General features: G+C 46.2%; 54 protein-coding genes and 1 pseudogene (2 of these 55 running past the window's edge). 29 read left to right on the forward strand and 26 right to left on the reverse strand.

Features of this window, described 5'->3' with window-relative positions:
* The 6 genes from AZI85_RS16985 to gspC all read right to left on the reverse strand — a co-directional run.
* Positions 1-429, reverse strand: the 5' portion of a protein-coding gene (locus tag AZI85_RS16985; RefSeq protein WP_063245252.1) for a pilus assembly FimT family protein. 162 nt of this gene lie to the left of the window's left edge; 429 of the gene's 591 nt are visible here — the first part of the coding sequence; it begins with the start codon at positions 427-429; its stop codon lies beyond the left edge, outside the window.
* 4 nt (positions 430-433) lie between these two features.
* On the reverse strand, positions 434-844 hold the full coding sequence (gene gspG, locus AZI85_RS16990; RefSeq protein ID WP_063245166.1) for a type II secretion system major pseudopilin GspG: 411 nt from the start codon (positions 842-844) through the stop codon (positions 434-436).
* A 162-nt stretch (positions 845-1,006) separates the two neighbouring features.
* The gene (gene gspF, locus AZI85_RS16995) at positions 1,007-2,224 is read right to left on the reverse strand and encodes a type II secretion system inner membrane protein GspF (protein ID WP_063245167.1); all 1,218 of its coding nucleotides are present in this window, start codon (positions 2,222-2,224) and stop codon (positions 1,007-1,009) included.
* A 119-nt stretch (positions 2,225-2,343) separates the two neighbouring features.
* Entirely contained in the window at positions 2,344-4,035 is a 1,692-nt protein-coding gene (gene gspE, locus AZI85_RS17000) for a type II secretion system ATPase GspE (protein ID WP_063208264.1), read from the reverse strand.
* Between the two features lie 6 nt (positions 4,036-4,041).
* Positions 4,042-6,375 carry a type II secretion system secretin GspD gene (gene gspD, locus AZI85_RS17005; RefSeq protein WP_063245168.1) on the reverse strand — a complete coding sequence of 778 codons (2,334 nt, stop codon included), beginning with the start codon at positions 6,373-6,375 and terminating at the stop codon, positions 4,042-4,044.
* Positions 6,376-6,430: 55 nt separating this feature from the next.
* A complete protein-coding gene (gspC, locus tag AZI85_RS17010; protein WP_063208258.1) occupies positions 6,431-7,345 on the reverse strand; it encodes a type II secretion system protein GspC in 915 nt (304 codons plus the stop codon).
* A gap of 174 nt (positions 7,346-7,519) precedes the next feature.
* Between gspC and AZI85_RS17015 the strand changes: the two genes are divergently transcribed.
* Both AZI85_RS17015 and AZI85_RS18025 read left to right on the forward strand, forming a co-directional pair.
* On the forward strand, positions 7,520-8,089 hold the full coding sequence (locus AZI85_RS17015) for a hypothetical protein (RefSeq protein WP_063245170.1): 570 nt from the start codon (positions 7,520-7,522) through the stop codon (positions 8,087-8,089).
* Positions 8,090-9,065: 976 nt separating this feature from the next.
* Positions 9,066-9,512: pseudogene (locus AZI85_RS18025) on the forward strand (methyl-accepting chemotaxis protein); the annotation flags it as partial.
* 137 nt (positions 9,513-9,649) lie between these two features.
* Here the strand turns inward: AZI85_RS18025 and AZI85_RS17025 are convergent.
* Complete coding sequence (locus AZI85_RS17025) at positions 9,650-11,161, reverse strand: hypothetical protein (protein WP_155724071.1); 1,512 nt, start codon at positions 11,159-11,161, stop codon at positions 9,650-9,652.
* Positions 11,162-11,324: 163 nt separating this feature from the next.
* Here AZI85_RS17025 and AZI85_RS17030 point away from each other — a divergent pair, with 163 nt between their 5' ends.
* Positions 11,325-11,894: a hypothetical protein gene (locus AZI85_RS17030; protein ID WP_063245173.1), complete on the forward strand. Its 570-nt coding sequence runs from the start codon at positions 11,325-11,327 to the stop codon at positions 11,892-11,894.
* Here the strand turns inward: AZI85_RS17030 and AZI85_RS17035 are convergent.
* Positions 11,891-13,018 (reverse strand): hypothetical protein, encoded by a 1,128-nt coding sequence (locus tag AZI85_RS17035; RefSeq protein WP_063245174.1) that lies wholly within the window; start codon positions 13,016-13,018, stop codon positions 11,891-11,893. The two genes, AZI85_RS17030 and AZI85_RS17035, sit on opposite strands and share 4 nt — an antisense overlap.
* Positions 13,018-13,593 carry a cob(I)yrinic acid a,c-diamide adenosyltransferase gene (locus tag AZI85_RS17040; RefSeq protein WP_063245175.1) on the reverse strand — a complete coding sequence of 192 codons (576 nt, stop codon included), beginning with the start codon at positions 13,591-13,593 and terminating at the stop codon, positions 13,018-13,020. Before AZI85_RS17040 ends, AZI85_RS17035 begins: the two co-directional genes overlap by 1 nt.
* A gap of 67 nt (positions 13,594-13,660) precedes the next feature.
* Here AZI85_RS17040 and AZI85_RS17045 point away from each other — a divergent pair, with 67 nt between their 5' ends.
* From AZI85_RS17045 to AZI85_RS17100, 12 genes are all read left to right on the forward strand, one after another.
* Positions 13,661-14,473 carry an N-formylglutamate amidohydrolase gene (locus tag AZI85_RS17045; protein WP_155724072.1) on the forward strand — a complete coding sequence of 271 codons (813 nt, stop codon included), beginning with the start codon at positions 13,661-13,663 and terminating at the stop codon, positions 14,471-14,473.
* 94 nt (positions 14,474-14,567) lie between these two features.
* Positions 14,568-15,989 carry a cytochrome c biogenesis protein ResB gene (locus tag AZI85_RS17050; protein WP_063245176.1) on the forward strand — a complete coding sequence of 474 codons (1,422 nt, stop codon included), beginning with the start codon at positions 14,568-14,570 and terminating at the stop codon, positions 15,987-15,989.
* A complete protein-coding gene (locus AZI85_RS17055; RefSeq protein ID WP_063245177.1) occupies positions 15,986-17,623 on the forward strand; it encodes a cytochrome c biogenesis protein in 1,638 nt (545 codons plus the stop codon). Before AZI85_RS17050 ends, AZI85_RS17055 begins: the two co-directional genes overlap by 4 nt.
* A gap of 184 nt (positions 17,624-17,807) precedes the next feature.
* Entirely contained in the window at positions 17,808-18,338 is a 531-nt protein-coding gene (locus AZI85_RS17765; protein ID WP_063208232.1) for a cytochrome c3 family protein, read from the forward strand.
* A 16-nt stretch (positions 18,339-18,354) separates the two neighbouring features.
* Positions 18,355-21,492 carry a TAT-variant-translocated molybdopterin oxidoreductase gene (locus AZI85_RS17065; protein WP_063245178.1) on the forward strand — a complete coding sequence of 1,046 codons (3,138 nt, stop codon included), beginning with the start codon at positions 18,355-18,357 and terminating at the stop codon, positions 21,490-21,492.
* Complete coding sequence (gene nrfD, locus AZI85_RS17070; protein WP_063208227.1) at positions 21,489-22,850, forward strand: NrfD/PsrC family molybdoenzyme membrane anchor subunit; 1,362 nt, start codon at positions 21,489-21,491, stop codon at positions 22,848-22,850. The genes AZI85_RS17065 and nrfD overlap by 4 nt, the downstream gene beginning before the upstream one ends.
* Positions 22,850-23,374 (forward strand): DUF3341 domain-containing protein, encoded by a 525-nt coding sequence (locus AZI85_RS17075; RefSeq protein WP_063245179.1) that lies wholly within the window; start codon positions 22,850-22,852, stop codon positions 23,372-23,374. Before nrfD ends, AZI85_RS17075 begins: the two co-directional genes overlap by 1 nt.
* Positions 23,375-23,388: 14 nt before the next feature.
* A complete protein-coding gene (locus AZI85_RS17080; protein WP_253721050.1) occupies positions 23,389-23,955 on the forward strand; it encodes a c-type cytochrome in 567 nt (188 codons plus the stop codon).
* Between the two features lie 8 nt (positions 23,956-23,963).
* A complete protein-coding gene (locus AZI85_RS17085; protein WP_063245181.1) occupies positions 23,964-25,163 on the forward strand; it encodes a hypothetical protein in 1,200 nt (399 codons plus the stop codon).
* Positions 25,164-26,100: 937 nt separating this feature from the next.
* Positions 26,101-26,658, forward strand: coding sequence for a hypothetical protein (locus tag AZI85_RS17090; RefSeq protein WP_063245182.1), 558 nt, complete (start codon positions 26,101-26,103; stop codon positions 26,656-26,658).
* Between the two features lie 187 nt (positions 26,659-26,845).
* The gene (locus tag AZI85_RS17095) at positions 26,846-27,388 is read left to right on the forward strand and encodes a hypothetical protein (RefSeq protein ID WP_063245183.1); all 543 of its coding nucleotides are present in this window, start codon (positions 26,846-26,848) and stop codon (positions 27,386-27,388) included.
* A gap of 147 nt (positions 27,389-27,535) precedes the next feature.
* Complete coding sequence (locus AZI85_RS17100; protein ID WP_063245184.1) at positions 27,536-28,078, forward strand: hypothetical protein; 543 nt, start codon at positions 27,536-27,538, stop codon at positions 28,076-28,078.
* A 44-nt stretch (positions 28,079-28,122) separates the two neighbouring features.
* On the opposite strand, the gene AZI85_RS17820 is transcribed toward AZI85_RS17100, so the two are convergent.
* The gene (locus AZI85_RS17820; RefSeq protein WP_063245185.1) at positions 28,123-28,419 is read right to left on the reverse strand and encodes a hypothetical protein; all 297 of its coding nucleotides are present in this window, start codon (positions 28,417-28,419) and stop codon (positions 28,123-28,125) included.
* Between the two features lie 161 nt (positions 28,420-28,580).
* Here AZI85_RS17820 and AZI85_RS17110 point away from each other — a divergent pair, with 161 nt between their 5' ends.
* The 6 genes from AZI85_RS17110 (at position 28,581) to dtd (ending at position 33,718) form a co-directional block, all read left to right on the forward strand.
* Entirely contained in the window at positions 28,581-29,294 is a 714-nt protein-coding gene (locus AZI85_RS17110; RefSeq protein ID WP_063245186.1) for a PilZ domain-containing protein, read from the forward strand.
* A gap of 103 nt (positions 29,295-29,397) precedes the next feature.
* Entirely contained in the window at positions 29,398-31,374 is a 1,977-nt protein-coding gene (thrS, locus tag AZI85_RS17115; protein ID WP_063245187.1) for a threonine--tRNA ligase, read from the forward strand.
* 14 nt (positions 31,375-31,388) lie between these two features.
* Positions 31,389-32,057, forward strand: coding sequence for a translation initiation factor IF-3 (gene infC / locus AZI85_RS17120; RefSeq protein WP_301335697.1), 669 nt, complete (start codon positions 31,389-31,391; stop codon positions 32,055-32,057).
* Positions 32,058-32,394: 337 nt separating this feature from the next.
* On the forward strand, positions 32,395-32,811 hold the full coding sequence (locus AZI85_RS17125; protein WP_063245188.1) for a hypothetical protein: 417 nt from the start codon (positions 32,395-32,397) through the stop codon (positions 32,809-32,811).
* Between the two features lie 109 nt (positions 32,812-32,920).
* Positions 32,921-33,280 (forward strand): ArsC/Spx/MgsR family protein, encoded by a 360-nt coding sequence (locus AZI85_RS17130; RefSeq protein WP_063245255.1) that lies wholly within the window; start codon positions 32,921-32,923, stop codon positions 33,278-33,280.
* The gene (dtd, locus tag AZI85_RS17135; RefSeq protein ID WP_063245189.1) at positions 33,281-33,718 is read left to right on the forward strand and encodes a D-aminoacyl-tRNA deacylase; all 438 of its coding nucleotides are present in this window, start codon (positions 33,281-33,283) and stop codon (positions 33,716-33,718) included. It abuts the gene before it with no gap.
* A 1-nt stretch (position 33,719) separates the two neighbouring features.
* Here dtd and AZI85_RS17140 read toward each other — a convergent pair whose 3' ends face one another.
* The gene (locus tag AZI85_RS17140) at positions 33,720-34,343 is read right to left on the reverse strand and encodes a PEGA domain-containing protein (RefSeq protein WP_172795351.1); all 624 of its coding nucleotides are present in this window, start codon (positions 34,341-34,343) and stop codon (positions 33,720-33,722) included.
* A gap of 196 nt (positions 34,344-34,539) precedes the next feature.
* Between AZI85_RS17140 and AZI85_RS17145 the strand changes: the two genes are divergently transcribed.
* The 8 genes from AZI85_RS17145 (at position 34,540) to AZI85_RS17180 (ending at position 42,235) form a co-directional block, all read left to right on the forward strand.
* Positions 34,540-35,754 carry a hypothetical protein gene (locus tag AZI85_RS17145; protein ID WP_063245191.1) on the forward strand — a complete coding sequence of 405 codons (1,215 nt, stop codon included), beginning with the start codon at positions 34,540-34,542 and terminating at the stop codon, positions 35,752-35,754.
* Between the two features lie 4 nt (positions 35,755-35,758).
* A complete protein-coding gene (locus tag AZI85_RS17150) occupies positions 35,759-36,523 on the forward strand; it encodes a DsbA family protein (protein ID WP_063245192.1) in 765 nt (254 codons plus the stop codon).
* Positions 36,520-36,963: a hypothetical protein gene (locus AZI85_RS17155; protein ID WP_063245193.1), complete on the forward strand. Its 444-nt coding sequence runs from the start codon at positions 36,520-36,522 to the stop codon at positions 36,961-36,963. The genes AZI85_RS17150 and AZI85_RS17155 overlap by 4 nt, the downstream gene beginning before the upstream one ends.
* Positions 36,964-36,975: 12 nt before the next feature.
* Positions 36,976-37,851: an MBL fold metallo-hydrolase gene (locus AZI85_RS17160; RefSeq protein ID WP_063245194.1), complete on the forward strand. Its 876-nt coding sequence runs from the start codon at positions 36,976-36,978 to the stop codon at positions 37,849-37,851.
* 30 nt (positions 37,852-37,881) lie between these two features.
* Positions 37,882-38,865, forward strand: coding sequence for a cytochrome P460 family protein (locus AZI85_RS17165; RefSeq protein WP_063245195.1), 984 nt, complete (start codon positions 37,882-37,884; stop codon positions 38,863-38,865).
* 8 nt (positions 38,866-38,873) lie between these two features.
* Positions 38,874-39,881, forward strand: coding sequence for a hypothetical protein (locus AZI85_RS17170; RefSeq protein ID WP_063245196.1), 1,008 nt, complete (start codon positions 38,874-38,876; stop codon positions 39,879-39,881).
* A gap of 27 nt (positions 39,882-39,908) precedes the next feature.
* A complete protein-coding gene (locus AZI85_RS17175) occupies positions 39,909-40,214 on the forward strand; it encodes a hypothetical protein (protein WP_063245197.1) in 306 nt (101 codons plus the stop codon).
* A 257-nt stretch (positions 40,215-40,471) separates the two neighbouring features.
* Positions 40,472-42,235, forward strand: coding sequence for a hypothetical protein (locus AZI85_RS17180; RefSeq protein WP_063245198.1), 1,764 nt, complete (start codon positions 40,472-40,474; stop codon positions 42,233-42,235).
* A 51-nt stretch (positions 42,236-42,286) separates the two neighbouring features.
* Here AZI85_RS17180 and AZI85_RS17185 read toward each other — a convergent pair whose 3' ends face one another.
* The 15 genes from AZI85_RS17185 to AZI85_RS17255 form a co-directional block, all read right to left on the reverse strand.
* The gene (locus AZI85_RS17185) at positions 42,287-43,534 is read right to left on the reverse strand and encodes a hypothetical protein (protein ID WP_063245199.1); all 1,248 of its coding nucleotides are present in this window, start codon (positions 43,532-43,534) and stop codon (positions 42,287-42,289) included.
* A complete protein-coding gene (locus AZI85_RS17190; protein ID WP_063245256.1) occupies positions 43,531-44,568 on the reverse strand; it encodes a hypothetical protein in 1,038 nt (345 codons plus the stop codon). The genes AZI85_RS17185 and AZI85_RS17190 overlap by 4 nt, the downstream gene beginning before the upstream one ends.
* On the reverse strand, positions 44,565-45,308 hold the full coding sequence (locus AZI85_RS17195; RefSeq protein ID WP_063245200.1) for an outer membrane beta-barrel domain-containing protein: 744 nt from the start codon (positions 45,306-45,308) through the stop codon (positions 44,565-44,567). Before AZI85_RS17195 ends, AZI85_RS17190 begins: the two co-directional genes overlap by 4 nt.
* Positions 45,305-46,672, reverse strand: a complete 1,368-nt coding sequence (locus AZI85_RS17200) for a hypothetical protein (RefSeq protein ID WP_155724073.1) — start codon at positions 46,670-46,672, stop codon at positions 45,305-45,307. The genes AZI85_RS17195 and AZI85_RS17200 overlap by 4 nt, the downstream gene beginning before the upstream one ends.
* 12 nt (positions 46,673-46,684) lie before the next feature.
* Complete coding sequence (locus AZI85_RS17205; RefSeq protein WP_063245201.1) at positions 46,685-47,911, reverse strand: AgmX/PglI C-terminal domain-containing protein; 1,227 nt, start codon at positions 47,909-47,911, stop codon at positions 46,685-46,687.
* A gap of 15 nt (positions 47,912-47,926) precedes the next feature.
* The gene (locus AZI85_RS17210) at positions 47,927-48,202 is read right to left on the reverse strand and encodes a hypothetical protein (protein ID WP_063208174.1); all 276 of its coding nucleotides are present in this window, start codon (positions 48,200-48,202) and stop codon (positions 47,927-47,929) included.
* Entirely contained in the window at positions 48,199-51,159 is a 2,961-nt protein-coding gene (locus tag AZI85_RS17215; RefSeq protein WP_063245202.1) for a tetratricopeptide repeat protein, read from the reverse strand. The genes AZI85_RS17210 and AZI85_RS17215 overlap by 4 nt, the downstream gene beginning before the upstream one ends.
* Complete coding sequence (locus tag AZI85_RS17220) at positions 51,156-51,650, reverse strand: ExbD/TolR family protein (protein WP_063245203.1); 495 nt, start codon at positions 51,648-51,650, stop codon at positions 51,156-51,158. Before AZI85_RS17220 ends, AZI85_RS17215 begins: the two co-directional genes overlap by 4 nt.
* Positions 51,651-51,655: 5 nt before the next feature.
* The gene (locus tag AZI85_RS17225; RefSeq protein ID WP_253696815.1) at positions 51,656-52,123 is read right to left on the reverse strand and encodes an ExbD/TolR family protein; all 468 of its coding nucleotides are present in this window, start codon (positions 52,121-52,123) and stop codon (positions 51,656-51,658) included.
* 2 nt (positions 52,124-52,125) lie between these two features.
* Complete coding sequence (locus AZI85_RS17230; RefSeq protein WP_063245204.1) at positions 52,126-52,815, reverse strand: MotA/TolQ/ExbB proton channel family protein; 690 nt, start codon at positions 52,813-52,815, stop codon at positions 52,126-52,128.
* A gap of 272 nt (positions 52,816-53,087) precedes the next feature.
* Positions 53,088-53,909: a hypothetical protein gene (locus AZI85_RS17235; protein WP_063245205.1), complete on the reverse strand. Its 822-nt coding sequence runs from the start codon at positions 53,907-53,909 to the stop codon at positions 53,088-53,090.
* A gap of 259 nt (positions 53,910-54,168) precedes the next feature.
* On the reverse strand, positions 54,169-55,182 hold the full coding sequence (locus AZI85_RS17240) for a cytochrome d ubiquinol oxidase subunit II (protein WP_063245206.1): 1,014 nt from the start codon (positions 55,180-55,182) through the stop codon (positions 54,169-54,171).
* Complete coding sequence (locus AZI85_RS17245) at positions 55,179-56,480, reverse strand: cytochrome ubiquinol oxidase subunit I (protein ID WP_063245207.1); 1,302 nt, start codon at positions 56,478-56,480, stop codon at positions 55,179-55,181. Before AZI85_RS17245 ends, AZI85_RS17240 begins: the two co-directional genes overlap by 4 nt.
* 78 nt (positions 56,481-56,558) lie before the next feature.
* Entirely contained in the window at positions 56,559-57,599 is a 1,041-nt protein-coding gene (locus AZI85_RS17250; protein ID WP_172795352.1) for a DUF4421 family protein, read from the reverse strand.
* On the reverse strand, positions 57,599-57,671 hold the 3' portion of the coding sequence (locus tag AZI85_RS17255) for an alpha/beta hydrolase (RefSeq protein WP_063245209.1). 959 nt of this gene lie beyond the right edge of the window; only the last 73 of its 1,032 coding nucleotides appear in the window; its start codon lies beyond the right edge, outside the window; it ends in the stop codon at positions 57,599-57,601. Before AZI85_RS17255 ends, AZI85_RS17250 begins: the two co-directional genes overlap by 1 nt.

Raw genomic sequence — 57,671 nt, forward strand, 5'->3', positions numbered from 1 at the left:
CGAAGTGATAGGGGACTTCATATTGATGGTTTCCACAGAGCCAAAACGCAGGCCACTGGGAAGTTTTTTTTCTGATTTTGTGAGGGATTTATCCATCTGAAAAAGCGGCGGCGGAGCCTCTTCCTCTTTTTCAGATTCTTTCTTTAAAGCCTCTTCGTACATCTTAGGGTCCACAGGCTGCGGGCCATTGGCTCTTTCGACCCAATAAGCTTCATCTTGCGTGTCCATATTGATGACTAAGCGATACGTGGAGTTTGTGAGGCGGGCTTTGTTGCGGATTTCCTTGCTCAGAACGATGAAGCTCCGAGCAACGGCTTTGATATTTCCATCTCTTTTAACGAAACGGGGGGCTACCAACGCTACGACCGCGCCAAGAATTGCCAGCACGATCATGATTTCAATTAGCGTGAAGCCCTTTTGCGAACGCATGAAATTACTGAACATCCTCTAGAGTGATGTCTTTGTCGTTACCAGAGCCACCTTCACGGCGGTCTTTACCCAAAGACTTCAAAGTGTATTCAGAACCTTCGCGCTCATATACCAGTTCATTTCCAAATGGATCTTTAAGATCTTTTTTGTAGTAAGCCTCAGGACCCCAGTTTGAACAATCTGGATCGGCTTTCGTCAAACCTTCCAAAGATTGAGGGTAGTGACCACAATCTGTGTAATACATAGAAAGAGCATTCACAACTTGAGTCAGCTGGATTTTAGCTTCTTTCACTTTGGACTTATCCAATTGTCCTGTGATGTTTGGAAGAAGAAGAGCTGCGATACTACCGATGATCGCAAGGACGATCATGATTTCGATCAACGTCATACCCTTGCGGTTTTTGAGAAGAGACATTACTTACTCCTTATGTTTAACAGATGTTGAGGATAGCAGAGGTCCTATCTGAGGTAAAGCACACATGCGGCTTTGCTAAGAATGAGATCTGACAGGGATCCAAAATATTTTGGACCCGACTTAAGATGAGATACAGACTTTAGTTGATGTTGTACTTTAAGTTTAACCGGCGATGTTCGCCATTTCAAACATAGGCACCATCACGGCAACAACGATCATACCGATGGCAAAACCCATCATAACAATGACAACGGGGCCCATCAGACTTGTTAAGCCTTCCAATTTTGTTTTCACCTGGAAGTCATAGGCGTCAGAAACTTGCGAGAGCATGTTTTCAAGTTCACCGGTTTTTTCCCCAATGTTCACCATGTGGATCACGATCGGAGGAAACTGTCCGGACTTTTTCAAAGGACCCGCGATAGATTCACCCTCAGAGATATTAGAACGGGCTTCGTCAATCGCTTGCGCCAAGACGTGGTTATTCACAACGTTGCGAACAATGTCTAAGGCCGCTAGCATCGGAACGCCACCTGTTAATAGTGTCGCTAAAGTTCTCGTAAAACGAGAAACGGCAACCATGCGAACAGTGGGGCCTACAATAGGAAGCTTCAACGAGATTGCGTCCCATTGATTGCGTCCTGCCGGTGTGCTTTTCCAGTTTTTAAAAAGAAGATATAAAATCAACGCACTTCCTACGAGCAAGTACCAATAGTTCACAACAAACTGACTGGCATCAATCAAGGTCACCGTGTACCAAGGAAGTTGCAGGTTTGGAGCTGATTCAAAAACCGTCACCATTTTTGGAATCAAGAACACGAAAAGGAAACCCAATAGACCTAAAGTTACGACCATCATGATGATCGGGTAGGTCATGGCACTGCTGACTTTCGCGCGAAGATCGGCTTGCGCTTCGGTGAATTCCGCAAGACGCATTAAGATGACATCCAAGCTTCCTGACATTTCGCCGGCTTCGACCATCGAAATATAAATGTTGGTAAAGATGTTGGGATATTTTGCCAAGGCTTTGTGAAACGGGGAGCCTTCGTTCACCATGTTTTTACAATCGGCAATGGCTTCAGAAAGAGCTGCATTTTCAACTTGCTCGGAAACGGCCGTTAAAGCATCGACCAGAGGGATGTTGGCTTTGATTAAAGTCGCTAATTGGCGAGTCATCAATGCCAGCTCTTTTACGCCCACTTTCGCGCTGGATCTCGCGCCGGATTTCTTTTTAGGATCGACTTTCTTTTTGTCACGGATATCGACGACGAAAATATTGTCTTTTTTAAGCTTGGTGCGGGCTGCGCGCAGATTTTCTGCGTCAACGACACCTTTTACGTTTTTTCCGTCTCGAGATAGACCTTTGTATTCAAAAATCGGCATTTGCTTATCCTAAAAAATGCTGCTTCAGTTCCGCGCCTTCCAGCGCTCCGCTCTGCGGCCTCACGGCCCTGCTTCAGCCTGCGCGCCCGAAGGCGCTTCGGCACTGCCGGCTGCCGCCGTTAAATATCCAATTGCGTATTGGAAGCAAGTTCTTCAATAGTAGTGATCCCCGCAAGGACCTTTTGGACCCCGTGATCGCGGAAGGTTTTCATACCATTGGCGACAGCTTGCTTCTTAATTGAGTTACCATCTTTACGTTGCATGATCAAAGAGCGGACATCGTCAGTGACAATCAATAGTTCACTGATCGTCGTACGGCCTGAGTAACCTTTCTGACCGCAATGGTTGCAACCCATCGCGCGGCAGATGTGCGAATTTTTCGCTTCTTCGCGAGTCACACCAATTGTTTGCAGTTCGAAATCAGAAGGCTCATAAGGCGCTTTACAGTGCGGGCAAAGAACACGCACCAGACGTTGAGCGACAACACCTTGAATCGATGTCGCGATCAAGAAAGGCTCTACGCCGAAGTCAATCAAACGGGGGAAGGCACCGGCAGAGTCATTCGTATGCAGAGTAGATAAAACCAAGTGACCTGTTAATGACGCTTGGATCGCAAGTTCGGCTGTTTCCAAGTCACGAATCTCACCGACCATGATGATGTCAGGGTCTTGACGAAGGAAAGATCTTAATCCCGCGGCAAAGGTTAATCCGATTTTAGAGTTCACTTGCACCTGACCAATCCCGTGGATACGTTGCTCCACCGGATCTTCCACTGTCAAAATGTTTACGTCAGGTTTGTTTAATTTTGAAAGAGCTCCATACAAAGTTGTCGACTTACCGGAACCCGTGGGGCCGGTGACTAGAAAGATCCCGTAAGAGCGCGCTAAAAGGTCATCCAAACGATCTAAGTTCTCTGTCGAGAAACCTAGTTGTTGAAGTTCTAGAACGATGCTCGATCTATCTTGAATACGCATCACCAGACGCTCACCGTGAGCGGTGGGCACCGTAGAAAGACGGATATCGATATCTTTACCGCCGACTTTCAAAGGAATACGACCGTCTTGAGGCAGACGTTTTTCCGCGATATTCAAGTTCGCCATAACTTTGATGCGGGACGTGATCGCGTTTTGAAGTTTCTTAGGTGGTTTAAAGACGTCGAACAAAATACCGTCCATGCGAAAGCGCACGACCATGTCTTTTTCATAAGGTTCGATATGGATATCAGAAGCTTTTTCTTTCACGGCACGGAATAGAAGGCTATTCACCATCTTGATCACCGGCGCATCATCTTCGCCCGCTTCAAGAAGGTCGACGATAGGATCGTCGAGGTCGTAATCTTCTTCTTCGATTTCATCAAGGCCCGAAAGATTCGCCGTGCTTTTTTCGTAAACTTTATTGATCGCATCTTGAATACGGCTTGTCGTTGTCACTAGGGGACGAACGCGTTTACCGAAAAGAACTTTCAAATCATCAAGCGCTTTTAAATTCACCGGATTGCTGGTTAACGCAATCAGCGTTTCAGATTCTTCTTTGTACGGAAGAACATTGTGTTGTTTTGCGTAGTTGATAGGAAGATCACGGATCAAGTCGACGGCGATATCACTGACTGGAATGTCGCGGATAAAATCCAAGCCCAATTCCTTACACAGATCGGCGACCACTTCATCCGCCGTGGAAAATTCTTTCGCTGCCAAAGCCTCGCCCACGGTGACGGGTCTCACCACCGAGGGATTGTTAAGCACAGAACGGATTTGGTCCTGTGACAGGGAGGTCGCTTTTGACAGTATCGTTTGAATATCCACGGAGGCCATGTTTTCTTATTCCTCTTCAATTACAGGTTGGGATGTTTCAGGAGGGACGGCGTTGTTACTGCCATTCAGGCCCGCACGCGCCTTCTGATGAATCGCATCCATCTTTTTACCATAAGGATCGACTCCGCCCTGAGCTTTGATGAAATCAATACGTTCATCCAGCGTTCTATTTGTAATAGCATTCGTATCTGCCGAGTTTTTCACGATTTTCGGAGTCAAGAACACAACCATATTCGTTTTATCTTTAGAAATGGTGCGAGACTTGAACAACCAACCCAAAATAGGGATGTCTCCGAGAAGTGGCACTTTGCTGATAGATTCGATGTCTTGCTCTTTCATCAAACCACCCAGAATCGCCGTGTCGCCGTTATTCACATTAATCACAGTTTTGATCGAGCGCTTCGCCAAAGGCTGAGTAGAATCCTGGAACGCCTTCGGAGTACTTGCTGTTGAAAGCTGAGACACTTGTTGTTTGATTTCCATGCGGATCTGATTTGTCGCTGGGCTGATATAAGGTTTCAGCGTCAATTTGATCGTCGCATCTTCAAACGTTGGCGTCGTGATCGGAGAGCCATTCGTTGGAGTCGTGGTTGTTGAACCCGTGACGACTTTATCACCGACTTCCAATTCACCCTCTTGATTGTCCAAAGTCATCAAAGTTGGAGTTGAAAGGATGTTGGCTTTTTTCGTTGTTTTCAAGAAGTTGATAAAACCAACTAGGTTCGGAATCTTGATCGTGGATTTAGAAACAGGATCTGTCACTTCAACCACATCACCTTGACCGAAACCGATCACGGCACCCGCACCACCTGTAGGGCTTAGCAAGCTGTTGATATCAAGACCGCCATTGAAACCGACTTTACCGTAACCTGTGTCACCGTATTTATAGTAACCCACGCCCCAAGTATTACCGTCGTTCGCACTCATCTCCATGATGATGGCTTCAACGAAAACTTGGTCGCGAGGAGTGTCGATTTTGTTCAAAAGACTTAGAACCACTTCGTAGTCTTGTTTGCTAGCTGTGATAATAAGGCTGTTTGTTGTTTTATCGCCGACGATTTTAACATCGCCACCGAAGATCTCTTGCGGAGCTTGCATTTGACCGCCAGCGCCGATAGGGGAAAGCAAGCTGCCACCTGTTTGTGGCTTCGGAGCTGCATCCTTTGTCACACCTTGAAGAGTTTGCGCCAGTTTTTCCGCATCACCGTTTTTCACGTGATAAACATAAACGCCGCCAGATTCTTCAGGACGGATTTTGAAATCAAGTTGAGAGATCAATTTTTTAATACGCACGATGCCTGATTTATTGCCGACAACGATGATCGAGTTTGTGCGATCATCTGGAATCGCCATAAAGAAGCTTGCGCCTTGTTGGCTGGAAGCTCCTGCGGAACGAGAGAATCTTGGAACACCCGCAGAGAATGTCCCTGGAGCTGAACCTTGAGTTTTATTTCCTTTATTGACGATTTTATCCACTAGGTCAGCCAAGTCTTTGGCTTTTGCATACTTAATAGGAATAACTTCAAGTTGTTCTTCAAATCCTGGAACGTCCAATTGGCTGATGATTTTCATCACGCGATCAATATTAGAGCCGTAGTCCGAGATGATGATCGAGTTTGTGGGCTCGTAAATATTCATCTCACCATCTTTAGATGGAAGGATACGAAGGTCTCTGTTTACTTGAGCCGCTGAAATGTGTTTCAAGTGGATGATACGAGTGATCATCTGATCGCTGTTCGGATAGTAAGCGCCAGAGAACGTCTCGATATTATCACGTTGCGCATTTCTTGCTGATTTTACTTTTAAGAAGCTGCCCGAAGGAACAACCGTGAAGCCATTGATTGCAAGCGCAGACAAGAAAGCCTTATAAGCTTCCGCGACCGTGATCTTACTTGGAGCCGTGATCGTGATCTTTCCACGCACGCCCGGATCAATGATAAAGTTCTTACCTGTCAATTCACCGATAGCTTTAATCAGATCTGTGATTTCCACATTCGGGAAGTCGAAGGACTCAATCGTTTCAGGGAAGTTCTGACTGTTGATATCTTCAATCGGAGCTTTTGCGAATTTATCGCGGGCATTCTTGCTAAGCACATCCATGCCGCCAGCGGTATTTCCGCCGCCACGAGAACCACCCGCACTCGGTCCATTGCTTGGAAGTGAAGGGGCAGAAAAAGCATCATTATTAGCCGGTGGAGGAGGAAAGCCTGAATCGTCACCAAAATCCGAAGACGGTGGTGGCGGTGGAGGCGGGAAGTCCTCAAACTGCGCATTCGCGGCAGGGCCGACGAGCTGCGCGGTCATCAGTGAAGCAAGTCCTATGCTGACAGTCTTTTTCATATATCCTCTCCTTGAGGAGTTGTAAAATCCAGTTGCTATATCTTTCGCGGAGATCTTATTGAATATTGTAAGTCATCGTCTCCGTTTTACCGTTGCGCTCAATTTGCAAAGACACTTTCGGTGAGTTTTTCAAAGTATTATAAAGTTCCATGGCTTTCGCGGGACTGTCGACAGGAGTGCCATCGACAGACTTAATCACGTCCATGCGTTGCAAGCCCAGCTGTTCATAAATACTGCCTGGTTGCATGTCTAAAAGACGGAAGCCATTAATCGCGCCCGTTCCAGGTTCGCGATTAGGAACTGCGCGCGCTTGCATCAAGATGCTGGAAAGATCATTCGTGTATTTCAATAAATCAGCACGTTTGATGACGAAGTTGTTGTTGCCGACAGATTGAACTTCTTTGCCTCCAGCGGCAGCCGGGCGACCCGCACCGAAAGCCACTTTGCCAGCGTCTTTTTTCATCTCAATATATTCCAAACGATTGGAATTGAGATTGCGGAAAATAACTTTTTGGCGCTCTACACGAATAATAGAGGCCATGCCTTCAATTTCTTTTCCGGGACTGTAAGACACGACTTGGTTTTTTCCGCGCACATCAATAGCGGCCAAGGATTTATCCGGATTTGAATGCACCAGTGTGCCAATCAAAGTCAGAGGTAACTGCGAAGGAACTGGATCGGCTTCTTTTTGCGCTTCAGCACCTTTGGATTTATCCACCAAGGGCTCAGGAATTTGTCCGTTCGAAGCAAACATATTGCGTGTCGTAATTGTATTGTAAGCGCCGCGACTGACGGACATGTCAGCTGCCGGTGGTTTGGGACGAGCTGCAGGAGCGGATTGCGGCAACATGCGGTCGCGATAAGCCAGGATGGCAAGGTCTGCGATGCAATAACCGACAAACGCAAAAAGAATATAGGAATATAATCTTTCAAAAGGGGGGCGTTGATTCTTCGGGTTACGTGAAATCACAGTTGCACAATCCTTTGTTTTATTACCGGCATAATTTGCCGAGACCTAGTCCTTGGGCCTCGATCCATCCTATCAAAAAGGCGAGGGGTCTGCACGAAAAAATACAAGCTGGACCATGGTCTTGAATACTTAAAAACCTACACACATTTCGAAAAGATAGGTCATGATAGGGATATGAGAATTCTCTACTTCACGGATGGAGCAGGAATTGATCTTCAGGGTATTCGCGAATCAGTTTTACGAATTCCTGAAGTCCTCACCTCTCTTCGTCGCGGCCAGGAACAGGCTCGCTACGTAGATTTGATGCAGGTGATGGGATTACCGGACGAAGATTTTCGTCAGGTGTCTTCTGTATTGCGCAACTTCCTGATTAATTTAGTGCAAAGAGGTCTGCATCAACGATGGATCAATCGCGATCATCGCGCGGACCTTATTCTTCGCCGAATCAATCATCGTAATTTTTCTGATATCAAAAACGAGGTCTTAAATTTCATCCGTGCGAAGTCCGCGGGTCAAAATGTGGCGACACAGGACCTTCATCTGCTTCATTTTTTAAGTCATGTTGAAATCACTATCATCGGCCCAGGTTACGACGAAATTGAAATCTGGTTGCGCCGAGAAATCTCAAACCGAAGCGATATCAAAGTCCTGATTAAGGATGTTATTGCCTCGGATCCACAGCTGGACTGGTTCTGGCCGCAAGTGCGCGAAGCGGTGACCAGCGGCGAAATGCCTCTTATCTAAATCTGAGTAAACAAAAACGCCTGCTTTAGAGAAAAATTTGGGATCCGAAGAGCTTCCCAAATAATTCTCACGAGAGGCTCTCACAATGAATGTTTTCGCCAAGGTACGTTTTTTCAACTTCCTGTCCTTCGGATTGGTGATCGCACTTTATATCTGTATCGGAAGCGCTTATTACTATCAAAAGGAGCTCGATACAGCTCATGCATCTAAATTCGTATCTATTCAGTTAGCGCAAAAGATGCGCGATGACTCCGCAAATTTAACTCGGACAGCACGTACCTTTGTGGTTACCGGCGATGAAAAGTATGAAAAAGAATACTTCGACATCATCGCTGTTCGTAATGGTGAGATGGCGCGTCCTGACGGCAGAAAAGTCTCATCGACTCAGCTTATGAAAGAAGCGGGCTTTACTGAAAAAGAATTTGCTTTGCTTGCGGAAGCCCAAAAGCGTTCCAATGATCTTGTCGTGACCGAAACTATCGCCATGAATGCGGCGAAAGGTCTTTTTCAAGACGCGTCGGGTAAGTTCACTCTTCATAAAGAGCCTGATTTAGAGTTGGCGCGTAAGCTTATGCATGATGAAGCCTATCATAAATTCTTAGTGACGATTGGCGAGCCCATCAATCAATTTGAGAAAGAATTGCAAGCCCGCACCGACGGAGCTGTTGAAAAGGCATTGCGTTTTGCTCAAGTAGGCATGGCCAGTGTGGCTTTGATGATCATCGGTCTTTCTTTTTCGATGTTCATGTCTTCAAATGCATTAAAGCAAGGCATTCGCTTGCAAACAGAGGCTTTATCTAAAGCATATGGAAAAATCCGTGACCTCGTTTCAAATCTATCTTCTTCAAGCTCTGATTTATCTGCGGCATCGACAGAGTCTGCGGCCTCTTTGGAAGAAACAGTCGCTTCTTTAGAAGAACTTTCAAGTATGATCAAGCTGAACGCTGACAATGCCAAGTCGGCTTCGGATCTATCGCAAACATCCAAGCTTTCGGCAGAAGAGGGTTCACGAGAAATCGCCTCGTTGATGAACTCGATGAATGAAATCGCGTCGTCATCAAAGAAAATCGAAGATATTATCAACGTGATTGATGATATTGCTTTTCAGACAAACTTATTAGCCCTGAATGCAGCAGTGGAAGCTGCTCGTGCCGGAGAGCAGGGGAAAGGTTTCGCCGTTGTTGCGGATGCCGTTCGTGCCTTGGCGCAAAGAAGTGCGACTTCGGCGAAAGAGATTTCCGATCTTATTTCTGAAAGTGTCGCGCAAGTGGAAAATGGTCAGAAGGTCGCAGATTCCAGTCATGAAGTTTTAAAGCGCATCGTGGATTCTGTTAATAAAGTGGCGGCATTGAATGATGAAATCGCGACAGCCAGTGTGGAGCAAAGCACGGGTGTAGGACAAATCACTCAAGCCATGAATCAACTGGATCAAGCGACCCAAACTAACGCGGCTTCTTCAGAGACGATTTCTCAGGCGGCGTCCAGCTTGAATGAATCCACCGAAGGTCTGACAGAGACGATTGTGCATTTAGAAACTTTGACGGGCCTTAAAAAGTCCGCTTAGTCGCAGAAGTTTTGGAAAGAAGATTTTCCTTGAGGCAGGGGTTTGCAAACGCCCGCGGCGAATTGCGCTCCTGCTAAGTGTTGAGAGACTGTCCAGTCGAAATCCACTTCCCAAGTGCGCAAAGTGTTTAAAGCTTTGCGACAGCTTTCTAAAGACAACCCTTTTCCACAGATATTTAACGGCAAATGGCCCTGTCCCACGAGCCATTTCATAAATGGATGAGGGCCAAAGAGTTGGTCGCGCGTGCAAGGAATGCTGATGCCCGCGACTTTTCCAGTGATATTCCAGGAAGTGTAGACACCACTCGGGATCATCATATCCAGATACTTATTAAGCTGTTCTTCGGCGCGGGCCGCCGCACGAGGTGAGGTTAAGTCAAAGCCCGATCCCACTTTATAGAGAAGCTCACACAAAGGATCTGTTTCGACCTTTTTCATCGTGCACTCTTTATTGGTACCGCGATCTAAAGCCTTGCGGATCACGGCTTGTTCAAAGGTGTAGGAGTGAGGACGACGTAGTAATTCCGGCATTTTTTGAAGTTTCCAGAAAAGGCTTGCCGGAGCCTCAATGTTTTGACACAAGCGAATTCCGCGATACAGATTCGCGGCCGTAGTTTCTACTTGAACAGCCAGATAGGGATTTAAGCCCGCTTCAATCATCTGACACGTCATAAAGGCAGCACCCAGAACGTGATAGTTCTTAGAGGCGATTTGTTCCGCTTTTTTGCCGGGATATTGAACGTCCAAAATACGACGTTTTAAACTGTCACTAATATCCGATTTTTTCGATAAAGAGCGTGCAATATAAAAATCGGATTCACGAGGAGGACAAAAAGTTTCTTCTTCACCCGTTGTATCCGGATCTAAATAGAGATCTTCCCATTTATAACCTTGCGCCAAAAGCTTGTCTTCGGCTTCTTGGTTGAAAGCAGTTCCTTGAGCAATATCATCGTGCCCACAAATCCCGATCAAGCTCAAAGCGGCGTTTGGGTTTCCCTTTGTAAAAGTCAGAGCTTTTTGGAAGAGCCAGCCTGCAGGCAGGTCTTTGCGCGTTTCTCCGGCAGTATCACCTAAAGAAGTGCGACTGTGGCGTTGCATTTGAGGATCGGGTCTTTGTGTGTTTTTCGTGTTGGATCTTATATCGTGGTAAAAGCGCAAGGTCTTTTCAGCAAAGCAAGCATTGCCTTTGAACTGACGAGCGAAGTACAGACTTAAACCGGAATTAGTGAACGCCACTTCGGCATCTGCCTCATAAGCACTGGGATTGATGATTTCATAGTAGCGTTGCAGGCCTTTTTTTACCCCGGATTCAGGCAAAGAATTAATCAGAATGTTAGCGATGCGATCCGCAGAAGAAAGCTTCTGGTTTCCCGGATCAATCTGGACTGCATCTTGAGCGAACACAGCTCCCGAAAAGAGCAGAGTTGCGAAGAGCAAAGCTCTCGCAGAACGTTTCAAAATGAGACAGTCTAAAAACATTGAAAACATATCATCGAAAAGAGCAAACATGAGGCCGACCTCATTGCGCTTAAGATCTTTATGACAGCGGAAACTTTAGTCAGGGTGCCAAAAATTAGCCAGTGCTTCTGAAGATTGCATAATCGAAACACTACTTAGCTTTCTTTGCTCCTATGATGGGATGATGTTTTTTAGAGGGGCTTAAGTCAGTTTTATGTATTTCACTTCAGCTAATGAAAAAGAAAATTCCGTTAAAGCCACAGCTATGGCCGCGCAAAACAGGATTGGTTTTTACTTTTCACTTGTTCAGTGGATTGTATCAACGATGTTTTGTTCTTATTACCTTACGATGGGAATTGATTTGTGGGCGGTTCTTTTGGCAGTAGCCGTGTGCTCTGCAGGTCAATTAGGTTCTGCTTACCTTTTCCTGAAACAGAAAAACTATCTCGCGGTCATTGTGTTATGCGTGCTGACTCAGATCTGCAGTGCGCAGGTCTTTTTCTTTCCTGAGATCGGAAAAGAGATCAATATCTTCCTGGCACTGGTGGTTCTATTTCCACTTTTCTTGCTGGAGGAGATTGATCACACCGTGGTCTTTTCGAATTTCGCGGGCTGTATGGTGCTCTTAGTCTGTAGTGAACTACTAAATTACCAGGACGTCTCTGTTTCCAAACAGATATTTTCATTCCTTGTGAAATTCACTCTGATTATCTTCAATTTTGGTCAGGTGTATTTTCTTCGGACTTATCTTGAGCAAAAACGCGCTAGCGCTCTTGAGGATTAAAGAGCGAAGAACGGCTCCATTTCAACGGGTTTTTCGTTCGTCGGATGCAGGAACTCAGGCGGTTCTTGATCCGGCATCAAAAGCACGTAAACTCCAAAAGGCATCTTCGCTGAAATCCAGTTGCGCGGGCGGCGATAGATGAATTCCGAGCGGCTTTGATTGTAAACGATAAATTCGTTTTCATGGGCTTCATCGTAAGCTCGCCATAAAAGACTTTCAAAAATATCGCCATTATCAGCAAAAAGAAAATTCAGATATTTGAAATTCAGTCCCGCTTCGACCTTTAGGCGCGAATAGGGCTTTGTCAGAGTGCGCGTCCATCCCAGGGTTTTTCCGAACTTCAAGAATTGACGGAAATTATGAGCGCGCAGGGAGTAAGACATCGGAATAAATTCCTGCATTCCTCCAGCGGACCAGGGCGCTGCGCAGCCCACGATATTGTCGTCTTTGTCGAAAGCAATCAGGAAGTCTTCAAGCTTTAAGCCTTTCCAACGTTCCAATTTATCGTGAAAGCTTTGCGCGTCCCACACTGTCGCTAAATCTCTTTGTCGAGATTTTTGAATGATATAGTAAATCAAGGCATCGACGTTGGCGGCACTGCCACGACGTATGCGCAAATGCGGCAAAGGAACAGAAGCCCACGGAAGCTTTCCGTGCACTGAAACCATATTAAAGCGGCGATAGAGATAGTAATGTGGGAGCGGGCGCTTCATCGTACGCGGGCGCACAAAGGCATTTAAAGCTTGTGCATCACTCAGACTTAAAACCGAAATCAGATGTTTACATCCAAAAGTGTGAAAGACTTCTTCCATCACCGGTAAAAAGTGCTGGGACCATTCCAGAATGGCGCGGCGGTTGGAAGAAATACGTAAATCCCGACCGAAAGCCACAGGGCGAACTTTGTTATTCAAAAGAACGTCCCGGACCACGAAGCTCGCGATACCTTCGATTTTTTCTTCTTCCTTCAATTGATACGTCAAATATTGATCGGACTGAACCGCATAAGGCGCAAAAAAATCCTGACCACGATCGGTTTTCATTTCAAGCAGACCGCGTGTCGGAAAGGTTTTATAGAATTCAGCCAGGGCGGCCGCATCTTCGGGCTTAGCGATCTCTAACTTCATTAAGTCTTCTTCCAAAGGACATCGTGATGGCCGGTTTTTAGGTTCACCCAACGGGCCGCCACAAAAAGATAATCGCTCAAACGATTTAGATACTGCAAAGCGGAAGCGTAACGCTCGTCTTTCACGGCAATTTCGGCCGAACGTCTTTCGCTGCGACGGCAACTCGTGCGCGCCACGTGAAGGTGAGAGGCGACGATGTGACCAGCCGGCAAAATAAAGTTACGCAGTTCGGGAAGTTCTACGGTCAAAGCGTCAATCTGTTTTTCTAAATGGCGAATCTGTTCTTCTGTGATCGGCGGAAGCATTTTAAACACGTCATCTTTTTCCGTCGCCAGAAGGCTTCCTATGTTGAAAAGCTCGTTTTGGATTTTTTCTAAAGTTTGATCCAAAGAATGCACTTCGGGCACCGAAGCCATGGCAGAGCGAACAACGCCGATGAAACTATTCAGCTCATCCACCGTTCCGTAAGCTTCAACACGAGGATTGAACTTTTCGACGCAGGAGCCATCGACAAGCCTTGTCGTTCCTTTGTCACCAGTCCGTGTATAAATCTTTGCTTTCGGAGCGTCCGTCATAATAACCTCTATTAAAGTTTTGCCTATGCCTTCAAAGAGGTCAAGGTGGAAGCACAAGGAGTAAAGCATGGCTGACAATGAAGTTCCTTTGATCGTGACAATTCCGCATTCGGGCGAAAAAGTGCCGCCGCAGACGCCATGGTTGAATTCATTGCCGGAAGAAATTCTGATGTGCGATGTGGATCGTTATGTCGATTTTCTGTATGAACCTGCTTTACACAAACTGCACATCCCTTTGGTGAAAACAGAATGGCATCGTTATGCGGCGGATTTAAACCGCATCCCTGACGACGTGGACGCATCATCGGTGGTGGGACATGCCAACGCTGCGGGAATGCACAATCGAGGCTTTCACTGGGTTATTACGACTTATAAGCACGCTTTGATGAAAGAGCCGATGAGTGTTGAAACTCATAACGAACTGGTGAAGCTCGTTTACGAACCCTTCCATGCCGGCGTTCGTCAGCTTTACCAAGATCTTCACGCCAAGGGTTTTAAAAAAACCTTTCACATTGATGCGCACAGCATGCCCTCTGTGGGAACGAGTGAACATCGCGATCCAGGGGAGCACCGTGCCGACATCGTTGTCAGTGATAGCAAAGGAAAAAGCTGTGATCCGCGATTCAAAGACTTGGTCATTGCCGCTTATGTGACGGCCGGGTTCAAAGTCGGCTACAACTGGCCGTATTTTGGTGGACGTGTCACAGAGCAGTATGGTGATCCTCGTCGCGATCAGCATACACTGCAGGTGGAGATGAACCGCGCTCTTTACATGGATGAAAAAACCAAAAAGCTAAAACCTGAAGAAGCGAAGAAAGTTCAGGAGAAAGTTCTGTTTGCTTTGAGCTACATCCGCAACAATCTGATGCACATAATGTAGGGCGTCGAACGGAAAAAGGCGTAGTCACCAAAGCCGACTTAAATTATTGATAGCAGTGAAGAAATACTACTGGCTTTCAATAAGGATTTTCTCTTTGAAAAAAGCGGACTCATCACTGCTGTCGACAATAAAAAAGTACAACCGTCCGTTGGCTTCTTTGAAGCTGGCCGTTTTCATCATTCTTTCAATTGCTGTGATCACGGCGGTCGGAACCTTTGTTGAAGCCAAATACGATGCGTATGCGGCCCGCAAGCTTGTGTACGATACTTGGTTTATGTACACGATCATGGGTCTTTTGGTGATCAATCTTCTTGCGGTCATGCTGGATCGTTTTCCTTGGCGAAAACGTCATGCGGCTTTCGTGCTTGCTCATATTGGTATCATCATTCTTTTAGCGGGTGCCTATCTGACGATGGAGTTTGGCCTTGATGGATCGATGCGCGTGGGGATTGGTGAAACCAATAATTTTGTGCAAACTTCCGAGACAGATTTAGTCGTTTACACATCCTTTGATGGGGACCGCTACTCAAAAACTCTCGAACAAGAAGTGGATTTTTTTAGAAATCCTCCTTCTGAAAAAAAGCCCTACGTGATTCCGGCTTACGAAGGTGAAATTCGAATCGTCGACTACAAAAAATATGTGATTCCTTCAAAAAAAGTTTTGCCGGGCGACGATGGTAAAAACGGAGCGGGTTTGCGCTTCCAACTGCAAAATCCCAACGTGAATGTGATCGAGTGGCTGGTGCAGAAAAAGCCAAACAACCTGACGTCCCATAATTTCGGTCCCGCGCAAATTCACTTAGGTCCGGCGCCTGAAAAACCGCGCGGTGCTAACGAAATCTTTTTAACTCCTGAAAAAGACGGTCTTCGGTATGTGGTTTTCCAGAAAGACTCAGAGAAACCTTTGAAAAAAGGTTTTGTCAAAGAAGGGGACGTCTTTGATCCCGGCTTTAAGATGGCCTTGTCTTTCCGTGTCCTGCGCTACCTTCCAACGGCGAAAGAAGATTGGGATATTCAAACTCTGGAAAGACCGACACCGATGACGACCGCGGCCATTAAAATCATCTTTGACGGTAAAGAGAACTGGGTTCTTTTGAACGACATGGTGAAACTGTTCACGACGAATTCGGTTTATCTTTTAACGTACGGAAACCGCCGCATTGATATCGGTTTTCCTCTGAAACTAAATAAGTTTCAAGTGAGTCACTACCAAGGCACCATGCGGGCGATGGCCTATGAAAGTTTAGTGCAAGTTCCCGATCTCGGAGAACACGTGATTTCAATGAATGAACCTTTGAAATACAAAGGTCTGACAATTTACCAAGCCAGTTTCCAAGAAGACAATGGTCAGCCTGTGGCTTCGGTGTTTTCCGTGAATCACGATCCAGGACGCTTTTTGAAGTATCTGGGCTCTTTGATTATCAGCTTGGGAACGATTTTACTTATGTGGTTTAAGCATTTGGATTTTAAAATTGCGCGCAAATCCCAAAAGAATGACGACGGGGTGAATTCATGAAGAATATCTTAATAGTTGCCATGGCTTTATTCATGGCGGTGCCGGCCTTCGCCAAAGACGGCGATGCTTTGAAGTATCTGCCGGTTCAAGATGGTGGACGTATTAAACCTTATGACAGCTTCTCTCGCGAGATGTTGGAAATCGTTTACGGAAAAACGAAGTACGAAGGTCGCGCGGCGACGGAAATCGTCATGACGTGGATGCTTTCTCCGCAGGCGTGGCAAGATAAAAAAATCTTTGAAGTTCGCAATCACCAGGTTTTGACTTCAATGAATCTGCCAAAAGATCAACGCTATTTTTCTGGCGAAGAGCTTTTTGCTGGGGATCGTTTCAATCTTCTTCGTCAAGAGCTGCAAGCAAAACGTGACACAAAAGAAAAGCTAAATCCTTACTTCCAAGCTTTGCAACGCCTGGAAAATCAGTACTTCGTGTTTCAAGAAATCGCGGCGGGCCGCATGTTGAAAATCGTGCCTCCGAAAGAAGGCGATGCTTGGATTTCTGTCGCTGATATGGATGCGACGATGCAAGAAAAGTTCATGGACTTCACAAAAGCTTTTGTGAATCACATTGGTGCTGTGGCTGCGGCCTCTGACACCAGTGCGACAGGTAAAGAATTAGATGCGAAAGTCGCGGCCTTTGAAGAAGCGGCGAAAGCAAATAATCCAGCTCTTTATGATCACGCAACTAAGATCAAAGCCGAAGTCCACTACAACAATTTTCATCCATTCCGTTGGGCGTATATTTTTTATTTCCTAGCGTTCACAGTTCTTCTTTTGGTTTGGACATTGAAAAAAGAATCTTTGATGAAGATTGCTTGGGTTTTTCTCGGCCTGGGTTTTGTTCTCAACACATACGGATTCGTTCTGCGCATGTACATCATGGATCGTGCGCCGGTCACAAATATGTATGAGACCGTGGTGTGGGTCGCGTGGGGGACCGTGCTGTTTGCCGCGATATTGGAAATCATTTACAAGTTCCGTTTGATCCTTGTCGCGGGAACTTTGGTCGGGACTTTTGGATTGGTGATTGCGGATTTTGCTCCAGCAGTTCTTGATCCAACGCTTCAACCACTAGAACCTGTTTTGCGCAGCAACTATTGGCTGACGATCCACGTGATGACTATCACTATCAGTTACGCCGCGTTTTTCTTGGCGTTTGGTTTAGCCGACATCGGTCTGATCTATTACTTGCGCGGCGAAGAAAAATTCCAAAAAGAAATTCGCGCGATTGTTTCAGGAATCTATCGCTCGATGCAAATCGGGGTGGCGTTCTTGGCTCCTGGAATTATCTTGGGTGGTATCTGGGCCGATTATTCTTGGGGCCGTTTCTGGGGTTGGGACCCTAAAGAGACGTGGGCGTTGATCGCCTTGCTAGGATATCTAGCGGTCCTGCATGCTCGCTATGCGGGCTTTATCAAAAATTTTGGTATGGTTGTTACGGCGGTGATTACGTTCTCGCTTGTTATCATGGCTTGGTACGGAGTGAATTTTGTCCTTGGCGCGGGGCTTCATTCGTACGGCTTTGGTGCAGGCGGAGTCGAATATGTCTCGGCATTCGTAGCAGCACACATACTCCTCGTCATCTATGTAGGCATAGTACGTCGAGGAAAACAGACAACACAAACAACAAACTAAGTTGGTGACCGCTGAAACTTCGGTGGAGGCGGGTGCTTAAGGATTGAGCGGAAAGGTTTGAAGTCTCCCTCTTTTTCAATATGCTTGCAAAAAGAATATGGACAACTGGACTTTTCCACCATTAAATAAGAGCAAACTAAAATTAGGACAGCATTCGTTTGTCTTTGGCAACAAGAAGCGAAGGATGATTATGCATCGAGGTTTCAATATAGTCGCGTTGTTAAGCGCGCTCATGATTTCAACACTTCTCACGGGTTGTAAATTCCAGCCTGGGTTTGGTTACAATAAAGGATATGCTCCAGAACAGCCGATTCCTTTTGATCACTCACTGCACGTGGGAACTCACAAAATTCAATGTCAGTACTGCCACAATCAAGTGGAAAGAACGAAGCATTCGAATATTCCGGCTCTTTCAACTTGTATGAATTGCCATCTTCAAGTTGCAACAGATAAACCAAGCATTCAAAAACTTCGTGAAGCTTATGACAGCGGCGGCTCTGTAGAGTGGGTTCGTGTTCACATGCTTCCTGACTTCGTTCACTTCAACCACAACGCGCACATTGCTAAAGGTGTGAACTGCCAAACATGTCACGGTCCTATCGAGACAATGAAAAAGGTAGAGCAATTTTCAGATCTTTCAATGGGATGGTGTGTGAACTGCCATCGTCAGCCTGAAAACAAAGCGCCAATCAACTGTTCAACTTGTCACTACTAAGGTTTCGGAAGGTACCATGTCTGAAATGCATCATGACCATGATAATGAATTAGAAATGAAAAAAGCGCTTCGTCCTAAGATCGAGCGCGACAACAAGTATTGGCAAAGTCTTGAACAATGGAGCAATGATCCTGAGTTCAATAAAGCTGCTGAAACTGAGTTTATGTCTTCACCTCTTCGCGAAAAAGACGGGGAAGACGGTTGGGCCCGTCGTGAATTCTTGAAATTGATGGGTGCTTCAATTGCTATGGCGTCAGCGGGTTGTATCCGCCGTCCTGTGCAAAAAATCGTTCCTTACAACAAACAACCTGAAGAAGTAACTTTGGGTATTGCGAACTACTATTCATCGGCTTACTTCGACGGTAACGATGCTTTGGGTATGTTGGTAAAAACTCGTGAAGGCCGTCCTATCAAGATTGAGCCAAACGAAGGTCACCCCTTCAGCCAAAGTGGTTTGAGCATTCGTTCTCAAGCTTCTGTTTTGCACCTTTACGATCCAGAGAGATTGAAAGGCCCGCAACGCAATCTTTTCAACGAAAAGAAATCCAACAGCCAAGTTATCGACGTAAAATGGGAAGAGTTGGATAAAAAAGTTGTTGAGCAGCTTCAAAAAGGTGGCGTGACAGTTTTGACGGCGCCTATCGCTTCTCCGGCAACTCGCGCGGTGATTGGTGATTTCGCTCAAGGTTTCAAAGCCAACCACGTAGTTTGGGATGCATTCTCAAACGAAGACGTGCGTGAGGGTCAAAAAGCTTCTTACGGCGATGACGTCGTTCCAGCTTTCCGCTTCGATAAAGCGAAAATGATCGTGTCTGTTGACGCAGACTTCTTGGGCACTTGGATTTCTCCAACGGCATTCACGAACCAATTCGTGAATGGCCGTAAAGACATCAAAAACATGAATCGTATGGTGTCTTTTGACTCCAACTATTCATTGACGGGTGCCAACGCGGATATTCGTTTCAGAATCAAGCCTTCGCAACAACTTGATGTTGTGATGGGTCTTCTTCATGAAATCATCGTTAAAAAAGGGGCCACTGGTTACGCAGGCAATGCGTCTGTAAAATCAGCTTTGGCTCCATTTGCAGATACAGCGAAAAAATTGGGTTTTGATCCAGAAGCTTTCGCAAAAGTAGCTGCAGATCTATTGGCAAACCAAGGCGAATCTTTGGTTGTTGCCGGTGGTATCCAAACTTGGACTGAAAAATCTCGTGAACTTCAAATTGCAGTGAACTTCTTGAACACTGTTTTGGGTAACGAAGGTAAGACCGTGGAAGCTCGTGGCGGAAACCCGGCTTTGAAAGGTTCTTACGCTGATTTGTCCGCTCTTATTAAAGACATGAAAGATGGCAAAGTTAAGACTTTGATCATCCACGGTGTGAACCCTGGATTTGTATTGCCTGCGGAAATGGGCTTTGCAGATGCCGTGAAAAAAGTGGAAATGGTTATCTACACAGGTGACCGTATCGACGAAACAGGTGTTTTTGCGGATTACATCACTCCAGACAACCACGCGTTGGAGTCTTGGAATGACATGGAATTGACGGCGGGAGTTTACTCTATCTGTCAACCGGCGATCCGTCCTATGTATGACACTCGTTCTTTCCAATTGTCGTTGATGACTTGGGCGTACATCGCAAACCAAGGTCCATCGCGTCTTCGTGATTACGAGACATTCTATGACTACCTCAGAGTTTTCTGGAAATCAGACATCATGCCTAAAGTAGGCAAGGGTGACTTCGAAGATTTCTGGCAACAAACTTTGCAAAAAGGTTACGCGGGTCAATTGAGCTCGGGTTCTTCAGCTCGTTCTTTCAAAACAGATGCTTTCACTGCTATTAAGCCGGCGAATGCACAATCTGGTTTTGAATTAGTTCTTTACTCAACTCCACAAATGGGCGACGGTTCCTTGAACAACGTTTCTTGGTTGCACGAGCTTCCAGATCCTGTAACGAAAATCGTTTGGGATAACTACGTGATGGTTTCTTTGGCTGCGGCCGAGAAGCACGGTTTGAAACAAGCTTCTGTTGTTGAGTTGACAGTGGGCGGAAAGAAACTGGAACTTCCAGTTCACATCCAACCAGGCTTGCATGACGAAGTTCTTGCTGTCGCAGTGGGTTTCGGTCGTACACGCGTAGGTAAAGTCGGTAACGGTATCGGTAAAAATGCCTTTGAGTTGGCGACTGCAAAAGCCGGCCAAATGATCTTTGCCGGTCAACCAGCGACTTTCACAAAAACAAATAAAAAGTATGAGCTTGCTTGCACGCAAGGTCACCACTCTATGGAAGGCCGTAACATCGTTGCTGAAGCAACGAACAAAGACTATGCGAAGAGCAAGTCGGCAGGCATCCACAGACATCACACTTGGTCTATCTGGTCAGGTCACGAATACAGCGGCCACAAATGGGGTATGGCTGTAGATCTTCACACTTGCACAGGCTGTTCTTCTTGCGTGATTGCATGTCAATCCGAGAACAACATCCCTGTAGTAGGTAAGAGATACGTTCTTGAAGGTCGTGAAATGCACTGGATCCGTATTGACCGTTACTACACAGGCAATCCGGCGGAAGCAGAAGCTGTTTTCCAACCAGTTATGTGTCAACACTGTGACAATGCTCCTTGCGAAACGGTATGTCCGGTTCTTGCGACTGTTCACTCTGACGAAGGTCTCAATGACATGGTTTACAACCGTTGCGTAGGAACTCGTTACTGCGCGAATAACTGTCCTTATAAAGTTCGTCGTTTCAACTGGTTCAACTATGCGAAACAAATCGAGAAGCCACTTCACATGGCTTTGAACCCTTCAGTGGGCGTTCGTACTCGCGGGGTTATGGAAAAATGTACGTTCTGCGTGCAAAGAATCCAAGACGCGAAGACAGTGGCTCGCAATGAAAAACGCCCGTTGAAAGACGGAGATGTTAAAGTAGCCTGCCAAACTGCATGTCCTGCAGGTGGTATCGTATTCGGTGACTTGAATGATCCGAACTCACAAGTGGCGAAGATCTTTAAATCAGAAGAACGTGCTTACGCTCTTCTTGAAGAATGGCATGCAGCACCTTCCGTGCGCTACCTTTCTAAGATCCGTAACAATGATAAAGAATCAACTGGTGGCCACAAAGGTCACGGTACTGCAAAACAAGGTGAGCACTCATGATGAAGCGTAGCCCATTAGTCCTTGGCAATAAGACTTTAAAAGACGTTACAGACGACATCTGTGCACCGGTGGAAAGATTCCCATCCAAAGGTTGGGTGGGAATGTTCCTGGGCGCGAAGACGTTGTTATTATTCTACATCGCGATCTTGGCGAGCGTTGTTGGTGTTGGTATCGGTTTGCTGGGTGTAAATAGCCCGGTATTCTGGGGTACGATGATCGTTACGTTCGTATTCTGGATCGGTATTGGTCACGCCGGCACTCTGATCTCTGCGGTTCTTTTCTTGTTCCGTCAAAAATGGAGAACTTCAGTCGCGCGTACTGCAGAAGCGATGACGGTCTTCGCCGTTATGACAGCGGGTCTTTTCCCGTTGCTTCACACAGGTCGTCCTTGGCTTGATTACTGGTTGTTCCCGTATCCAAATCAACGTGGTCCATTGTGGGTGAATTTCCGTTCACCACTTCTTTGGGACGTTTTCGCCGTATCTACATACGCGACGGTGTCGATGGTATTCTGGTACATCGGTTTGGTTCCTGACTTTGCAACTATCAAAGACCGTGCGAAGAACAAACTTCGCCGTACAGTTTACGGTGCGCTTTCTTTGGGATGGCGTGGAACTGCGAAGAACTGGTCACACTATGAAATGGTGTACTTGATCCTTGCAGGTCTTTCGACTCCACTCGTTCTTTCCGTACATACGATCGTATCCTTCGACTTCGCGGTTTCTAACTTGCCAGGTTGGCATACAACGATCTTCCCTCCATACTTCGTTGCCGGAGCGATTTTCTCTGGTTTCGCGATGGTTGTGACTTTGATGACTTTGGTACGTATCGGATTCCCTGAATTCAAAAACTACGTAACTCTAGATCATATGGAAGTGATGAATAAAATCATCATGACGACAGGTATGCTAGTAGGTTACGCGTACGCTTCTGAGTTCTTCATTGCTTGGTATTCTGGTAACCAATACGAGCGTTTCGTATTCGTCAACCGTGCATTCGGTCCATACGGTTGGTCTTACTGGGTGATGGTATCATGTAACGTTTTGATCCCTCAGTTGTTCTGGTTCAAATCAATGCGTCGTTCGATCCCAGTGATGTTCGTTGTTTCTATCTTCGTAAACATCGGTATGTGGTTTGAGCGTTTCGTGATCACGGTGACTTCTTTGCACCGCGATTTCTTGCCTTCAAGCTGGGGCATGTACGCATGGTCATGGTTTGATACGGGCGTCCTTGTCGGATCGTTCGGTATGTTCCTGACCTTGTTCTTGTTGTATCTACGTTTGTTCCCTGCGGTTTCTATCGCGGAAGTGAAGCCTGTACTCCATGTTGGTTACGATGAAAAAGGAGGGCACCACTAATGGCTAATAATTATACAAAAGGTATCGCTGGTATCTGGGAAGAAGAACATTTGATCTTGAAGGCCGCTCGCAAAACTCGCGAAGCGGGCTTCACAAAGTTCGAAGCCATCTCTGCTTATCCTATTCACGGTATGGAAGAAGCTTGCGGAATCAAAAGATCTTGGATTCCCTATGTGACTTTCGTAGCGGGTTGCGTGGGTCTTTTGGCAGGTCTTGCTTTGACGTATTGGACGTCAGCAGTGGACTGGGCTGTGAACGTGGGCGGTAAACCGTTCTTCTCGTTGCCAGCTTTCATTCCAATCATGTTCGAATTAACAATCTTGTTTGCAGCTCTTTGTTCCGTGGGCGCTTTGTTCTATGCGTGCAAAATCCCACGCATCGATCCGCCAAGCATTGACCCTGATTTGAGCTCTCATAAATTTGCGATCTTCATCCCGCACAATGACATTGGCTACGATGAAACGAAAATCGAGAGAATGTTCAAAGATTTGGGCGCAACTGAAGTTAAGAAGACGGAGTACTAATAATGAGAAGCCTCGTGAATTTATCAGTAGGAATTGCGGCAGCAGGCTTGGCAGCATTAGCCCTGTCTAGCTGTGGTCCTCGTGGCAACAAAGCCAACGTAGAACTTATCCAAGATATGATGGAGTCTCCGGCAATCAAAGCTCAGGAGTACGACGAAACATCTCCACATCACAGCGGTATGCGCGTTCCTCCAGAAGGAACAGCTCCGGTAGGTTTTGAGCCTTACCGTTACGCGACTGATGTTGAAGGTGCCTCTAAAAACTTGAAGAACCCGCTTGCGGGCCAAATGGATGAGACGACTTTGCTTGTAGGACAAAAATACTACGAGACAAACTGTGCGATCTGCCACGGCTTTAAAGGTGAGGGCGGCGTTGCTGCGAAATCTTCGGTTTCTGAAAAAATGGCTTTAAAACCACCAGCGGTTATCAGTGATAAAGTAAAAGCATGGCCAGATGGACATCTTTACCACGTGATCACGATGGGCCAAGGTGTGATGGGTCCTTATGCGGCTCACATCCCGCAAAAATACCGTTGGCAAGTTGTTAACTACATTCGCTTCCTAGAGAAGCAATCTAAGTAGGGTTGAAGATGGGCGAACATAATCACGTAAACCTTCATGTATCTAAATTCGAAGCTCCGGCGAAATTGAAAACGTTGAGCTTCGCGCTGATCGCGATTGGTCTTTTGACTTTCGTAGTTGGCTTGATGAAAAACCAAGAAAGACTTTGGACTTCGTACCTAGTGGCTTTCTTCTTCTTCGCATCGATGGCGGTGAGTGGACTTTTCTGGGTGGCTATCAATAACGTAGCTAAAGCCGGCTGGTCTGTAACTATCCGTCGTTTTGCTGAGGCGACAACTTCGTTCATTCCTGCGATCTTGATCGGTGGCTTGGTGTTGTTGGTGGGTTTCAAAACTCTTTACCCTTGGGCCAACCAAGAAGTGCTTGATGCAAGCCCTGTGGTAGCTGCGAAAACAGCTTACTTGAATACAGGTTTCTTCGTCGTACGTCTTTTCATCTTCGCTTTGGGTTGCATGATTTTCCGCTATATCATTGTTGGAAATTCTTTGAAGCAAGACCAAACAGGTGACGAAAATCTAACGAATAAGAACGTGTCTCCAGCAGTAGGGTTCATCGTATTCTTCGCTTTGGCGTTCTCTTTCTTCAGCGTGGATCTATTGATGTCGTTGTTGCCAACTTGGTACTCGACGATCTTCGGTATCTACACGTTCTCTGGTATGTTCCAGGCGGGTATGGCTTTCTTGGCTATCGTGATCGTTCTTATGAGACGTCATGGTTTTGTTAAAGGCTATGTCACAGATGAACACCAGCACGATGTTGTGAAGTATCTTAAAGGCTTCTCGATCTTCTGGGCTTACATTGCATTCTCTCAATTCATGTTGATTTGGTACGCAAACTTGCCGGAAGAAACTGAATACTACATCATGCGCTCTCAAGGCGGCTGGATGGGTGTTTCTTTGGCTCTTTTGATCTTCCGTTTCGTAGTTCCATTCTTGGCATTGCTTCCTCGCGGAGCTAAACGCAATGGCAACCACGTGATCCTGGTTTCTACGATTGTTCTTATCATGCAATACGTAGACATCTACTGGATGGTGTATCCGAACTTCTTCGACGGTCATGTGACTTTCGGTTTCTGGGAGATCGGTATCTTCGCGGGATTCGCGGGCTTGTTTATTCTGACTGTTATGTCTTTCTGGAGTAAGCATAGTTTGGTTCCGCTTAAGGATCCTCGAATTCGTGAGGCGATCAACCACCACGTCGCGTATTAAGCGACTCGGGGACGGGCTTGGGCAAGGCTCTCTGCCTTGTGGGCCCTTCGGACACATCCTCGCGCTAAGGGAGCTCTTTGTGGCTCCCTTTTCTTTTTTCTTTTGTTTTCTGAGTGCTAATTTGGATTTTCGGGCGCTGCGGAACTTGGTCCCGCAAGGCAGAGAGCCTTGCCCAAGCCCGTCCCCGGTGCTTTTCGTTGTTTTTTTCTTCGAGGGGTTTTGATGGGCTTTTTCGGAGGGGAGGAGCTTCGTGCAGATGCGCTTTCGCGCGTATGTGGGTTCGGTGTGAAAAGGTGCCTGCTTCCCTTTGTGTTGTAAAGGTACCAGGTTCTCTTTTCTACGGGCGATGCTGCTTCTCATCGTGTTCGAAAGGTGCAAAGCTGCTTTCTTTTGCGCTAACGGTACTCAGTTCTTTTCAATTAAAAGGTAAGTGCTTTCCTATTGTTTGGAGAGGGTACATGATCCTTCTTACTTCCACCGTGGAAGTAACTTTCTGCCTTCTTTATGGATTTCCCGTTTGTATTTGCCAATGTCTAATGGCGGAACGGCTTGAGTGTGTGGCACTTAAAAGCACTTCTCAATCGATCCTTGACGCATTTGCTTACTGCCACGGTGGCAGTAACTAATTCCTCTCTGAGGTGAATGCGTTTTCACTTGTACAAAAGTACCGCTTCCTATCTTTGGAAAAGGGGGCAGATTTAACCGCTATTAATTCCCTCTTGGAAGTTAAATTCCCTTCGTTCGCTCAGAGATGACTGTCGCTTTTTCGTAGATGTCTAAATTGTTTTCGATTGGGAGTTCGGGCACGAGGCCTCAGCTTGTTTCTATTGATTGTGAGGTTTATTTTTCCCGGTTTCGTCGTGGCCTCTTTATTGCTCCTTGGGGTTCCGGATTATTTTAAATAGGTCGTTAACCAATTCTTTACTAGGGAGCGTTTATGATTACTGATTTTAGAAAAGCCGTTCTTTTGGTGCTAGGTTGTTGTCTTTTCCTTGGAGTGTCTGCTCAAGCGCAGAACCGTGGGGATCGCGAGTCCGAGCGTATTCGTATTCTTGAGTCGAAAGTTCAACAGCTTGAGAGCTTGATTTACAATTTGAATCAGCGTGTTTCTAATCTTGAATATCGTGGGACGCCGACTTTGCCTCCTCCGCCAGTGCCGGCTTCTGAGGTGGCTTGTATGATTACGGATAGTGGTTACGGCAAGGTGTTCTTGGGCAAGGGCCGCACGAAGCTTGAGGCGGAAGCTAAGGCTAAGGAAGTGTGCGGAGCTAACGTGCATGCTACCTACTGCAATAATACTTTGAAGTGCAGTGATCCTGTACAAGATCGCGTGATCCAGGGTGCTATCTGCGTAATTACTGATTCTGGTTACGGTAAGACATTCAAAGGCGAAGCTAAGAGCGTCCTTGAAGCTGAGTACAATGCTCGTAAAGCTTGTAACAACGCGGTTCACGCTACTTACTGCAACACCAATGCTCGTTGCGATACCTTCTAATTTTCGTCGAAATTCTCTTCTTCAAAAGCCTCACCGAATCGAACGGTGGGGCTTTTTTATTTCCACAAAAGAAGTGGTAAACGCCGGTGTATTTTTGACTCTTTCGCACTTGGCTTTGTTATTGCTTTAAGGGAGTTTGTCTTACTTCTTGGTGAAGTTTGGTAACCACTGTCCTTGGGGGATCTCAATGTCTGTACTTAGAAAATCACTGGTTTTGGTTTTAGGTTGTTGTCTTTTGCTGGGAGTGTCTGCTCACGCGCAAAGTCGCGAGGCCGAACGTATTCGTATTCTTGAGACGAAGGTGAGTCAGCTTGAAGGGCTTATTTACAATCTGAACCAACGTGTTTCTAATTTGGAATATCAAAATCCTCCCATGCCGCCTCCTCCGCCTCCGATTGTGGAAGTGGCTTGTATGACGACGGATACGGGTTACAACAAAGTCTTCTTAGGAAAAGGTCGCACGAAGCTTGAGGCTGAAGCGAAGGCGAAAGAGTCTTGCGGCAATTCGGTAAATGCCGTGTATTGCAATGGCTCGGTGAAGTGCAGTGATCCGGCTCAGGATCGTCTGACTCAAGGGGCTCTTTGTGTTCTTACAGATACTGGATACAACAAAATCTTCCGTGGAGAAGGACGTTCTCCAGTGGAAGCGGAATACAATGCACGCAAAGCCTGTGGAAACTCTGTGAACCCGGTGTATTGCACGGCTTCTGTTCGCTGCGAAACATTCTAATAATTACGCGTTATTCATTCTTCCAAAAGCCTCTTTCACAGAGGCTTTTGTCGTTTTCCGACTGGACTGCTGTATTTTTCCCTAAGAAAACTCTGCCTCTTGAAACCGCCCTCCATCATCAACGACCATGAAAGAGCAGGGGGGATCATGCGTATAGCGTTGTCAGTTTTCTTTATTCTTTCAGTCTTACTTACCATCGAAAGTGTGGCCGCGACATCTCAGAAAACTCAACAGCTTATCGATCAATATCATTCTGAAAAGGCTCTTTGGGCGGTAATCTTAAACGCGCCACGACCGCGTCCACTTCCTGACGAGCCTTCTCAACCTGCTCCGCCGACAAAGCCCAATCCTCCGCCGAATCGGCCTCCGAATTGTCCTCCTCCTGGGGGCTTTCCTAGCGACTGTATTGAAGCCGTTTGCAATCAGATGAGCCGCTTTGAATGCGATGACCGTCAGGACATGCTTGAGGTCGCACGGGCCTGTCATAATGTAAACGGGGATTGCATCCGCACGGTCTGTGGGAAAGTCAGTCGTTTTGCTTGTGATGAGAAGTTAGAACTCTTTGAAGTGACCTCGATGTGCCGAGGACTCTATGACTCTTCATGTATCGAATATGTGTGCTCGCGAGTTTCGCGCTTTGACTGCGACGAGCTTTCAGAGATTCGCGAAATCGCGCAACAGTGTCGTTAAAAGAAAGTACGAAAAGCCCGAGGGCCTTTCGTACTTTGATCTAGCTATTCAGAAACCTTATCTTTCGTGTTTTTGACTCCGTCGCCGACAGCGTCAGCACCTTCTTCAACACGGTTGCCTGCTTTTTTAGCAGCGCATTTCACGTCGCCTTCCATGCAAGTCGCTTCTTCAACGCGATGGCCGGCTTTCTTCGCCGACGACTTTACTTTGCGGCCTGCTTTTTTTGTGGCGTCCTTAGTAGACTCCGCAGCATTGTCCATCTTTTGGCCCATAGTTTCTTCCGCGTGAACCACAGAGCCTGTCATAAAGACTGCGACCAAAATGGCAAAAATAGTTTTCATGTTTTCTCCTTTGGTTGTTTACATGTTTCATCGTGTGGGGACTTTTTGCTTTGGTAAATCAGTAATTTAACAATGTTGTTTAAAGCTTTCTTTGCACCTGTCCACAGCGTAGACGGTGAAAGACGGATCATTTTGATCTGAGCTTGGGCTTCAAGATTGCAATGCATTCATCCATGCAGAAAAAGCCCGTGAAAGACCTGATCTATCTCAGTTCGAGTCAAAACACTGTTCCTGGATTGGCGTCGGTTCCGGCTTATTTGCAGGGGATTCAAGGTGTGCGCTGGCATCTGGCTCCGCCGCCTGAACTCTTAAAGGATTTCTTAAAGTCGCAACCTGGGGAGCTATTCGTGATTGTTCATTCGAAGTCATTATCAGTTAAAGTCGCCGAAGCCTTCTTAGCTTGGACGAAAACAAAAGTTAAAGTGAGCTTTATCTTTATCGCGCAAACTATTGAAAAGGCGACCTTTCAGCTGTCGCATGCCTTTCCCCAAGCCCTCTTTCTTTATGAATCAGAAGGACTGCGTATTGGAGAGATTGTGACTCGTCGCCTCCAAGGAAAGCCAGTTAAAAGCCGCAAGCAAGAGCGCATGCGTGTGCAATCGGAAGTGATGCTCAAGAAGTCAGTAACGGCGGAAGCGTCACCAACGGGATCCTCCGTTCAGTTCCTAAAAGAGGGTCATATGCAGGACTTCTCCCAAGGGGGAGCCCAGATCACCGTGGAAGAAGGTGAAATCAGTGTGAAGGACTTTATCAGCCTGATGTACAAGAACCGCCATGGCCGTTGGGTCTCTGTAGAGTCCCAAGTTCGCTGGGTTGTGTCGACCGCACCGGGGGAGCAAATTATAGGTGTGCAATTTCTCGCGGTGAGTGCTTGACCCTTCGTGGCTAGGGGATTACTAATGATGTGATGCAAATGCATATTTCTTCATCACATTCTCAAACAATCTCAGGTCGTTTCGCGACGACCACTCTATCGTAATGTCACAAACTACTATTATTCTGCCGGATAACTCGACGAAGGTTTTTGACCACGAACCGACAGCGCTGGAAGTGGCGCAGTCCATCGGTCCTCGTTTGGCTAAAGAAACCCTTGGTGTACAACTGAATGGTTCTAAAGAGATCTCTGACCTTAGAACCCCCCTTAAAGATCAAACTAAAATCGCCTTGATCACCACGAAAAGCCCTGAAGCGGTGGAGGTGATTCGTCACTCCTGCGCGCATATCATGGCTCAAGCGGTTCAAGATATTTGGCCTGAAGTGAAAGTGACCATCGGTCCTGTGATCGACAATGGCTTTTATTATGACTTCGATTCTCCGTTTGCTTTTACAGAAGAGCATTTCGAGAAAATCGAAAAGAAGATGGCCGAGATTGTCGCGAAAGATCTGCCTATCACTCGTGAAAACTGGCCGATTGCCAAAGCCATTGAAACTTTCAAAGGCATGGGCGAGCGTTTCAAAGTCGAGTTGATCGAAGACCTTGCGAAAAAAGGCGAAACTGTTGTCGGTATCTATCACAACGGCGACGCTTGGTTTGACCTTTGCCGTGGTCCGCACATTCAAAGCACTGGACAAATCAAAGCTTTCAAACTTCTTTCGGTAGCGGGAGCTTACTGGAGAGGGGATGAAAAGAACGCCATGCTTCAGCGTGTGTACGCAACGGCGTTTGGCGATAAAAAAGAGTTGGATCAATATCTTCACAATATCGAAGAAGCGAAGAAACGCGACCACCGTAAATTGGGTAAAGAGCTAGGTCTTTTCCATTTCCACGAGTGGGCTCCAGGTTCTCCGTTCTTTACAGGAAAGGGTGCGGTTGTTTACACAGAACTGCAAACTTACTTGCGCGAACTTTATTTCGAGACGGGTTACCAAGAAGTTATCACTCCGCAAATTTTTGATGTGAACCTGTTCCATACATCAGGTCACTATCAAAACTATAAAGAGAACATGTTCTTCACGAAAGTGGACGAGCGTGACTTTGCTTCAAAACCGATGAACTGTCCTTCGCACTGTTTGCTTTTCAACTCTGAAAAGTATTCGTACCGTGATCTGCCGATCAAAATGGCGGACTTTGGACGTTTGCACCGCTTTGAAAAATCAGGCGCTATGCACGGTTTGACTCGTGTTCGTACGTTCTGTCAGGACGACGCGCACATCTTCTGCCGCATGGATCAGTTGCAAGACGAGATCGCGAAGTTCATGCACTTGCTAAATCGTGTTTACGATAAGCTGGGAATGAACAACTACAAGATCTATCTTTCCACTCGCCCTGACAATCGCATGGGAAGTGAAGAGTACTGGGATATGGCCGAAGGCGCTTTGGCTGAAGCCTTAAAGACTTTGAATTTGCCATTCACGATCAATCCGGGCGACGGTGCTTTCTACGGACCGAAGTTGGATATCATGTTTGTCGATGCTTTGAACCGCCCTTGGCAGTTGGGGACACTTCAAGTGGACCCGAATCTTCCAGAGGCGTTTAATTTGAAATACACAGGCGAAGACAACAAGGAACACCGTCCGATCATGCTTCACCGTGCGATCTTGGGCTCTTTAGAGCGCTTTATCGGTGTTTACATCGAGCATACGGCGGGACACTTGCCTCCATGGTTGTGCCCAACTCAAGTGGCGATTTTGAACGTCACAGACCGTGTAAATACGTTCTGTGAAGATTTAATGAAACTTCTCAAAGAGCATAAAGTTCGTGTTGAATTTGACCGCCGTAATGAGAAGCTAAACTACAAGATCCGCGAAGCTCAGCTCCAAAAAGTTCCTTACATGGTTATTGTCGGGGATAAAGAAGCCGAGACCAAGACCGTGTCTTTGCGTTTAAGAGATGGCTCTGAACACAAAGGTTTGACTGTGGATCAGTTAATGAAAACAATTTTAGACGACATTAGTACAAGAAAGTTGCAATCTTCACTTGCGAAGGCTGCGACTGTAACTGAAAGTCAGCCATAGGCTGGGAGGTTCCCATTAGCAAGTTCGAAGGTAATTTTAGAGGCGGTGGTCGTTTTGATCGCAACAAGAAAGACTCTAAAGACTCTTTAAGAGTAAACCGTGAGATTCGTGCCCAACAAATCCGTGTTATCGACGACGAAGGTAACATGTTGGGGGTGATGACTGTTCCTGAGGCGTTACGTATTGCTGAAGATAGAGGCCTCGATCTTCTAGAGATTGCTCCAACAGCTTCTCCTCCTACTTGTAAAATCATGGATTACGGCAAGTGGAAGTACGAAAATAAAAAGAAAGCCACGGCCGCTCGTAAAAAACAAACTGTCGTGACGATCAAAGAGATCCAAATGCGTCCACGCACGGATCAACATGACTTTGAAACAAAGATGAACCACGCCCGCCGTTTCCTTTTGGACGGCGACAAGGTGAAAGTCTCTTTGCGTTTCATGGGGCGTGAGATGGCCCATCAAGAGTTGGGTATGGAAGTGATGCAGAAGTGTATCGCCTTCGTAAACGATCTTGCGATGGTTGAGTCTCAACCAAAAATGGAAGGTAAGAACATGTTCTTAATGTTGGGCCCAGACCCACTTAAGATCAAAGAATACCAAAAACTTCACCCTAATAAGTCGAAGCAAGACACCAAAGAACTTGCCGACCTAGAAGAAGTCGAAGAAGAAGACGAAGACTAAAAAAAGGAGCCCACAAGGCTCCTTTTTTTGAAGGTGCCTGCTTCTTTTCTGCAACCCACCGTGTAAATCCGAATTTTTCCAAAAGGTGCCAGGGGATATTTTCCAACCGTCGCGCGTTCAACGCGGATAGGTTGAAAAATATCCCCTGGCACCTTTTTGGTTTTTAACACTGCCGGATTTCCAGCAGCGGGTGAATCGGCGGCAGCAGGGGCTGTCGGGCCCTCGTCAGGTCTAGCTTCGTCTGTTGTTTTATTCGATTAGGCACCCCGTTTCCGACGGCACAGCCAGTGCAATCTTCTTTTGTTGTGAGTTCAACAAAACAACAAAAGGGGACTTTATGAAAATCAAATCTAAAATCTTAACTCTGGCACTTCTTGGAATTCTTGGCACGGTGACTTTCGCAGCGAAACCGGCCAAAGCGGATATTCTGCCTTTACCGACGGTGAATCTTTCTAACAAATCCGTTTGGATCACTGTTTATAGCCTCATAACACACCAGCAGCTCGACTGGGGTTGTCTGCCAGCGCAAAGTCAGCGTGGGTGGTGGAGTGGAAACTACGTGGTCCTTGTTCCTTACTACGTTCGTGGTGAAGTGAAAGAAAACGCCGATTGCAGTGGCAGAACAATTGGTGACAATGGAACACAGATTCAGCTTCCCAGCGTCGCATGGATCGATCAGAACTTTAATTGGCATACAACTCCAACACCACCGACCTCTCACGAAGCAGACTCCCAATACCTGGACGCAGAATAGAAAAAAACAAAAGGTGCCAGGGGATATTTTCTAACCAAACCGCGTTGAACGCGTGACAGTTGGAAAATATCCCCTGGCACCTTTTGGCTTTCCGTCTTATTTATGTGGGATGGAAAAATGGATTCTTTATCACAACCCGAAGTGCAGTAAAAGTCGTGAGGCTTTAGCTCTGTTGCAATCTCAATCGACGGCTTTTGAAGTCGTTGAGTATCTTAAAAATCCACCCGACGAAAAAGAATTGCGTACGATTGTCGCGAAACTTCAGGGTCCTCTTTCGGCACTTGTTCGCATGAAAGAAGAAGAATTTCAATCAGCTCCTTTTGATGTCGAGTCTGAAGACGTCGTAATTCAAAAAATTCTGCAGCAACCGAAGTTGCTCGAGCGACCGCTGTTGTTGACTCAAGATGCCGCAGTGATAGGACGTCCGCTTGAAAATATCGAAGCCGAAATTAAAAGAGCGGGCAAATAAATGAAAGCCGTCGTACAAAGAGTTTTGAATGCTTCAGTCACGGTGGATGGAAAACTGATTTCTTCCATCGACAAAGGCTTTCTGACTTTGTTAGGTGTAGCGAAAGGCGATACTGAAGAGCAACTGCAAAAGCTCATCAACAAGATCATTGCTCTGCGCGTGTTCCCTGATGAAAACGGCAAAATGAATCTGTCACTCAAAGATGTTGGCGGCCAGCATTTGATTGTTTCGCAATTCACCTTGTTAGGTGATGCCTCAAAAGGGAATCGTCCCAGCTTTATCAATGCAGAGGCACCTGAAATCGCAAACGCCCTGTATGAAAAAGCTCTCGAGCTCAGTCAGGCGCAAGGAGTACCTACTCACGGTGGGGTCTTTGGTGGCGATATGAAAGTCGGTCTGACGAATGACGGTCCCGTCACTTTACTTCTAGAAGTCTAAGTTATTTCTGCGAAGTGAGTTTCCAGCTCCATACACTATCGCTGAAACTCACGGTCACGGAATTTTCTTTCAAAAGTTTTCTAATTTCTTTCAAAGCAGATGTTCGCTGAGCGTCCGAAATGTGAAGCAGACGCAGTAGTTCGTTGAGCTTCTTTCCTTTTCCTATTTGTATTTCTTTTCGCAAGCTTTCAAAATTAAGTGTGATGAATTGGCGTACTTCCAAAGCTTGTTGAGAGCTCAAGTCCGCCACTTTCACAGGATGAATATTCACGACGTATTTTTGAGGAGACAGCTCGTAAATCGCGCCTGTACTGTAATCGACAGCGTAGCCAATAAAGAGGCCCGCTAAAAGATTCCAGTAAAATAGGTCTGTGGTTTTGGTGGGAAGTGTGACGGTTTGAGAGTGAAATCCATCTTTTTCAATAGTGAGGACAGGGTTTTTACTTTTAGGTACTTGGCCTGAAAACGGTGTTACACCAATCTTCTTTCCATTGTAGATAACATTGGCGGACTCAATATTGGAATTCACTTTGAGCTCTTGTTGAGTGCCGCGCAAGATGGTAGCGCAACCTGTAGATGCCAGCAAAACCGCTAGGGACAAGTGTTTTATAATGAGCTTGTTCAAGAGTCTCCTCCAAATAAAAACGTTCCAGTGTTTAAAGGATTTCGTGAAAACAAAATCAGTATATAATTTTGTTGTGCCAGCTTCAATGAACGTCACAGAAAAAAGTTGGACATTAAATTCACCTGCATTTAGTCTTAAATTGAGAATTGTTTTTGGCACTTTGTTTCGGAACTTTCATGTAAAGAGGTGACAACTCATGCTCCGCTTTCGGTACGTTTTTATAACAGCGGTGTTCTTCAGTGTGCAGGCTTTCGCGCAACTGATCCCAACTCCATTTTGGACAGAAAAAGAAAAAGGCCCGGTGAGTTTCGCATTCGCTGATGTTGCGGGCGTGAATCCGTCTACAATGGTTGTCTCGGATTCAATCACGTTGGCGGGATACGGCGGAACTTATAATGCCACTTGCAGTGGTTGCGAAATCGAACGCAATGGCAACGGAACTTGGAGCACTTCTGTTTCTGGGTTTAATATGGGCGACACCATCCGTATTCGTCTGACCTCCAGTGCGTCGCTCAGCGGGACCGCTACGGGAACGGTCACAGTCGGAGAAACAGTGGCGGGGGCTTGGACAGTAACAACTCGTCATCCGTATCCATGCGCCACGGCGGAATGGGGAAGCATTCCTCACGGAAGTTCGGTAACAGCGTATTCGGCGTCAACCTCGAACGCGTGCGCAAGTATATCTGAGTCGCGCACTTGCACCGACGGAAGTTTGAGTGGCACCTATACTTTCAACGTGTGCAATAATAATTGTAACGTGGCGCCTTGGGGCTGGGTTGCTCATGGAGCAGGAGTCACCGCTTATCAAACCGTCACCGCAAATTCTTGCGCGGCGGTGGCTGAAACCCGTACGTGTAATAACGGAACTCTAAGTGGTTCTTACACAAATGCCAATTGCAGTAATAACTGCAATGTCAGTCCTTGGGGATGGGTCACTCATGGGAACTCTGTCACGGCCTATGCTTCAGCCACTTCCAATTCCTGCGCTGGAGTTGCACAAACTCGAACTTGCAGTAATGGAACTTTGGCGGGAACTTACGCTTATGGAACTTGTAATAACAATTGCAATGTCAGTCCTTGGGGTTGGATCGCGCACGGCACATCAGTCACCGCGTACGCGGGGCCCACAGGGCCTTGTGTTTCGCAAAGTCGCAGTTGCAGCAACGGTTCGTTAAGTGGCAGTTACACCTACGCCGGCTGTACGGCTTGCAACGCCGCCAGCAACACGACCAATATGTGTGCTGGGTATACGTATGATGCGGGCGGAGCGTGTATTTCAGCGGCGGGATATTGCGCTTCAGGCAGTGGCACCTGCGTGATTTCATATTACTACGGCACGGGAAGTGGATCGTACTGTGGCGACGCTTACGGTCCGGGGCCTCAACCTTATTACTTGCTTCAGTGTTATTAAAATTATGTGGAAGATATCGATCGCATCCTTTTTATTAGCGGGTTGCGCTCCTTCCACGGAAGAGCTGAAAAAAGTTTTTGCTGAAAATCCAGATATCGTTTTTACGGCGATTGAAAAAGATCCCGAGCGTTTTGTAGATCTGACGAAGCAGGCAATCAACCCTGATTATCGTCAGCGCCAAAAGGAAAGCGCCCAAGAAAATGAGCGTCTGAAAAAAGCCGAGGCTCCCATCGTTGATGAAAAGCGTATTTCCTTGGGGCCTAAAAATGCCGCGGTCACCATCATTATTTTTTCGGATTTTTTAACATGTTACAAGTGCCCGCAAGCGGAAGAAGGAGCACTGCAAATGCTACAGCGATTTCCGAACCAGGTGCGTATCGTCTATCGCCACCTTCCTGCTTCGCGAGGTAAAGACGCCATTCAAGCCGCGGAATACGTAGAGGCGATAGGGCGGCAAGATTTCAAAATGGTCGCTCTTTTTCGCGAGCGTGTTTTCGCTAATCACGGACGCGTTCGTAACGAAGGCGAAGCTTACTTTAAAAGCCTCACTAGAAAGCTAGATGTGGATATGGCTCGACTCCATTCGGACTTGGCAGAAATCCGACAAGAAAAGCTCGTTAAAAAAGATATCGATGAAGCGGCAAAACAAGGAGCTAAAACGCCTCCGTTTTTTGTTGTCAACGGAGTGGGTGTCTCTGGGAAAGCAGCCCCATTAGAAAATCTGATTAACAAAATCCTTTCTCAAGAAAAGAAAAAGGGGGACCTGTGAAGATTCCATTGATGACAGCATTTTTCTTGCTAAGTTCAACAGCGCAGGCCACGGTCAATGGTCCGGCAGAGATGGGCGTCTACGTAGGTAAGACCGACAAAAATGCGCCCTGTGAATTGGAGATATCCCGAGTTTATCGCGAAGGAACTATCGAGAGTATTTTCACCTTGCGTCTTTCCGCAAAAGTAAATGGCGAAAACTTTGTTCTTGCGGTTCCTCCTGAGCTTAAAGAGGAAAGTGGCGAAGTTCTTAATAGTCATAAATTTGTCGGACTTAATCCATCCACCACGGGCGCTCGGGCACTTGTCGTAAAATTTGAAAGAGACCCTAAAAGCAAAGCTTATCTCGATGAATATATTTTATTAGATCATCAACCCCGTTCAGGTCGCGCCGTGAAATCTGTGGCAACGGGTTGTTACGGGTTGAAACTTCGTAAATAGGAAACAAGCAGAGTGTTAAAAAGTTTCTTCGTTCTTTTAATCATGTTCGGTGTAAGTTCTGCGCAAGCCAGAGCTTTCAATGTGACATTGTTAGGAACAGGGAACCCGTGGCCAAGGCCTGAGCGTATGGGGCCAGCAGTGGTCGTAAAAGTGGGTGAGGAGTCGTTTCTTTTTGATGTTGGACGAGGTGCTTATCTCCAGTTGCATAAAGCAGGAATCGCGACAAAAAGCCTTCGTCACATTTTTCTCACTCATCTTCACTCGGACCACACCGTAGGACTGCCTGATTTATGGTTAAGTTCTTCTCTTGTAAGCCGAGGCCTGGAAGCTTGGGAGATCTCGGGTCCTCAGGGGACAAAGAGTTTTATTTCCTACATGCAAAAAGCATTTTCTGCGGATACTGAAACTCGTATCCGCGAAGATAAAACGCCTCAGGTGAAATTCAAAATCAATGTCCACGAAATCACGGAAGGTCTTGTTTATAATAAAAATGGAATAAAGATCACGGCCTTTAAAGTCGAGCACGGACCGATTGGTGAGGCCTTCGGATATCGCATCGATGCCGAAGGAAAGTCTGTCGTAATTTCCGGAGACACCGTCTATAGCGAAAATCTTATTAAGCACTCAAAGGGTGTGGATCTTTTAATTCACGAAGTGGCGTACTTTACTGGTGTGGAAGTGAAATCATCCCCGGTTTTAAGTCATCACACTCTTCCAGATCAGGCGGGCCGGGTGTTTTCGCAGGTGAAACCTGGCAAGGCCGTTTACACTCATATTGTTGTTTCTAAAGATATCACTCCAGAAAAACTGATTGAACTGACTAGGAAGACATACCAAGGACCGCTCGTCGTCGGTGAAGATCTTATGTTTTTTGAGTTGAACAAGTAAAGCTAAAGCACGTTGCAGGGATGGTGAGAAATGAAACTCTTAGTTATCGCATTGGTCGTAAACGTATTCTTTGCAGTTCCATCGAAGGCGCAAACCGGGAAGCCTGCGGTGACTCCGCGACAGGCGCTTTTAAGCCGTCATATGCAAAAGCTAGATCCTTCGCAAATGGAAATGAATGGAATTCGTCTGAAGGATTACGAAGGCTTTGAAAAAAACTGGAAGTTTGTCACGGTAAGATATCGAAAAGATTCGACAGAGATGCGTTACACCTACGCAAACGATCTTGCATGGAAAGCTTTGACGAGTGGAGAAAAATATCCAGACGGAGCCGTTTTTGCCAAGATTGGAGTGATCACCGAAGAGGATCCTTCTTTTGCAAGTTCCGTGGTTCCCATGGGAGCCATCCGCTATCAATTCATGGTTCGCGACGAAAAAAAATGTAAACATACGGACGGATGGTGTTACGCCCTATTTGGTGGCCTGGGTGTTGCGCTTACAAATGATGTGAAAACGGAAGAAATGGCCTGCGCTGCCTGTCACAAAATTGTTCCAGAAAGACAGTACGTTTTTTCTCAAGTAGCACCACTGACTTCTTATATGAAGCAAGTACAGGAAAAAGCCGCCAAAGCTATGGAGGCCATTCTGCCTCCAGTGCCGGTGGATCAAAAAGCCGTACAATTCAAAACAATTTCTGCCAGTGACCTTCCCGAGGATGCACAGCGCTTTTTAAGTTCAAAACAAAAAAAGGTTCGTGACTTAGTGGGGCCACTCAAAGAGTCGGCGTTCGAGGGCACCTTGAATGAAATGCTTCCGAATTTGATCAAAGAAGCACTGGCGACAAACCAGCCAGCCATTTTTACAACGACGGATCAAAAGTATTTCACGATGGCATTTCCTGACCATCAAAGAAAAACGCCGTGTAACGACGGAATGCACCCGATCGCTTTTGTCGAAACGGTGTGGGGCTCGCCAAGTCGCCGTATTAACTTAAATGTCGGCTGCTACGGCAAGTAGAGGTGATTATGAAGTACGTTTTAGCTTTCACTCTTCTTTTTGGGGCCTCTTTTTCTTTCGGCACACCTAAGACCGAAAAAGAGGCTATCCAGTACGCGACAGTAATCATGGATGGTTTCCATATTAAGAAGATCTATACTTCGATGACGGGGCCCCTTAAAGAAAAAGGCGTCGCGCTGACGCCCGAAGATAAATTCGCTTCGATCTGGGTGAAAAGCATGTCGGTCGATATCTTCAACGAGAAAGGCCAAAAGGAATCCGAAGAGTATCTCTGTCATGCATGGGTGACAATTCCGACGCCGATGAATGAAGAAAAGTATGGCCGAGTCTCTGGCATGCTGACAATTTCGCAAGGCATGCCTGAAATGGAATTTCCTCCAGGGTACGCGATGAAAATGGCGAAAGTGATCGATTCGCAAGTCAATGTGCTTGTTCAAGCTCTGAACAACGTCGAAACGAAAATCGATAAAAAGCTGATTTATAGAATTAAGATTGGCTACATTGATGACAAAGATGCGCAAGCCTTAGGAATAAAGCAGCTCTACGGTGACAGTTTCGCGACTCAGGTGCCCCCAGAAAAAAGACACAGGCCTCCGTCAAAGCCTGAACGTTTAGGCGAGGACCCCCATAAAGGCCACAGCATGACTGGTATGGGCGGTGCTGACCCCGTGCACTTCATCGTGCCGCCCGGTAAGCACGAGTATCGCTGGCCTCTTTCTCAAGACATGGTCTCAATACGAAACAACGGTGTGATTCGCTTGATCAAGCTTCATCTGCATCCCTATGGAGAGTCCGTGGCGCTTTATGATAAGACCGCTAAAAAGTTCGTATGGAAGGGGACGGCGACCCAAGATCCGAAGCGGGCGGTTCTCTTAAAGACCGAAAGTTATTCCAGCACAGAAGGTATTAAGCTGAATAACCAGCACAGCTACGAAGTAGTCACTACGTATAACAACACCAGCAAGCAAACTGTCGACGGTATGGGAGTGCTCAGAGTTTACTACGGACTAAAGTAGGTTTTCAAAAACGCCGATAAGTTCAATATGAAAACTTGGATCTTACTCGGTACGTTTTTGATGATGATCTTGTCCGGCTGTGGAGCTGTCGACGCCGAATTTTTTGGTCCTTCCGAAAAAGTGAAGTTAGATCCTCGCAATGTCACTGGATTTGCGGCCACCCCATACAATGTGGCTTACACTGCAGATGGCGAGTACTGGATTGAAGGCTCCGGGGGAGCTCTGGTTGGAGAGGTTCGCGTTGAGTCTACGTCACACCGGATCTCAGTCAGTCGCCAAGGTACAATGATGAGTCTGCGTAGACCGGCGGCGTTTCATGCAATGGCACCGTAAGAAAAAGAATTCGATCTCCGCGCGAACGAAGAATTTGTGGTGCTCATGAAGGCTCAGGGTCCTCGTGGTTCAGAGACCTTTTTAGAGGCCTCATTTCCCTCTGAAATCATGCGTGTTGACGGAAAGTATTTTCGCTCCTCACAGCTCTATTATTTCTATTTAAAAAGCCGTTAAAATGTCTCATCCTGAGTGCTCAATCAGGTTCTCAGGCACCTCGGCATCTTTAGAAATCCGAAAATAATTCCGAAAAGTAGAGCATGGGACAATTCGGTACGTTTCTATTTTTCAGTCTGTCCTTCCTTCTGGTACAGCCTTCGCTGGCAGCCTCGTCGCTGACATATCAAGGCCGCATCATCAAAAAGGATGGAACTCCTGTTTCCACTCAAAACGTGGTTTTCACCATAAATCTATACAGCCCCGGTTCTGAAAACTGTTTGATCTTTCAAGAGACACATACATTGGACATGCGAAACTCTGATGGGATTTTTTCTCTAGAAATCGGCAAAGGGACCCGAGCCGGAGCGGCGGTTGACGGGGGATTTTCATTAAGCCAGATTTTGTCGAACAAAGCCGCAACGATAGGTCCATTTCCTTCTTGCGCCAGTGGAAGTGATTTCGTACCAGGGCCCCTGCAAACGCGTAAGCTCGTTATCAACTTCAACGATGGTTCCGGTGCTCAAACCATTCAATCACAGAATATTTCGCAAGTTCCGTACTCTGTAGAATCACAACAGGTCGGAGGATATAAATCGGAAAACCTCCTGCGCGTAGACGGCGGAACCGCGACACCGATGACACAGACTCAAGCCAACGAGTTGTTAGCGTTGATTAGCGGGACCTCGACTCAATATTCTAAAGCCGGCACTTTAGGTGGTATCACGATTCCTAATCCCGCGTCACTGACTCCCGGAGAGTCTTTGCGTTGGAACGGGACGGGGTGGGAAACTTTTGTGCCTGGAGAATCCGGAGTGGTGATCGCCAATATCACCAGTAGCAATAGTTACCTCACGGCAACGACGTCTTCCGGAAGTACGACGTTGACTCTCAACGTGGGCACCACTGCCAACACAGTCGCGGCAGGTAATGATTTACGAATCGTGAATGCCTTTCAAAGTACGGCATCCTTGGGAGGAGATCTGAGCGGCACTTTGCCGAACCCGACAGTTGCAAAACTTCAAGGTCGAAATGTCGCATCGACAATTCCAGCGCTGGGATCTTTTTTAAAATGGGATCAAGCCACGACGACCTGGGTTTCCACGCCTTTACCAGATTGTGCCATTAATGAAACTCTGACTTTCAATACGGTGACGGATATTTATGAGTGCTCTGCGATTGGGTTGAATGCGAATCAGATTACCGCGGGAGCACTTCCGATTCTTCGCGGTGGTACAGGGCTTTCAACGACGCCAACCGATGGTCAATTGCTTATCGGAAATGGCAGTGGCTACACGCTAGCTGCGCTGACTGCCGGAGATAATATCTCTATCACTAACGGAGCGGGAAGTATCGAGATTGATCTTGCTGGTCCTATTGCAGACTCAAAGCTCGACACAATCACAACCGCAGGAAAAGTTTCTGGAAGTGCCATCACATCCGGCACTATCAGTGGAACAACTGCAATCAACACCTCAGGCAATATTCACACCTCAGGGCGCATGATTGCTTCAGATACTTCTACGACGACAGCAAAGCTTGAGGTGTCGGGGCAAGTTCTGTCGAAGGTGTTCAACGCCGGTAACAGCACTTCCATCGATTGGAATAACGGAAACGTTCAGTACACATCCGCTGATTGTGGCGCCTTCACGTTTTCAAACATGTTTGAAGGCGGATCTTATACTTTGATTGTCACGGGAGCAGGAGGAGGTTCGTGTTCGTTCTCTCAAGCTGCGCCGGATTCATTATCGGCGGGCGCATTCAAGGCCGTTCCCGCGGGGCCAACAGCGCAATCGGGAAGATCAACAGTCATCACATTCTTAAGAGCCGGGAACACTGTCTATACGACGTGGATCACTGGTTATTAAAACGAAAGAAGCCGCTGAGTAGCGGCATTTTATTTCAGTCTTAGAAGAAAACTAATTCTTTAAAGTTAGTGGAACAAGGTCCACCGAGAATCGAGCGCCTTCGACATATTGGTAGTCGATATCTCCAGAAAGAACGATCGAGTTGTCTTCTGGGTTGTACAACCAGCCACCTTTTGCTTTTTGCGGGATGACTTGTTTACCGTAACGAACACGCACCATCAGCTGACCGTTTTTATCAGCGCGCGGACGTTGGCTTAAGAAGATCTCTTTCGACAAAGTCTTCACCGTGATGTCGGAACCGATTTGAGCCAACTCGTCACCGAACTTAGGGCTGACGATGCTCATGATGTGTTTTGCGCGAATTTGTTCTGGAGTTCCTTCGTTCGGATTTGCCGCCACAATCAATTGTTCTAAACGTGCAGGACCGAAACCAGTACACTTGCCATTGTTCTTCGGAGTTTTTTGATTCATATCGAAGCACTCAGGATGATACTTCGGATGAATACGCAAATCCCAGTCTTTGTACGTGTCAGGATCTTGAGGACGCACAAGAACACCGTAGACTGCGACTTTTTCAGTGCGGCCGCCTTTAAAGTCGATCAGTTTTTGCGCCATCTCTTCTGGATTCAGATTTTTAGAAGAATCGTCAGCATCCGTCAAAAGAACCACAACAAGTTGTGCTTCCTTACGGAAGAATCCTTCGTTAGCAGCGCCACGGCCGGTCTTTTCCAAAGCTGCCGCTAAAGGAGAGAACAGCTCTTCAAACTCAGGGCCGCCTTGAGCATACGGAGTCACACCGATATTCAAAGTGGAAGCAATCAATTTGCTGTTATTGTCAGATTTAGCCACGAAACGACGGCTTTGCGATGTCTGGCCTTGAGTGTTCTTAATGTAACGAAGATCACCAATTTGGTAGATATCTTTTTTAGTTTGTGCATAACGATCTGAACTGTCCCACACAGAAATAACCCCGATGTGGTAGTCGATCATTTTATTTTTTAAAATACCCGCAGTAAAACGGTCGATGTTGCGCAAAAGATTGTCTTGCGCCGTCTTCATACTGTCAGAGTTGTCTGTCACAAAAAGAATGTCCACTTCAGGATTGAAGTCAAATTGGCTTTGACCACCATCTTCTGTGATCCACTCAAAAGTTTGAGCCGGGATCTGGTCATACTGAGGGATTTGAACCTGTTCCTCAACCAAAGGTCTTTCAACTCTTAAAGTTGCAGACTCTGGACTGCAGGCAGAGACCAACATAAATGCTGTAAAATAAATTGCTACGATAACGAGGTTTCTCACATTTTCCTCCTGATCCCTTTGGCGCAAGTTTTTGCAGCCACTTCGAACTTATCTAGTTCGTCGATCCAAGGTCTTCCGTCGTCCATAAATACCAGCTTGTCGTCGCCAACTTTTTCAAATTGGTTTTTCTTATACATGCTGTCAGCTAACTCCATATCCGTGTGAACACGTTGGATGGCTTCAACCTCAACTAGGTTGAGCTTTTGAATGACGTTGAAGTTTTCGTTTGTTTCTTCTTGAGCTAATTCTTGAACACGTTTTTTCAAAGCCAAGAAGCTTTGCGTGTTTGTTTTTTCTAGTTGATCCTTAGCACGAACAGAATCAGCCAAAGCAATCGCTCTTTCTGAAGCTTTGAAACGCAAAGCCTGCTTTTGGAATTCCACGTCTTTATAGATCAACAGTGGAAGACGTTGAACAGCGTCACCCATATCGTCCAAAGTTAAAGGAAACTTGTCGGCCTTTTTCAAAACTTGAGTCAAAGCATCGTTCCAACCGGTTTTAGCCAACTGTTGAACTTCCATAATACGGTTTTTTTGTTTTTCTTTAAAAATTTGGTGAGTTTCAAAAACACCTTTGTAATCACAGATCTTTAATTGAGTTAAAGACTGTAATAAGAAAGCCTCTGAATTAGAAATCTCAGCAAATTGAGGGGCTAGCAAAGTCTTAGTTTGCGCCAAAGCTTTCTCGTAATCTTCCTGACGGAAATAAGCCCAACCTTTTTCCTCTACCGCTGACAACCAGTATGTGTTGCCACGAGGAATTTCATTGTAAGTGCGAATAGCCTGTTCAAATTGACCTTTTGTGAAAAGCTTACGGCCTTCCGCAAGTGCACTCTTGTTATCGCAATCACTGCAAGTACCTAAAGCTTTTTTCTCAAGGTCTGAAGTGCTAAATGGGACATTCTTTTTAGCGGCTTTGTCGGACCAAGTTTGCACCCAGTCTTTAACCGACACGCGATTCTGAGCCAGAGCTTGCGTCGACAAGCCCAGGCTTAGAACCGCCATTGTGCTAAGAGCGACGAAAGACTTCATCATAAAATCCATCCAAGTCCAAGAGATCCAGTTACAACATCGAGCTTACGAGCTCCCGTTGCAATTTGGTCTTCATAAGTTTGGTAACGAATCTCAGCGCGAGCGGAAACGTGTTTCGTAATCCACGCCCCCAAACCCAAACCACCAGTCATAACCGATGTCGAACCGCTAGAAAGAGTGATCGAACCGCCACCTGCTAAAAGATAAAGGTCAAACTGAGTCACACCCATATCATAGAAGCTTGTCTTACCGTAAACAGGGTACCAATTCACAACGGCAATTGTAGAGTTCAACGGGTAGTCGATGTCTACAGGAAGGGCGCGACCGCCAGCTTGTTCAGCCGCTTTCGCATCGTCATAGATACGCTGACCTTCTGAAGTCAGACTGTTACCGAAATCATAATAACGAACGCCCAAAGACCAGCGAGGAGTGATGTGGTAATCCACTTGAGCACCCAAGGCTTGAGTTTTAACGTAAGCATCACCACCGAAGACAGAACCGTAAGAAAGACCGAACTCCAAAGTATTGCGGCGATCTACGATGCGCTCTTGAACGATTCGAGAACGGCTAGTGGATTTAACTTTTTCAGCCATCTCCATCAATTCTCTGTTACCACCTAAAGTGTCGATGTCCTCATTGGCGTTAATTTGTTTTGCTGAAGACTTCGTAGAAGCTGCGAAAGTCGAAGTTGCCGTCAAAGAAATCGCAAGGAAGGCGATTGTTAGTAAATTCATAGTTTTCATTGTGCAGCCTCCGTAGCGCAAAGTTTTTTGTCTTCAGTTGAAGCCACTACTTTAAGCTTATAAGGGGTAACGTCCGAATTTCTGCCGTTAATAACAGCTTGAGCATTCATTGTGATTTCGCCGTTTAATTGCTCTGACTTCGCGTCACAAGGAACAGTCCAAGTCAAAGAGCACTCTTGCTTCGCCGCTGTCGTGGCTGAATTCTTACATTCAACAACGGGAGTACCAGGCAAAGTAGATACGGCAGATTCAACTTTCACCAACGCTTGGTTATCCGCAGAAGACACCGCAAATTTAAGATTTACAGATTGACCTGGACTCACCACCAAACCTTGTTGTCCCAAACCTGAAAGGTCAAAGCGGGGAGCCTGGATGGCTTTTGTGTAGCGAACTTTAACCTGAGTCAAAGATTCAGGTGTCGAAAGGCCGTAGGGGCTGTAAACTTTAAAGCTCAAGCGAACACGCGTTCCATCGGCAGAAGCCATGATCGCGCCATCTTTAGCAAGCTGAGGTTGAACAGAGATATTTTTAGTATCAAAGATCAAAGTGAACTTCCAATTAGAGTCACCAAGATATTCAGCGTCTTTTTTATTCAAATCAGCAACGACGTAACGAGCTCCATCCAATTCAAGGAAGCTGTTACCAGCCGTGTAGCTGACGCCATCATAGCTCACAACCAAACGTGGTTTTTGTGGAGCTTTATTGTCGATACCAGGGATTTTCACTGTCACAGTGAAAGGAACTAACGACCCTTCATTCACTTCTGAATTTAAGCCTGTCACCGTCAAACCTGATGGAGCTTCCTGATTGCGGAATAGGAAGATATTAAATTCTTTTTCGCGAACAAGACCTTTTAATTTGTCAGCTTCTGCTTGGGTGTTGGCTTTAGAAACCTCAGCGACAACTTTAGCAGTATAGCTTTTCATAGCCGCATTTGCAGGAACCGTGTAAAGAGCTGGATTCCAAGTTAAGATATAAAGATCTTTTTCTTGCGTGGATTTTTCCAAGCGAGCACCTTCAGGCAAGCCTTGCGCTGACAATTTAATCTCAATACCCGGCACTAGGACACGCGCGCGGATTTTAAACTGAGCTTGTTGACCTTCATTGAAAGTCATTTGTGCGTCTGGAGTAATAACAATGAATTTCTCGTCGATCGTCGATTCTTCTTTTACAACCAGAACCGGTTTTTCAACCACCACTGTTTTTGTGATCTCACGAGGTTTGTCAGGACCTTGCTGAGTTTGAACCTTTGCGTTCTCGCGCATAGTCGCAAGACCTGGAGCCGGATCTTTTTGATATTCGCCACAAGCAGCGGTGAAGAGGCTTAGAGCGATAACGGGGATTAGGGTAGGCATGTGTTTCATTGTCATCTCCTCTTATCGAGCGCTCACGCGAGTCAGTTCAAATGGATAAAGCACGTCGACGTTAACTTGTCCTACAGGACGAGGGAATTGCCATGTTTTCATTCTTTGCAGCATGCAGCTTTCAACCATGCGCGAACCTAAAGAAGATTCCGCCACTTTAGCTGTTGTGATGCGACCGGAAGCACCGATCACGAAGCTCACTGCCACGCGACCACCGATAGACGGTTGAGCTTGCAAGCCTTTTTCGTAACAGTAAGTGATTTGACCTTTGTTACGATTGATAACCGCGATGATTTGGTCTTGGTCTAAACCACCTTCAACCGAAACTTCTTCATCCAGCGGCAAACTCACTGCTGAAGTACCACCGACCAAAGAGATTTTTCCGTAACCAGCGCGACCGCCACCAGAACCACGAGTTCCGTAACCGCCAGCACCTTGAGCACGAGCACCTTCACCTGCAGAGCCCGCGATAAGACCGTTGCCAGTCATATAACCACGAGCACCACCACGGCCGGCGTTACCGATACCACCGCCACCAGCACCTGTGCCAGCAGCGCGAATGTTTTTAAGAGATTGCATATCCAAGCCTTCAGCGCCTTTGTGGCCGGTTTTCAAACCACCCAAGGCAGCTAAGGCGCCAACACGGCGAACGTCACGTGCTTTAGCCGTGTTGACTTTGTAGGGCTTTGTTTTCAATTTTTGAGCAACCGGGCGATAGATTTTGTTGCTCTTTTGGATTTTCGTCTTAGAAACCTTTACTGTCGGACGAGCTTGAGGCTGAGGTTTCACGACTTCTTCTTGGGGAAGCATGATTGTCACAAGAGGTGGCTCTTGAGTTTTCATGAAATAGTTTGTGTAAATCCAAGAACCCAAAAGCAGCAAGAAGATCGCCGCTAAGTGAGTTGCGGTGGTTTTTTGCAAGATAGTTTTAAGCTGCTCTTCGTCGTTTTCTTCAGGAAGGGTGTGAGTCGGGCTGTTTTTTACGGCCGCACTCGGGAACGCTCTTAAGCGTCCCAAACCTTGCAATTCAAAACCTTCTTCAGAAAGTTCGGAGATATCAATTTGTTTTAAAAGAGTGTAAGCAATTTTATTGTCATCAAGAGCTTGAAGGTCGGCAAACGCTTCAATACGGCGACTTTCTTTCAGGTACACAAGATTCATCGTTGTCGCTTGTACCGCGAAAGTGCGAACCTTTTGCCCCATTGTGTTTTCAAGAATCAGAAGTTTCGCTGCGCTCATATGTCTTTCTGCCTTCTAGTTACGTTCAGTTTCTTTTGCCTGACGATCGTTAAAGTGCGTTCGTCCTTTCAAAAGATCTTCCAACAGTTTATCGTTTTCGACCGTCGCTGCCGTACCCATTGAACTTTGGTACTTACCTCTCAGGGTGGAACCGTTAAATCTAAACGAGGTTCCTAGCTGAGATTTTTTAGCTGCGGGCTTCACAGATTTTCCATCTTTTCCCGCGGCCACTGACACTTCGGTCGTTAACAGAGATAGCAAAACCAGGGCCAAAGAAATTACTGATTTCATAAGCTTTTTCCCTTCTGAAGATGGCTTATACGCGCTTCCAAGTAAGAAGGCATAAGGGGATGGCCAATTTTCGTCTCGATCAGTTTCAAATTTTCAATTTCACGGATGTTTGCAGGGTCATCTGCAACAGATTTGCGGGCAGACACTAAATCACGTGACGAAAATGGTCTCTCGTCCATAGCGTCTTCTAAAGCGGACTTCATAGCGCCCTTACCCGGGATCTGGTTTAACAATGTCAATTCACGCGCTAACAAAGGACGAAGTTCCGCACGGGCCGTTCTGTAGTCCTTGATAGTTTGCGCCAAAGCCGAGGATTTATTCCAGATTTCCTGTTGCTTTTGCTGAGCCACGCGCGCCTTGTACAGGAACGGTTTGGACTGCGCTTTCAACAAAGCGATGTACTGATTTTGCTCTTGCGGAGTCAAATTCGCTGGCAATGGGAGGCCGGCTAAGTCACGAACCATGCGTTCATTTTCTGAAGACACGAGATTCAAAGACATCATTTGTGCAGTCACGTCTTTCAACGTCAAACTTTCAGCCAATAATTTGTCAGCCTTCTTAAGCAAAGACACGCGTTCCGCAATTGTCTTTTGCAACAGGCGATCTTTACTTGAATTCAACTGATGAGCTGAAATAGAAGCTTTCGCCTGCAGAACCTTTTCGTAAAAATCTTGTTTCTTCACGAAAAGAGGCGCTGATTGTTTGCGAAGCTCTTTCATCTCAAGAACGGACTTCATCGCAGAAGCGTTCTCGGTTTTTGCGTAAACTAATAAAGCCGTTTCATTTAAAAGAGCGGGTCTTTGCTTAAGCTCAGGCGCTTGGGCTTTTAGTTCCTTCACTGGGTTTTCGGAAGTCAAAACTAAGCGGGAACGAATGACCAAAGATCTTTCACCACGAAGACCTGCATCTAAAGATTTGCGGTAGTGTTTAGAGGCATTTAAACCGGCTAAGTCCGCTAGGGTTCCAAGACGGAATTCTTTTTCCTTTTCAGAAATCTTAGATTGCTCCATACGAAGTGCCGTCGCATAGGCATTTCTGAAGTCTAATTTTTTCTCGTAGTAACCAGTCAATTGCTCTAAAGCCGACTCACGCTGAGCTTCCGTCAGTCCAGGAACAGCCATCAACGAAGATAATGCGCCAACATAAACTTTTTCTTCATCTAACTTCTTAGCCAAAACAGCCTGATTGTTAAAGAAAAGAATCTTTTCTTGGTTACTGGCATTTTTAACTTTATCCGAATCAAGACTGTTTAAAGCTTTCTTTAAGTCCGAAGAACTTGATTTAGGATCGTTAGCGACACGTGCTACACGATTCATCAAGGATTTACGAGCAATCCCTTCGAATTCAACTCGAGCAGACGGGAAGATCTCGGCATAATCCCAAGCCAGGTCTTCAAGAACTTTTTCGTTTTTAAGCTGCGCCAATGCATCTAAAGAAAGGTCCGCAGATTTTTTACGAAGATCTGCCGTTCCCGATTTGTCTTTAGCCAAGTCTTCAAAAGACTCCGCCGCATCCGCAAATTTCTTCTGCGTGTAACTGAGGTAAGCTAATTGATATTTCACTTCAAATGACTTCGCATCGCGCGGAGCATACTTTAAATAGTGAAGATAAGCTTCACGTTGCAATTGGGGATTTTTAGATTTTTCTGCCGCAGAAACTTCGTTCAAAAGAGCTTCGTTGCGCTCTTTTTGAGAAAACTGACGGCTTTCACTCACAGTTCGGTAAAGAGCTACAGCAATAGGGAAGTTATTAAGTTCCATAGCCACAGAAGCCCCACGTTGAGTCATTTCCATATCAGAAGGGAAAGTTCTGTTATACGTGATATAAGCGTTCATCAAATCTTGATCCGGCTTCAACTTCTTCGAGCGATGAAGTTCTGTTACATAACGTTTCATCGACTTTTGGATTTCTTCACACTTGTCACCAGAACAGCCCGCTTTTTGTAAAGCCAAAGCGGCTTTAGAAAACTCAGATACTGATTCTGTTGTTTGACCGCGATCATAGTTGATCTGCGCCAACTGGATGGATGCTTCGATACGCTCTTCCTTAGAAAGCGCACTATGAGCCATGTAACGGCTCATGATTTCTTGAGCGGCCTTCTTCTGACCGATACGATCCGTTTCTTTCGCGAAGTATAATAGAAGATCTTTGCGCTTTTCTTCGGGAGTTAAAGATTCAAATTTCGTGATTTCACGGGAAGTCACGTCTTGCTTTGTATAGAACATCGCAAGATCACGTAAAACGTCGGTATGAAAAGGGGCATCGTATTTAGAACCCTCTTCCGTCTGACGAGTGATAGCCGTAGGATCTTTTAAAAGATCTTCTAGTGTTGCGATTGCCGACTTTAAGTTGTCCGTGTTGAAGTCACACCATGCGACGTTGTAGATCGTCAAATAGCGATTTTCCAAGCTCTTATCTTTAAGAGCGATTTGATAGTTTTGTTTGGCTTCAACAAAGCGACCTTTTTGGAAAAGAAGATCGCCAAGTCCCACGTGGGAACGAACCACGATGTCTTTATTGATATTTTTCTTTTTAGCGTCTTTGATGATGTTTTCATAAAGAGCGATGGCTTTATCGACTTGGCCCGCCATCTCGTAAAGATGGGCCAATTGGAAAAGAATAGGGCCGTGCTCATTGAGTTTTACTTCCTGAAGAAGCATTTCATAAATTCTAATAGCCTTTTGACGGTCGTCTTTAGAACCTTTGCAGCCTTCACAGTTGGCTTCCACTTCCAGCATAAAACGAGTGCGCGCGCGCTCGGAAAGAAGATCCGCCAGACGCTGCTGGCTCGCAAGCCATGCCGGATCAGACTTATCTAAAGCCGATAAGACACGTTCCATTTTTTTGATAACGAGATCCTGAGTGCCTGCCGCCATTTTTTCGGCAAATGCCGGAGGAGTACTCAAAATACCGCCTAAAAATGCTCCAAGAACTAGGATATCGTTAAGTGTTTTCATCGTGCTGGTACCACCGCAAATTTCATTTTCTCAAAACCCGATTCAGAACTTGCTCTTAACAAAGGATCCAAATCTTCGTACTTCATCTCTTGGTCAGCCTGAACTAAAAGTTCAACCAACTTTTCTTCTGATCTCGCTTTAAGCTCGGTCAGCTTTTGTCCTAAAGCGCGCACGGGAACGACTTCGTCATTCAGGCGATAAACACCTTTTTGAATTGTCAAAATAGGCGTTTCCTTGTCGATACCGACACTGTGTTCAGCCATCGGCAGGGACATCTTCGCCGGAACTGTCGACTCAATGCCGCTATTTTGAGTTCCGATAAGAAGATAGATCACGATGATCGAAAAAGCGTCGATCAACGAAGTCAAAGGAAGTGCTAAAGCCAAACTGCTTGCCGCACCTTTCTTTTTCTTCATTCCCGGCTTTAGGTTTTGTAAATCACCTAAAGGAGATCTTTTTTTACCAACGTTAGCAAAGGACGATGTTTTCATAAGTCCTACCCAAGTGGGGATAAACCCACACCTTCAAATTGATTCTGTTTCAGCTTGTCCATAATACGAATCACGTCACCGTAAGAGGCTTGTGCTTCAGGACGAACTACGCCTGTTTTAAGATCAGGCCATTTTGCACGCAGAGCTTGAAGTTTTTGTTCAAGCACGGCCCAGTTCACACTGCGACCTGAAGCCTGAATTTGCTCTTCGTGAGTTTTAGCATTGGGCAAATCGCGCAAGGACAGTTGAACTGCACCCTGTGTGTTTACCGTGATCCAAAGGGATGGAGGATTCTTTGCTCCAGCCACAGAGTTATCACCGATCGCTTGGCGCGTATCGATTGTTCCGATCTGAATCCAAACCGCTGTTAGAAGAAGGAAGCAGATAAGAACCGATAAAATGTCCAAGATCGGTAAAATATTAAGTTCAAAGTTCAAATCTTTGTCGTCGCCCGATCCGCCCATCATGCTCATAACTATCTCCCAGAGTTAGCAGGAACTTCTTTAGTTGTAGAAACCGGCTCGTAGTGGAAACCCAATTGGATGAAAAGGTTCAAAGCACCTTTGTTAAGGTCATCCGTCAAACGAGATGCACGGTTTTGCAAAACCGCATACATGATCAAAGCAGGAACTGCCACGATCAAACCGTAAGCTGTTGTATTCATCGCCAAAGAAATACCTTGAGAAAGGATTGTCGCTTTTTCCGCTGGGTTCGCATTTGAGATACCCGCGAAAGAGTGGATCAAACCTGTGATTGTACCTAATAGACCTAATAGAGTGGCAACGTTAGCAAACATCGCCAAGAAACCAATGCGTTTTTCTACACGAGAGTTTTCTTCAAGAAGAACTTCATCCATTTTAAGTTGGATCTCTTCTTTACCGCCCATATCCATTGCCGCTTGAATGCCGGCCGCCGCCACTACGCCCAAGGGTTCTTTAGTGCCCATTTGCAAAGAGCGACGAAGAGCTTTTTCTAAGTTTCCAGAGCGAATATCTTCCGCCAGAACTTTCGAAAGTTCTTTCTGATTTGTTTTACGAGCACCAAAAAGCGCAAAAGCTCTTTCTGCGATGATCGCGATTGAAACGATTTGGGCTGCTAGAATAGTCCACATCCAGATTGCATCTGCTGATGTAAAGCCACGACCTAATGATAATAAGAATTCCATAATAATTTATCCTCCACGGTAAATTCTGAACCCTTAGGAGCAATGAAGGTGCCAGAAGAGGCGTCGAAGTTTTTGACACTTTTCAAAAGTGACAAAATAAGGCTCATGGAACAGCGGGAAGCATTAGTTTTGAGATCGCAGTGAAAAGGACGGAAAAGTTTTTCCTAAATTATTCCTTAGTGATTTTCCTAGATGAAATTCAGATTTTCTGAAGAAGCCAGAATTTATACTTAGTTCACACTAGAGCCGCAAATTGGCGCAAGCTGAAGTGCTTAAGGAGTTTTAAACCAGCAAGCGGGGCGGGCGGAAACTCCCTCCGCGCAAAGGTTGAGTTGCATGTCTTTTCGCTCATAATCCAAAGGGAGCACATCTTTGCACAGAGCTCCGGCAAAAAGAGTGTCCAGGCGACATTGTCGAGAAGGATAGCTATCGGCAATCGTAGTATCACTGACAGTTTTATCGGGAGTGTTAAATGAAATAGGGAAGTCCATCACCATCGTCAGAAAACTAAATCCTGCTAAAGCCGTTCTTTGGCAAAGATACGATTCAGACGTGCGCAACCCCCACACCGAATCACATAAGTTTGTAACACGTTGAGGAATCTCTTTTCCATTTAAGGCCGCTCGATGATCTTCCCCCGCGACCATTTTTCTAAAGCAGACCGCCGTCGAGTAATAATCTGATTGTCCTTCTGAAGTTAAAAGACTCTTGCCGCTTTCATCGATCGGGCCTTCCCACTCAGCGGGAACACTTCTTAACGGGCGACCTCCAAAAAGATGTCCCGCTTCATGACAAAGTGTTAAGGCTAGAGCATCTTCGCTCACACGCGAAGACGTCAGCATCCCCACATCAACACCGATGCCGTACTTTTTTAGTTCGTTGCGCACGGCTTGCGCCGAAACGGTTGTTCGATCCCAATGAATCTCTAGAAAGAATTCTTCCCCTCGGGCTTTGGCGATGGGCTCATAAAGACTTTTAGTTTTCGCGAAAAGAGCTTGCGCTTTTTCCGGCGCGACTGAAGTTTGCGCTACGCTGAGCGCACTTGAAAGAAATAATAGGAGTAATAAGAACGAACTAAAAAGTCTCAAAAGCATACAGGTCTTATCGGAAGAAACCAGAAGTAAGATCACTGGACTTAGTGCCGTAAAGCATGTTCATGCAGATACTTCATGTTCTTTATCCTGAACACAGAAAATTTTATTGAGGCTTTGCGCGAATTTTTCAATCCTATTTGTGGGCAGCTTAAAAAGTTTCGCCCGTTTCACTTCGAGGGAAGATTGTTGGATAAGCAATCAGTCACCGACGGTGAGCCTTGGGGGAGGCAAATTGACCATGGACGGTCAATCCTTGCCGTTACATCTCTTCTGTCGTCCCGGTCTTAAATACCTTCATCAAATAGAACAGACTTGGAAAAATAAAAAGACTTCCGACTAAAAGAGCCATCACCAATTGCCAAAGTGTCGCTAAGGGAGCTGCGGCTTCGTAAAAACTGACCGGTCCTTGCGCCGTCAAAAGAGCGTTCGGTGCATTGAGCACATACCATCCTGCCAAAATCAAAGTGATTTGTCCGGCTGCCACCGTGCGGGTTAACAGAGTTTGTCGTTTTCTAATAAAAAACCAAAGCGCGATGAAGAGCGCTGTTGCCGCAATCATGATGGCCATAGTGATTTTACTTTCAAAGAAGTCAGCAAACAAAGGCGTGCGCTCATCGGCTGAGGCCGCAAAAACAAAAGCGCCAGAAAGGACGACTAAGTAATTAAGAATAAAAGCGCGTTTGATAAACATCTTTTTAAGATCCAGATTTTCTGTTTCACCGATCAAATACACACTGGCTAGGAAAGCGAAGATACAGACAACGAAGATACCCATGCAGAAAGGATAGAGTCCCCACCACGGAGCGATGTACGCTTCGTGAAAGTCGGTGCTTAACGGATCAATCAAACCACGATTCAAGCTTCCGGCAATGATACCTAACCACATCGCCGTCCAAAGACTCGAAGTTCCAAAAAGAACTGTGTAGACGTTTTGTGATTGAGGCGCTTGCACAGCATCGTAATGCCGAAAGGTGAAAGCACATCCGCGAACAACGATGCCGAAAAGCAGAGCCACCATTGGAATGTGCAAAGACGTCATAAGAAGCGTGAAGATCGAAGGAAATCCCATGAAAAGTATCACGACAACTAAGATCAGCCACATGTGATTGGCCTCCCACACGGGACCCATCGCATCGTTGATAACCTTTTTTTGTGAATCTCGTAAACTGCCTGCAGGAAGAAGTTCTAAAATACCGGCACCATAATCGGCGCCACCAAACAGAACGTAAAGTAAAAGCGAAGCTCCAATAAAGAAAAGAAGAATTTCAATCATTGAACCTCAAACTTTCTTTGGGCGACGGCAACTTGCCGTTTTAGCAGCCAGACCGTAACGAAACTTAAGAATAGATACAAAGCTAAGAATAAAAAGAAATGATATTTCATTCCTGGCACTGGGGTGACGGCATCGCGTGTTTTCAGAATCCCGTAAATGATCCAAGGTTGTCGTCCCACTTCAGTGACGATCCATCCAGCTTCCATCGCAACAAATCCCAAAGGTGAAAAGGCGATGATGGTTTTTAAAAGCCAAGATGGAAAAGTGTTCTTCCGTTGATAGATGAAAAATAAGATCGCGATAAGAGCCATTGCTGTTCCAATGGCGACCATGATTTGAAAGCTAATGTGAGTGATGACTAGCGGAGGCCACAACTCTCGAGGAACTTGATCTAAACCCATCACTTCGGCATCAACATCATTGAAAGCCAGAAAGCTGAGCATTCCAGGAAGAGGAATGCTATAATCCATAGTTTGGGTTTCGGCATTTGGAATACCCCCAATGTGCAAAGGGGCACGTCTTTCGGTTTTAAAGTGACCTTCCATCGCAGCCAACTTCACCGGTTGCAACACGGCCACTCGTTGAGCAGCAAAGTGTCCAATAAAAGGCTGGGCAATGGAAGCGGCGGCTCCAAAACACATCGCGATTTTAAATGCTTTCAGATGAAGTTCTTGAGCCCGGCCTCGAAGATATAAGAAGGCATGAATACCCGCGACCGCAAAGCCCACCGCTTGCAAGGCGGCAAATTGCATGTGCAAGGTTTGATGGAGCCACGCCTTATTAAACATCGCGGCCACAGGATCAATATTCATTGCTTCGCCATTCACCCAATCAAAACCGGCCGGCGAATTCATCCAGCCATTCGCAGCGACGACGAAGACGCCAGAAGCAAAGCCGCTAATACCCACCATTAAACCAGTGCCCCAGTGAACCCAAGGTCGCATCTTCTTCCAACCATAAAGAAAAAGACCAATGGCAATAGCTTCTAAAAAGAAAGCGGTGCCTTCCCACGAAAAAGGCATTCCAATAATGGGGCCGGCGTATTTCATAAACCCGGGCCAAAGGAGTCCCAATTCAAAAGACAGTACAGTTCCCGAAACCGCGCCCACCGCAAATAAAATCGCGACACCTTTCATCCACATTTTAGTAAGCTCTAGATATTCAGGATTTTTCTTCTTTAAAAAAAGATAGTGAGCCGCTGACATAAAAAAAGGCATTGTCATGCCGACCGCAGCAAAGATTATGTGAAACCCTAAAGAAAAAGCCATCGTTGAGCGGGCAGCCATCAGGTCTGTCATGGCTTCACTTTATTCAATTCAAAATCTTAGGTCAAAGTGAACCTGCGACTGCAACTCTGTGTTGCTTTACACAAGCAGCTAATCAAACCAACTTGAAACTAAGTTCGCGGGAGGAATATTGACGTTCTCGAAGCGATAAGAATAGAACACCAAAAGTTCAATATTGCTTGATTCGATATTGCCGCTTTCGATGGTGGTGCTGACAGCATCGGAGATGGCTTGGAATCCGACGGAGTGTCGCAGACCATTGTATCCAAAACCCAGGCGTCCCGTACTGAAAGTGCCCATGGATTCGCTAGTTTCATCGTCTTTTACAACGTACTCTAAGTTCACTCGTTGATAGCCTACGCCCAATCCGATAAAACCCGTCGCATAGAAATTCTGATAAACGGCAATTCCGCCAATAGCGACACCCGGGCCCGCCGTGTCCCGTTGCATGCCATCTAAATCGCCCAGGCTTCCAAATTGCGATGTTGCGGACGGCGGGATAAACGCATCCTTTGCGGCAATTGAATTTCGACTGGCATGAAAATAAGCGGAAACACCCCAATCACTTTTCTTTTGAAAACCCGCCTGATCAAAAGCCATGGCTTGCGAAAAAGTTTCTTCGTTCAGGTTCCAGTAAAAGTTAAATCCAAAGTTTCGCGTTTTAATATCATCGCGAAATATCTTTTTCGAAGTGTTTGCATAGGAAGGATCTAGCTCGGCCGAGTTTTCAATATAATATCCATCGTAAGCTTGCAGAAAAAATTCATAGCTACGCTTACCAAAAAATCTAAGTTGAAAATCGACCGCGGAAGAAGAGCCGTAATTTTCTTTATCCTCTTCGTCGACAGGATTTTGCACTGAAGCGGTAAAACCCAAATTACGATAAGAAAATCCAACACTCGTTTTTGACGGCGAGTTCGGTAAAAACTTCGCATCCGCCAGTCCCGAGGGGGCAAGAATAGTAAAATTATAACGAGGCACCGCCAAACCCAGTTTTACTTTCAATGTGTCCTTGGATTGCGGTGTCCAGCTCCAGTCTTCGTATTCTGAAGCCGTGTTGAATTCAGGAGTGGAGGTTTGGGCCTGGGCGATGTTGAAAGCCAAAACCGCGCAGAGGAACATCCACTTCATTAAGTTCTCCATAGTGAAGAAAGCCATTTCCAAACTTCCACGCGTCGCTCGCCAATATCAAAATGATTTCCA

Source organism: Bdellovibrio bacteriovorus (assembly GCF_001592755.1).
Classification (GTDB): domain Bacteria; phylum Bdellovibrionota; class Bdellovibrionia; order Bdellovibrionales; family Bdellovibrionaceae; genus Bdellovibrio; species Bdellovibrio bacteriovorus_E.

Bases quoted from the DNA above. Each gene is read 5' to 3' on its own strand.
- gspG (WP_063245166.1), bottom strand. From the start codon at position 844: ATGTCTCTTCTCAAAAACCGCAAGGGTATGACGTTGATCGAAATCATG.
- gspF (WP_063245167.1), bottom strand. From the start codon at position 2,224: ATGCCGATTTTTGAATACAAAGGTCTATCTCGAGACGGAAAAAACGTA.
- gspE (WP_063208264.1), bottom strand. From the start codon at position 4,035: ATGGCCTCCGTGGATATTCAAACGATACTGTCAAAAGCGACCTCCCTG.
- gspD (WP_063245168.1), bottom strand. From the start codon at position 6,375: ATGAAAAAGACTGTCAGCATAGGACTTGCTTCACTGATGACCGCGCAG.
- AZI85_RS17015 (WP_063245170.1), top strand. From the start codon at position 7,520: ATGAGAATTCTCTACTTCACGGATGGAGCAGGAATTGATCTTCAGGGT.
- AZI85_RS17025 (WP_155724071.1), bottom strand. From the start codon at position 11,161: ATGTTTGCTCTTTTCGATGATATGTTTTCAATGTTTTTAGACTGTCTC.
- AZI85_RS17030 (WP_063245173.1), top strand. From the start codon at position 11,325: ATGTATTTCACTTCAGCTAATGAAAAAGAAAATTCCGTTAAAGCCACA.
- AZI85_RS17035 (WP_063245174.1), bottom strand. From the start codon at position 13,018: ATGAAGTTAGAGATCGCTAAGCCCGAAGATGCGGCCGCCCTGGCTGAA.
- AZI85_RS17040 (WP_063245175.1), bottom strand. From the start codon at position 13,593: ATGACGGACGCTCCGAAAGCAAAGATTTATACACGGACTGGTGACAAA.
- AZI85_RS17045 (WP_155724072.1), top strand. From the start codon at position 13,661: ATGGCTGACAATGAAGTTCCTTTGATCGTGACAATTCCGCATTCGGGC.
- AZI85_RS17055 (WP_063245177.1), top strand. From the start codon at position 15,986: ATGAAGAATATCTTAATAGTTGCCATGGCTTTATTCATGGCGGTGCCG.
- AZI85_RS17765 (WP_063208232.1), top strand. From the start codon at position 17,808: ATGATTATGCATCGAGGTTTCAATATAGTCGCGTTGTTAAGCGCGCTC.
- AZI85_RS17065 (WP_063245178.1), top strand. From the start codon at position 18,355: ATGTCTGAAATGCATCATGACCATGATAATGAATTAGAAATGAAAAAA.
- nrfD (WP_063208227.1), top strand. From the start codon at position 21,489: ATGATGAAGCGTAGCCCATTAGTCCTTGGCAATAAGACTTTAAAAGAC.
- AZI85_RS17075 (WP_063245179.1), top strand. From the start codon at position 22,850: ATGGCTAATAATTATACAAAAGGTATCGCTGGTATCTGGGAAGAAGAA.
- AZI85_RS17085 (WP_063245181.1), top strand. From the start codon at position 23,964: ATGGGCGAACATAATCACGTAAACCTTCATGTATCTAAATTCGAAGCT.
- AZI85_RS17090 (WP_063245182.1), top strand. From the start codon at position 26,101: ATGATTACTGATTTTAGAAAAGCCGTTCTTTTGGTGCTAGGTTGTTGT.
- AZI85_RS17095 (WP_063245183.1), top strand. From the start codon at position 26,846: ATGTCTGTACTTAGAAAATCACTGGTTTTGGTTTTAGGTTGTTGTCTT.
- AZI85_RS17100 (WP_063245184.1), top strand. From the start codon at position 27,536: ATGCGTATAGCGTTGTCAGTTTTCTTTATTCTTTCAGTCTTACTTACC.
- AZI85_RS17820 (WP_063245185.1), bottom strand. From the start codon at position 28,419: ATGAAAACTATTTTTGCCATTTTGGTCGCAGTCTTTATGACAGGCTCT.
- AZI85_RS17110 (WP_063245186.1), top strand. From the start codon at position 28,581: ATGCATTCATCCATGCAGAAAAAGCCCGTGAAAGACCTGATCTATCTC.
- thrS (WP_063245187.1), top strand. From the start codon at position 29,398: ATGTCACAAACTACTATTATTCTGCCGGATAACTCGACGAAGGTTTTT.
- AZI85_RS17125 (WP_063245188.1), top strand. From the start codon at position 32,395: ATGAAAATCAAATCTAAAATCTTAACTCTGGCACTTCTTGGAATTCTT.
- AZI85_RS17130 (WP_063245255.1), top strand. From the start codon at position 32,921: ATGGAAAAATGGATTCTTTATCACAACCCGAAGTGCAGTAAAAGTCGT.
- dtd (WP_063245189.1), top strand. From the start codon at position 33,281: ATGAAAGCCGTCGTACAAAGAGTTTTGAATGCTTCAGTCACGGTGGAT.
- AZI85_RS17145 (WP_063245191.1), top strand. From the start codon at position 34,540: ATGCTCCGCTTTCGGTACGTTTTTATAACAGCGGTGTTCTTCAGTGTG.
- AZI85_RS17150 (WP_063245192.1), top strand. From the start codon at position 35,759: ATGTGGAAGATATCGATCGCATCCTTTTTATTAGCGGGTTGCGCTCCT.
- AZI85_RS17165 (WP_063245195.1), top strand. From the start codon at position 37,882: ATGAAACTCTTAGTTATCGCATTGGTCGTAAACGTATTCTTTGCAGTT.
- AZI85_RS17170 (WP_063245196.1), top strand. From the start codon at position 38,874: ATGAAGTACGTTTTAGCTTTCACTCTTCTTTTTGGGGCCTCTTTTTCT.
- AZI85_RS17175 (WP_063245197.1), top strand. From the start codon at position 39,909: ATGAAAACTTGGATCTTACTCGGTACGTTTTTGATGATGATCTTGTCC.
- AZI85_RS17180 (WP_063245198.1), top strand. From the start codon at position 40,472: ATGGGACAATTCGGTACGTTTCTATTTTTCAGTCTGTCCTTCCTTCTG.
- AZI85_RS17190 (WP_063245256.1), bottom strand. From the start codon at position 44,568: ATGATGAAGTCTTTCGTCGCTCTTAGCACAATGGCGGTTCTAAGCCTG.
- AZI85_RS17195 (WP_063245200.1), bottom strand. From the start codon at position 45,308: ATGAAAACTATGAATTTACTAACAATCGCCTTCCTTGCGATTTCTTTG.
- AZI85_RS17200 (WP_155724073.1), bottom strand. From the start codon at position 46,672: ATGAAACACATGCCTACCCTAATCCCCGTTATCGCTCTAAGCCTCTTC.
- AZI85_RS17205 (WP_063245201.1), bottom strand. From the start codon at position 47,911: ATGAGCGCAGCGAAACTTCTGATTCTTGAAAACACAATGGGGCAAAAG.
- AZI85_RS17210 (WP_063208174.1), bottom strand. From the start codon at position 48,202: ATGAAATCAGTAATTTCTTTGGCCCTGGTTTTGCTATCTCTGTTAACG.
- AZI85_RS17215 (WP_063245202.1), bottom strand. From the start codon at position 51,159: ATGAAAACACTTAACGATATCCTAGTTCTTGGAGCATTTTTAGGCGGT.
- AZI85_RS17220 (WP_063245203.1), bottom strand. From the start codon at position 51,650: ATGAAAACATCGTCCTTTGCTAACGTTGGTAAAAAAAGATCTCCTTTA.
- AZI85_RS17225 (WP_253696815.1), bottom strand. From the start codon at position 52,123: ATGAGCATGATGGGCGGATCGGGCGACGACAAAGATTTGAACTTTGAA.
- AZI85_RS17230 (WP_063245204.1), bottom strand. From the start codon at position 52,815: ATGGAATTCTTATTATCATTAGGTCGTGGCTTTACATCAGCAGATGCA.
- AZI85_RS17235 (WP_063245205.1), bottom strand. From the start codon at position 53,909: ATGCTTTTGAGACTTTTTAGTTCGTTCTTATTACTCCTATTATTTCTT.
- AZI85_RS17240 (WP_063245206.1), bottom strand. From the start codon at position 55,182: ATGATTGAAATTCTTCTTTTCTTTATTGGAGCTTCGCTTTTACTTTAC.
- AZI85_RS17245 (WP_063245207.1), bottom strand. From the start codon at position 56,480: ATGACAGACCTGATGGCTGCCCGCTCAACGATGGCTTTTTCTTTAGGG.
- AZI85_RS17250 (WP_172795352.1), bottom strand. From the start codon at position 57,599: ATGAAGTGGATGTTCCTCTGCGCGGTTTTGGCTTTCAACATCGCCCAG.